The organism is Cupriavidus sp. D39 (assembly GCF_026627925.1).
Classification (GTDB): domain Bacteria; phylum Pseudomonadota; class Gammaproteobacteria; order Burkholderiales; family Burkholderiaceae; genus Cupriavidus; species Cupriavidus ulmosensis.
Genome location: NZ_JAPNLE010000006.1, coordinates 459,791 through 517,461, shown reverse-complemented (window position 1 = coordinate 517,461; position 57,671 = coordinate 459,791). Strand labels below are relative to the sequence as shown.

45 protein-coding genes and 14 pseudogenes (2 of these 59 running past the window's edge) are annotated in these 57,671 nt (G+C 61.1%); 10 read left to right on the top strand and 49 right to left on the bottom strand.

Going from position 1 to position 57,671, the window contains the following annotated elements:
* The 3 genes and pseudogenes from OMK73_RS06670 to OMK73_RS06655 form a co-directional block, all read right to left on the bottom strand.
* Positions 1-114 carry the beginning of a calcium-binding protein gene (locus tag OMK73_RS06670; RefSeq protein WP_267601289.1) on the bottom strand. The gene continues 255 nt to the left of window position 1, outside the view, so only the first 114 of its 369 coding nucleotides appear in the window; it begins with the start codon at positions 112-114; its stop codon lies off the left edge, out of view.
* 48 nt (positions 115-162) lie between these two features.
* A pseudogene (locus tag OMK73_RS06660) lies at positions 163-3,125 on the bottom strand (SNF2-related protein).
* 37 nt (positions 3,126-3,162) lie between these two features.
* Positions 3,163-3,444: pseudogene (locus OMK73_RS06655) on the bottom strand (tyrosine-type recombinase/integrase); the annotation flags it as partial.
* On the opposite strand from OMK73_RS06655, the pseudogene OMK73_RS06650 reads away from it, so the two are divergent.
* Together OMK73_RS06650 and OMK73_RS06645 are read left to right on the top strand one after the other, a co-directional pair.
* A pseudogene (locus tag OMK73_RS06650) lies at positions 3,444-3,614 on the top strand (Tn3 family transposase); the annotation flags it as partial. The pseudogenes OMK73_RS06655 and OMK73_RS06650 overlap by 1 nt on opposite strands.
* 717 nt (positions 3,615-4,331) lie before the next feature.
* Entirely contained in the window at positions 4,332-4,706 is a 375-nt protein-coding gene (locus tag OMK73_RS06645) for a PHA-granule associated protein 4 (protein ID WP_267601288.1), read from the top strand.
* A 644-nt stretch (positions 4,707-5,350) separates the two neighbouring features.
* On the opposite strand, the gene OMK73_RS06635 is transcribed toward OMK73_RS06645, so the two are convergent.
* The 33 genes and pseudogenes from OMK73_RS06635 to OMK73_RS38155 all read right to left on the bottom strand — a co-directional run bounded on the left by OMK73_RS06635 (position 5,351) and on the right by OMK73_RS38155 (position 39,029).
* On the bottom strand, positions 5,351-6,337 hold the full coding sequence (locus OMK73_RS06635) for a Bug family tripartite tricarboxylate transporter substrate binding protein (protein ID WP_267601286.1): 987 nt from the start codon (positions 6,335-6,337) through the stop codon (positions 5,351-5,353).
* A 319-nt stretch (positions 6,338-6,656) separates the two neighbouring features.
* Positions 6,657-8,159 (bottom strand): aldehyde dehydrogenase family protein, encoded by a 1,503-nt coding sequence (locus tag OMK73_RS06630; protein ID WP_267601283.1) that lies wholly within the window; start codon positions 8,157-8,159, stop codon positions 6,657-6,659.
* A gap of 90 nt (positions 8,160-8,249) precedes the next feature.
* Entirely contained in the window at positions 8,250-8,534 is a 285-nt protein-coding gene (locus OMK73_RS06625) for a hypothetical protein (RefSeq protein WP_267601282.1), read from the bottom strand.
* A 30-nt stretch (positions 8,535-8,564) separates the two neighbouring features.
* Positions 8,565-9,803: an amidohydrolase family protein gene (locus tag OMK73_RS06620; RefSeq protein WP_267601280.1), complete on the bottom strand. Its 1,239-nt coding sequence runs from the start codon at positions 9,801-9,803 to the stop codon at positions 8,565-8,567.
* A gap of 184 nt (positions 9,804-9,987) precedes the next feature.
* Positions 9,988-10,200 (bottom strand): hypothetical protein, encoded by a 213-nt coding sequence (locus OMK73_RS06615; RefSeq protein ID WP_267601278.1) that lies wholly within the window; start codon positions 10,198-10,200, stop codon positions 9,988-9,990.
* A 130-nt stretch (positions 10,201-10,330) separates the two neighbouring features.
* The gene (locus OMK73_RS06610) at positions 10,331-11,326 is read right to left on the bottom strand and encodes a Bug family tripartite tricarboxylate transporter substrate binding protein (protein WP_267601277.1); all 996 of its coding nucleotides are present in this window, start codon (positions 11,324-11,326) and stop codon (positions 10,331-10,333) included.
* Between the two features lie 120 nt (positions 11,327-11,446).
* Positions 11,447-11,599 carry an SDR family oxidoreductase gene (locus tag OMK73_RS06605; RefSeq protein ID WP_267601276.1) on the bottom strand — a complete coding sequence of 51 codons (153 nt, stop codon included), beginning with the start codon at positions 11,597-11,599 and terminating at the stop codon, positions 11,447-11,449.
* Positions 11,600-11,619: 20 nt separating this feature from the next.
* Positions 11,620-12,204 carry an SDR family NAD(P)-dependent oxidoreductase gene (locus OMK73_RS06600; RefSeq protein WP_267601274.1) on the bottom strand — a complete coding sequence of 195 codons (585 nt, stop codon included), beginning with the start codon at positions 12,202-12,204 and terminating at the stop codon, positions 11,620-11,622.
* A 134-nt stretch (positions 12,205-12,338) separates the two neighbouring features.
* Positions 12,339-13,862 (bottom strand): aldehyde dehydrogenase family protein, encoded by a 1,524-nt coding sequence (locus OMK73_RS06595; RefSeq protein WP_267601273.1) that lies wholly within the window; start codon positions 13,860-13,862, stop codon positions 12,339-12,341.
* A 295-nt stretch (positions 13,863-14,157) separates the two neighbouring features.
* Positions 14,158-14,298: pseudogene (locus tag OMK73_RS06590) on the bottom strand (IS6 family transposase); the annotation flags it as partial.
* Complete coding sequence (locus OMK73_RS06585) at positions 14,237-15,694, bottom strand: MFS transporter (RefSeq protein WP_267601271.1); 1,458 nt, start codon at positions 15,692-15,694, stop codon at positions 14,237-14,239. The gene OMK73_RS06585 and the pseudogene OMK73_RS06590, both read right to left, overlap by 62 nt.
* 117 nt (positions 15,695-15,811) lie before the next feature.
* Positions 15,812-17,473 (bottom strand): GMC family oxidoreductase, encoded by a 1,662-nt coding sequence (locus OMK73_RS06580; protein WP_267601269.1) that lies wholly within the window; start codon positions 17,471-17,473, stop codon positions 15,812-15,814.
* Positions 17,474-17,999: 526 nt separating this feature from the next.
* Positions 18,000-18,871: pseudogene (locus tag OMK73_RS06575) on the bottom strand (Ldh family oxidoreductase).
* Positions 18,872-19,627: 756 nt separating this feature from the next.
* Positions 19,628-19,853: pseudogene (locus OMK73_RS06570) on the bottom strand (LysR family transcriptional regulator); the annotation flags it as partial.
* Positions 19,854-20,353: 500 nt separating this feature from the next.
* Entirely contained in the window at positions 20,354-22,072 is a 1,719-nt protein-coding gene (locus OMK73_RS06565; protein WP_267601268.1) for an ATP-binding protein, read from the bottom strand.
* A gap of 22 nt (positions 22,073-22,094) precedes the next feature.
* A pseudogene (locus tag OMK73_RS06560) lies at positions 22,095-24,137 on the bottom strand (adenylate/guanylate cyclase domain-containing protein); the annotation flags it as partial.
* 337 nt (positions 24,138-24,474) lie between these two features.
* A complete protein-coding gene (locus OMK73_RS06555) occupies positions 24,475-25,551 on the bottom strand; it encodes a porin (RefSeq protein ID WP_324291678.1) in 1,077 nt (358 codons plus the stop codon).
* 364 nt (positions 25,552-25,915) lie between these two features.
* Entirely contained in the window at positions 25,916-26,092 is a 177-nt protein-coding gene (locus OMK73_RS38160; RefSeq protein ID WP_324291674.1) for an SDR family oxidoreductase, read from the bottom strand.
* A gap of 41 nt (positions 26,093-26,133) precedes the next feature.
* Positions 26,134-26,751: pseudogene (locus OMK73_RS06550) on the bottom strand (SDR family NAD(P)-dependent oxidoreductase); the annotation flags it as partial.
* A 39-nt stretch (positions 26,752-26,790) separates the two neighbouring features.
* Complete coding sequence (locus tag OMK73_RS06545) at positions 26,791-27,423, bottom strand: Bug family tripartite tricarboxylate transporter substrate binding protein (RefSeq protein ID WP_267601264.1); 633 nt, start codon at positions 27,421-27,423, stop codon at positions 26,791-26,793.
* Between the two features lie 11 nt (positions 27,424-27,434).
* Entirely contained in the window at positions 27,435-27,773 is a 339-nt protein-coding gene (locus OMK73_RS06540; protein WP_267601262.1) for a Bug family tripartite tricarboxylate transporter substrate binding protein, read from the bottom strand.
* A gap of 81 nt (positions 27,774-27,854) precedes the next feature.
* The gene (locus OMK73_RS06535; RefSeq protein WP_324291673.1) at positions 27,855-29,267 is read right to left on the bottom strand and encodes an aldehyde dehydrogenase family protein; all 1,413 of its coding nucleotides are present in this window, start codon (positions 29,265-29,267) and stop codon (positions 27,855-27,857) included.
* Between the two features lie 155 nt (positions 29,268-29,422).
* Positions 29,423-30,397 (bottom strand): Bug family tripartite tricarboxylate transporter substrate binding protein, encoded by a 975-nt coding sequence (locus OMK73_RS06530; protein ID WP_267601260.1) that lies wholly within the window; start codon positions 30,395-30,397, stop codon positions 29,423-29,425.
* Positions 30,398-30,459: 62 nt separating this feature from the next.
* The gene (locus tag OMK73_RS06525) at positions 30,460-31,788 is read right to left on the bottom strand and encodes an NAD-binding protein (RefSeq protein WP_267601258.1); all 1,329 of its coding nucleotides are present in this window, start codon (positions 31,786-31,788) and stop codon (positions 30,460-30,462) included.
* Between the two features lie 53 nt (positions 31,789-31,841).
* On the bottom strand, positions 31,842-31,997 hold the full coding sequence (locus tag OMK73_RS06520; protein WP_267601256.1) for a hypothetical protein: 156 nt from the start codon (positions 31,995-31,997) through the stop codon (positions 31,842-31,844).
* Complete coding sequence (locus OMK73_RS06515; RefSeq protein ID WP_267601255.1) at positions 31,997-33,049, bottom strand: 3-hydroxyacyl-CoA dehydrogenase; 1,053 nt, start codon at positions 33,047-33,049, stop codon at positions 31,997-31,999. The genes OMK73_RS06520 and OMK73_RS06515 overlap by 1 nt, the downstream gene beginning before the upstream one ends.
* 143 nt (positions 33,050-33,192) lie before the next feature.
* Positions 33,193-33,951 (bottom strand): enoyl-CoA hydratase/isomerase family protein, encoded by a 759-nt coding sequence (locus OMK73_RS06510; protein WP_267601254.1) that lies wholly within the window; start codon positions 33,949-33,951, stop codon positions 33,193-33,195.
* Between the two features lie 276 nt (positions 33,952-34,227).
* Positions 34,228-35,517, bottom strand: a complete 1,290-nt coding sequence (locus OMK73_RS06505; RefSeq protein WP_267601253.1) for a GMC family oxidoreductase — start codon at positions 35,515-35,517, stop codon at positions 34,228-34,230.
* The gene (locus tag OMK73_RS06500; RefSeq protein ID WP_267601251.1) at positions 35,421-35,699 is read right to left on the bottom strand and encodes a lycopene cyclase family protein; all 279 of its coding nucleotides are present in this window, start codon (positions 35,697-35,699) and stop codon (positions 35,421-35,423) included. Before OMK73_RS06500 ends, OMK73_RS06505 begins: the two co-directional genes overlap by 97 nt.
* A 182-nt stretch (positions 35,700-35,881) precedes the next feature.
* On the bottom strand, positions 35,882-37,087 hold the full coding sequence (tcuB, locus tag OMK73_RS06495) for a tricarballylate utilization 4Fe-4S protein TcuB (protein ID WP_267601250.1): 1,206 nt from the start codon (positions 37,085-37,087) through the stop codon (positions 35,882-35,884).
* Positions 37,074-38,482 (bottom strand): annotated as a pseudogene (gene tcuA, locus OMK73_RS06490) (FAD-dependent tricarballylate dehydrogenase TcuA). Before tcuA ends, tcuB begins: the two are co-directional and overlap by 14 nt.
* Positions 38,483-38,528: 46 nt before the next feature.
* On the bottom strand, positions 38,529-38,723 hold the full coding sequence (locus OMK73_RS06485) for a hypothetical protein (protein WP_267601249.1): 195 nt from the start codon (positions 38,721-38,723) through the stop codon (positions 38,529-38,531).
* An 84-nt stretch (positions 38,724-38,807) separates the two neighbouring features.
* Complete coding sequence (locus OMK73_RS38155) at positions 38,808-39,029, bottom strand: rubredoxin (protein ID WP_324291672.1); 222 nt, start codon at positions 39,027-39,029, stop codon at positions 38,808-38,810.
* A 234-nt stretch (positions 39,030-39,263) separates the two neighbouring features.
* Here OMK73_RS38155 and OMK73_RS06475 point away from each other — a divergent pair.
* The 6 genes and pseudogenes from OMK73_RS06475 (at position 39,264) to OMK73_RS06450 (ending at position 42,875) form a co-directional block, all read left to right on the top strand.
* Positions 39,264-40,432, top strand: a pseudogene (locus OMK73_RS06475) (thiolase domain-containing protein).
* A 4-nt stretch (positions 40,433-40,436) separates the two neighbouring features.
* Positions 40,437-40,853 (top strand): Zn-ribbon domain-containing OB-fold protein, encoded by a 417-nt coding sequence (locus tag OMK73_RS06470; RefSeq protein WP_267601248.1) that lies wholly within the window; start codon positions 40,437-40,439, stop codon positions 40,851-40,853.
* Between the two features lie 24 nt (positions 40,854-40,877).
* Positions 40,878-41,300 (top strand): annotated as a pseudogene (locus OMK73_RS06465) (beta-propeller fold lactonase family protein); the annotation flags it as partial.
* Between the two features lie 185 nt (positions 41,301-41,485).
* Positions 41,486-42,046, top strand: coding sequence for a lactonase family protein (locus OMK73_RS06460; protein ID WP_267601372.1), 561 nt, complete (start codon positions 41,486-41,488; stop codon positions 42,044-42,046).
* A 53-nt stretch (positions 42,047-42,099) separates the two neighbouring features.
* A complete protein-coding gene (locus OMK73_RS06455) occupies positions 42,100-42,411 on the top strand; it encodes an SDR family NAD(P)-dependent oxidoreductase (protein WP_267601247.1) in 312 nt (103 codons plus the stop codon).
* A gap of 44 nt (positions 42,412-42,455) precedes the next feature.
* Positions 42,456-42,875: an SDR family oxidoreductase gene (locus OMK73_RS06450; RefSeq protein ID WP_267601246.1), complete on the top strand. Its 420-nt coding sequence runs from the start codon at positions 42,456-42,458 to the stop codon at positions 42,873-42,875.
* Positions 42,876-42,986: 111 nt separating this feature from the next.
* On the opposite strand, the pseudogene OMK73_RS38900 reads toward OMK73_RS06450, so the two are convergent.
* From OMK73_RS38900 to OMK73_RS06420, 5 genes and pseudogenes are all read right to left on the bottom strand, one after another.
* Positions 42,987-43,720 (bottom strand): annotated as a pseudogene (locus OMK73_RS38900) (IclR family transcriptional regulator).
* Between the two features lie 176 nt (positions 43,721-43,896).
* A complete protein-coding gene (locus OMK73_RS06435; RefSeq protein ID WP_267601243.1) occupies positions 43,897-44,682 on the bottom strand; it encodes an enoyl-CoA hydratase/isomerase family protein in 786 nt (261 codons plus the stop codon).
* Positions 44,683-44,698: 16 nt separating this feature from the next.
* A complete protein-coding gene (locus OMK73_RS06430; protein ID WP_267601242.1) occupies positions 44,699-45,442 on the bottom strand; it encodes an enoyl-CoA hydratase/isomerase family protein in 744 nt (247 codons plus the stop codon).
* Between the two features lie 23 nt (positions 45,443-45,465).
* Positions 45,466-46,517 (bottom strand): annotated as a pseudogene (locus OMK73_RS06425) (CDP-6-deoxy-delta-3,4-glucoseen reductase).
* Positions 46,514-48,669: pseudogene (locus tag OMK73_RS06420) on the bottom strand (acetate--CoA ligase family protein). The pseudogenes OMK73_RS06425 and OMK73_RS06420 overlap by 4 nt, the downstream one beginning before the upstream one ends.
* A gap of 335 nt (positions 48,670-49,004) precedes the next feature.
* Here OMK73_RS06420 and OMK73_RS06415 point away from each other — a divergent pair.
* A complete protein-coding gene (locus OMK73_RS06415; protein ID WP_267601241.1) occupies positions 49,005-49,766 on the top strand; it encodes a hypothetical protein in 762 nt (253 codons plus the stop codon).
* 273 nt (positions 49,767-50,039) lie between these two features.
* Here OMK73_RS06415 and OMK73_RS06410 read toward each other — a convergent pair whose 3' ends face one another.
* From OMK73_RS06410 to OMK73_RS06395, 4 genes are all read right to left on the bottom strand, one after another.
* Positions 50,040-51,140 (bottom strand): CapA family protein, encoded by a 1,101-nt coding sequence (locus tag OMK73_RS06410; RefSeq protein WP_267601371.1) that lies wholly within the window; start codon positions 51,138-51,140, stop codon positions 50,040-50,042.
* 148 nt (positions 51,141-51,288) lie between these two features.
* Positions 51,289-52,095: a Bug family tripartite tricarboxylate transporter substrate binding protein gene (locus OMK73_RS06405; protein ID WP_267601240.1), complete on the bottom strand. Its 807-nt coding sequence runs from the start codon at positions 52,093-52,095 to the stop codon at positions 51,289-51,291.
* Between the two features lie 35 nt (positions 52,096-52,130).
* A complete protein-coding gene (locus OMK73_RS06400; protein ID WP_267601239.1) occupies positions 52,131-52,301 on the bottom strand; it encodes a hypothetical protein in 171 nt (56 codons plus the stop codon).
* 115 nt (positions 52,302-52,416) lie between these two features.
* Positions 52,417-53,202, bottom strand: coding sequence for an SDR family NAD(P)-dependent oxidoreductase (locus OMK73_RS06395; RefSeq protein ID WP_267601238.1), 786 nt, complete (start codon positions 53,200-53,202; stop codon positions 52,417-52,419).
* Between the two features lie 127 nt (positions 53,203-53,329).
* On the opposite strand from OMK73_RS06395, the gene OMK73_RS06390 reads away from it, so the two are divergent.
* Entirely contained in the window at positions 53,330-53,704 is a 375-nt protein-coding gene (locus OMK73_RS06390; protein ID WP_267601237.1) for a YciI family protein, read from the top strand.
* A 111-nt stretch (positions 53,705-53,815) separates the two neighbouring features.
* Here OMK73_RS06390 and OMK73_RS06385 read toward each other — a convergent pair whose 3' ends face one another.
* The 4 genes in view from OMK73_RS06385 to OMK73_RS06370 are tightly spaced (at most 51 nt apart) and all read right to left on the bottom strand, a layout consistent with a single transcriptional unit that may run on beyond the window.
* A complete protein-coding gene (locus OMK73_RS06385; protein ID WP_267601236.1) occupies positions 53,816-55,207 on the bottom strand; it encodes an MmgE/PrpD family protein in 1,392 nt (463 codons plus the stop codon).
* A gap of 51 nt (positions 55,208-55,258) precedes the next feature.
* Positions 55,259-56,245, bottom strand: a complete 987-nt coding sequence (locus OMK73_RS06380) for a Bug family tripartite tricarboxylate transporter substrate binding protein (RefSeq protein WP_267601235.1) — start codon at positions 56,243-56,245, stop codon at positions 55,259-55,261.
* 19 nt (positions 56,246-56,264) lie between these two features.
* Complete coding sequence (locus OMK73_RS06375; RefSeq protein ID WP_267601234.1) at positions 56,265-57,389, bottom strand: Ldh family oxidoreductase; 1,125 nt, start codon at positions 57,387-57,389, stop codon at positions 56,265-56,267.
* Positions 57,347-57,671, bottom strand: partial view of a Bug family tripartite tricarboxylate transporter substrate binding protein gene (locus OMK73_RS06370; protein WP_267601233.1) — the 3' portion only. Its footprint extends 689 nt past the window's final position; the window shows 325 of its 1,014 coding nt (coding positions 690-1,014); the start codon falls outside the window, past its right edge — the gene reads right to left on this strand; the stop codon is at positions 57,347-57,349. The genes OMK73_RS06375 and OMK73_RS06370 overlap by 43 nt, the downstream gene beginning before the upstream one ends.

Here is a 57,671-nt window from a genome sequence, read left to right as displayed (position 1 = left end):
GTCCTCGAGATGGCAGTACCACGCCATCGCACATTCGTCTTCGGTGTACGCGTCGACAACGATCTCCATCGAGATGCGCCGTTCACGTTTGTTGTCGATTCCGGGCTTTGCCATGCGGGGGATGGTGGTCAGACGTCGAAAATGCGTTGCAGCAAGGCCATTTTATGTTCCCGTCCTGGTACGAGACCGCGACTTCGTCGCAGGCATGACGGGTAGTGCAGCCGGGATCGGCTCAAAGAGCGCCTCGATGTCTTCCGCGGAGAACTTGACGGCGCCGGCGGCATCTTCCGACAGGATCGCCTCGGCAAGCGCCGCCTTCCGCTCCTGCATTGCGACGACCTTCTCCTCGACACTGCCGGCGGTGATCAGCTTGTAGACGAACACGGGCTTGTCCTGGCCGAGACGGTGAGCGCGGTCGGTGGCCTGATTTTCAACGGCAGGGTTCCACCAGGGATCGTAATGAATGACGGTGTCGGCCGCCGTCAGGTTCAGACCAACACCGCCGGCCTTCAGGCTGATCAGGAAAAGCGGCACCTCGCCCTGTTTGAATCGCTTGACCGGCGTGACGCGATCGGTGGTATCCCCGGTCAGCACGACATACGGAATCCCGGCTTTTTCCACGGCCGCCGCAATGAGGTCGAGCATGCTGGTGAACTGCGAGAACAGCAGGATGCGCATGAACGGGCGGATACGCCGCGCGAGCAGGTCACGTCGTACCGTATCATCGCCTTTTTCGATGGGCGTGCGCCAGCGTCGGGTGAAGTCCTGGCGGGTGCCGAGGAACCCGGGCAACAGGAAATCGAACTGGGCCCACAGTTCGCCAAGATGGTTTTCGAGCGGGGTCCCTGTCAGGCAAAGGCGGTGTCGCGCACGCAGTTCGCGTGCGCCTCGTCTAGAATCAGCAGGTGATACTCGTGCTTGGCAACGATTGCCTGGTCGCGCCACAGCAATGCGTAGGTGGTCAGGATGAGATCGTGCTTGCCAATTTGGTCAAAGCGCTCGTGACGTAGGGGCCCATGCAGATCCAGGACGCGTAGCTTTGGCGTGAAGCGCTGCGCTTCCTCGCACCAGTTGTGCATGAGGGTCGTCGGCACGACGATCAGCGCAGGCCGGTCCAGCCTGCCACGTTCCTTTTCGGTGAGGATGTGTGCCAGTGTCTGGATGGTCTTGCCGAGGCCCATCTCGTCGGCAAGCACACCAGACAGCTCGTGTTCGCGCAGGAACTGCATCCAGGCAAGTCCCTGGCGCTGGTAAGCACGCAGGTCGGCCTTCAGCCCACGCGGCACCGGCACGTCGATCACCCCAGGGCCGGCCATCAGGCGCTGCGCGAGCTGCCGGATCGATGCATTACCGTGAAACTGCCAGCCCCCGGTCTGATCCAGGGCATGGAGCCGGGCCGCATCCCACTCGGAAATGCGCATGCCGGTGCCGAGCGAGTCGAACAGGTCGATCAGCACGCGCACGACCGGTTTGAGCCGATCAGCACGCAGGCGAAGCCGTTCGTTGCGGTCGGTCTTCAGGTCAATCGCTTCGTCGTCAGCGATGGTATCCAGCTTGCCCGACAGCCAGCGCGCATCGCGACGAAAGAGGTCTGCCAGCAGCGGCTCCAAGCGCACTGTACGGCCATTGACGGTGATGCCCATCTCGACGTCAAACCAACCATCGCCAGTCGGGCGCAGGTTGCCGTCAATCGCTTCGATCTCGATTACGTTGTGCCGGAACTCGTCGCTCATCACGACGCGCCAGCCGTTTGCCCTGAGCGCGGGCAGCACCAGCTTCATGAGTTCCGGCCAGTCCTCGTCATTCTCGGGGCCAAGCATGCCATCCGGAAACGGCTTTGGCCCGAATACATGATCGGCCCGAATTTTCCGAAACCCGGTCTTTTGCAACTCAGTCAGACGTTGGCGCTCGAGATCGGCGTCTCTTCTGATCTGGACGACCTCGCCGCCCGAGGCCCGAACAAGCGTAGTGTGGCTGTGCGCCGGGAGATTGTGCTCTGCGTAATCAAAGCTGACCGTTGCAAAATCCTGCGATGATGCCCAGGTCGGCAACGTGTCGAGTGCCAGCATGGGCACCGGCACGGTGTTGACAACCTGCACCGGCGCTACGTCATGCGCGGGTGGTACAGGCAGGTCGGGAGCAACTTCGCGCAGCACATTGCCAACGAGTGCAGCTTCGTCCGGCGTGATGGCCGGCATCGACAGGAAATCCGCGACCTGCTCCGCGGGCCACGGCAAAGCGAGGATTCCAGCTTCGCCCGAATTCGCATCCACATACCAGCATGGCTGAGTGGTCGTCAGCAACAGGGTGGCTGGTGGCTCGGCCTGCAAGACTGGCCGCACGCGCGAGTCGGGCTGCGCTTGCCACGTAATCTGTGCGCCGCGTGCAGGCCCGCTGTGCACCAGGCAGCGCGTTCCGGGATGCATAGTGCTCACGGCGGAAGATGCGAACATGCGGCCGGTAGCGATCAGCTTCTCGAGGGTGGCGGCACCAGTTGGGCCCTGCAGTCTGAAGCTGCCGGTATAGGCACCAGGCGAGCGGCCCAGCCACAATCCGCGCAGGATCGGCAGATCCTCCTCGCTGACAAATTTCGACGGCTCGATCAGCGCTTTCTCCACGTTCTGCCACGGATCGTCAAGCGAGCGAATCGTACCGTCCGCGCCCGCGCGGGCCTTGTACAGAAAGACCTCGGCGCCGCGATAGGATTGCCCAAGCACGTAAGCCAGTGCATGCGTGGCTTTGGCCGACTTCTTCTTGGCCGCGGGATTGGCCGCCGTGCGTCTGGCACGAAAACCTTCCAGCCAGGTAACCAGTTCCGCGCGCACGCCGGCTGCCGTTGGCTTGGGTTGGTGCGCGAGGCCGGCGATCAGCAGCGCTGCCACGTGCTTGCAGTCAACGCCGACCGGACACGTGCATTCCCCTTCCACCCACATGTCTTCTTCGATGTCGTGGAAGTACGCACGCACGTCGTACGGGCGCGTGCGGGTGCCTTGCACCAGGCCCGCCAAGGTGTCCTCGTCGATCCAGCGCAACTCCGAGACGGCGCTAGCATAGGAGCGTGCCTTGGACACCGTGTAGGGATCCAGCCATTCCGCGATTTGCCTGGGATTGTAGGAGATAGACATCGACCGAGGGATTCAGGTTGACAACGCGAGGAGCATTCTACGCGGGGAGGCTTCCGGCCGGTACGGCAACGGATTCAGGTTCCGACCCCGCCTGAGTGGTCTGGGCATGCCGGCGATCATCCTCCGCGTGCAGGTAGATGCCGGTCGTCTCGATCGAGGCGTGGCGGAGGTTCTTCTGGATAAAGCGGATATCGGTGCCGGCGTCGGCCTGATGTGAAGCCGCCGAGTGCCGCAGCCAGTGCGTCGAGGCCCGGCGTAGTGTGGCCGCGCCGATCGGATCGGTTGGCTCGAGTGTGTCGGCGGCCCGGCGGAACACTTCTGCTGTACCACGAGTCCGATTTGCGCATCCAGAAACACTACACGGACACCAAGGGCTTCACCGACCACGTCTTCGCCCTGATGCTCGGGTTCCGGTTCTCGCCCCGCATTTGCGATCTCGCGGACACAAAGCTGTATATACTCGGCAGCCCTGACGACTATCCGGCGTTAGCACGACAGTGGACGCCGGCTTGCCGCCATACCTGTCGCCACCCGGCTGGGAGCACATCAACCGGCGATTACGTGTGGCAAAAAATTCACAAAATGCAGGGGGGAATTCCGCCCGTTGCGGCCGCTGCCGGAGATGGGTTAGCGGCGGCTCGTTAAACGTTCGTCGGAGCCGGGTGTCGCGATGAGGCCGAGCGTCACGCCGATTTAGGCGTCCTTCGTCGCTCGTCCTCGTGGGGAGCTCCAACCTTGTCTTCCTTCGGCATGGATTGTGACTCATTGCCAGCGTCGGGCCGGATCAAGCTGAGTAGCTGCGGTAGCCGCTTGGCAACGGCGCGCTCTGCATCGCGCTCGATCGCGCGATACACCTCCAGCACACGCACGCCGGTCGGCGTGAGCTGCGCTCCGCCTCCCGCGACCCCCACGCTGCTTGTGCATCAGCGGCTCAACGGCTATGACCTTGGCACCCGGGCGGATATGCCCCAATGCCACTGCCACGGCTGGCATCCCACGCACTGAATGAAGTGTCTTCAAGAGCGGCGACATCGCAGTTCTATCCCCTCCCCTTGCCCCACCTTGCCCGTCTCGACAATCAACAACCGCCGCGGATGTCAATCGCCGGAAAGCGGTATCGGGCTCGAGGCTCCGCCGGCGATTACAATGCTGTGGGGGGCGCAGGGTGTTCCCCAAAATGCGCCAAGAATGTGAGTGGAGAAGTCAATGGCGACAGCACGAGCTGGCACCAAAGGGGAGGCACTAAGACTCCTGGGCACTGAAGGCGTGACGGTGGTGGAACTGGACTATGAGACTGGCTGGCAGGACGCGATTGAACTGGGTCGGCTCGGCCAGAAAGCCGGGATACGCGTGGAATATCGCGGGCAAGAGAACATCGCAGTCAAATCGCCAACGGCATTGGTCGCCGGCCTAATGTGGCCAAAAGCGACCTTCCGGCAACGAAACCTCTATTGCCAGTTTGAGTTGAGCGAACTGCCGACAGCTGAGTTGGAGAGCCTGGAGGCAAAGGCGTCCAGACTGGGGGACTATATCCTCGCCGGGCGTTTGATGCGGGAAGTGGAGGCGGTATGGGAAGATTGAATACGTTCCCCCTGGTAGCCTGCAACCGGACTTGACGCGTTACTGCAGAAAACGCCGGCGACTTCAAACCGCGACCAACGGAGTGCAATGTTCCAATCGGAGCGGAGTCGCGCCATTCGCTACAAATCCGACTTTCCCGGCCATCTAACGTAAAGCCTGGACCGCCCCGGTTCGCTGCGCGCGCCAAGCCTCGATTTCCGCTGCCGGTAGCCAGCCAGCCTGCACGCGTGCCTGCCAGGCCCTCGGCGGCAGGCACCCCTGGCGGCTTTGGTGGGGCTGTCTTCCCTCGGCTGAAGCGCGGCGCCTGTGCCGGCGGGACGTTGCCGTCCACTTCGATAAATGTCACGCGCGCTTCTTTCAAGTGGGCGCGTTCCGGCGCCTCGGCAAACGAAAGCACTGGGGCAAAGCAGACATCCGTGCCCTCGAGCAACTCTCTTGTCCGCTAGATTCCTTGACTGAATTGATTGCGTAGCGATTGAGTCAAGTTTTTCTACGCGGCGATTTTGACTTGGTCGCACCATGTCTTGACGGCCTGTTCGGCTGTGCGGAAGCTGCGCTGCAAGGACTCCGGTGAGGCCGCAGCCCTTTCCAACTCCCCCGCGTGCCGGCACTCTGTCCGGGACCCGGCCGCAATGCAACCGGAATCAGGCGCTCGACTCAATCTTTACGGTCTTGCCAAGCTCGCGCCACTTGCCGACCTCTGTCTCAAGATAGTGCCTGAAATCAGCGGGTGAACCCTGGACCGGATTGCAGTACAGCTTCCTTACTTGACTGGAGACAGCGGAGTTGACGCCGATCCGGTTGATTGCCTGGTTCAGCTTCGTGATGAGGTTCGGATCCATGCCGGCAGGCCCGATCAGGCCGTAGAAGGTAAAATCAATGCCCTTCAGTTTCTCAATTCCCGACTCTGCGAGGGAGGGGACATTGGGTAATGCCGATAGTCGTTGAGATCCCGTTACTGCGATCGCCTTCAGCCTTCCCGACGCAGCGAAAGGAATCGCAAACTGCGCAAGGGTAAGCCCAACGTGCACACTGCCGGCAACCACCTCCCGCGCAACGTCCTGGTCAGACTTATATGGAATATGAGTAAGCTCGATGCCGGTGACCTTCTTTATATACTCCATTTGCAAGTGATTTGCTGAACCGACGCCGGCAGACCCGTAGTTCAGCTTCCCCGGATTCCCCTTTGCATACACAATCAGATCTCGCATCGACGAAGCCGGGATTGACGGATGAACAAAGAATACGCCGGGGGCTGTTGCTATCATCCCGATCAAACTGAAGTCCTTCAGAGGATCGTAGGGCAGGTCTTTGCGAACCCCCGGCCCCTGACTCAGTGCACTGCCCCCCGCCAATGTCAGGGTCAGTCCATCCGGCTGTGCAGCGAGCATAGGGCGAATGGCCAGCAGTTGCGAGGCACCGGGCTTGTTATCGACGATTACCGGCACGCCAAGCAGCTCCGTAAGATGCGCTGCGTAAAGCCTGGCGACGTTGTCCGCACCGCTGCCAGCGCTGAATCCTACGAGCAGGCGGATAGGACGCGAACCGGTCGGCTGGGCAAAGAGCGATTGGGGCAGAAGGATGCCCGCACCCATGGCAAGCAGCGCGCGTCGGGAAATCTGGAATTGCATTTTGTCTCCTGCTTCAATTATCTTGTGGCGGGCAATGCGCCTTACATTTCCATGGTCGTACTTTCCAGAATGCGGACGCTGCCCTGCCCTGTCTCACCCTGTGCCCGGATACCCGCCAGGACCATATCCGCGCACTATTCACCGATCATCATGCGCGGCACGCTCGTGTGCCCCGAGATGAAGGTCGGCTGGCCAACACGCCACCGGACAAAACCGGAACCGACAACGATGAAGTCGTAAGTGTTTGCCTGCATAGTGCTGCTGTTCCGGAATCATGGATCGACGACTGTGGATTTCCCTGCCGGATTGGGCAGCAGCCCTAGTCGCCGTTGACGCAGACACTCTTCTCGTACAGGAACCCTTCAACGTGCTGAGCTCCGCCCTTGATGCCATAGCCGCTCTGCTTGTAGCCACTGAAGCCGACAGCCGGATCGGCCAGTCCATAGCAATTGACCCACAACTTCCCCGCCTTGATCCCATGGATCATCCTGGACATCGTACCGACATTGGTGGTCCATACAGCGCCTCCGAGACCGTACTCGGTATCGTTGGCCAGTCGTAGCGCCTCCTCTGTCGTGTCGAAGGGAATCACCGATGCCACCGGTCCGAAGATCTCTTCGCGAGCGATCCTCATGTCATGGCGTACGTTATCGAAAACGGTTGGCGCGACAAAGTAGCCGTCGGCCAGCTCGCCCGCGAGCTGGTTGCCACCGATAGCCAGCCGCGCGCCCTCCTCCACGCCGATTGACATGTACGCCATCACCCGGTCGAGCTGGCGACGGGAAACAAGTGGGCCAAGCTGGACAGCGGGATCAAACGGATCGCCGGTCCTGATAGCTTTCGTGAAGTTGACGAGGCGTGAAACAAACTCTTCGTGGATGTTTCGCTGGACAAAGATCCTTGTTCCCGCGGAGCAGATCTGTCCGGAATTATTGAAAACGCCCATCGCCGCTCCCGGAACCGCCTTGTCGAGGTTTGCGTCGCCGAACACGATATCCGGCGACTTGCCACCCAGCTCCAACTGGATCCGCTTCATGTTCCCGGCCGAGGCTTTGATGATTTCCCGACCCGTGACGGTGGAGCCGGTGAACGCGATGCGGTCGACCCCCATGTGCGCGGCAAGCGCGGCACCCGCCTCGTAGCCATTGCCCGTCACGACATTGATCACTCCTTCCGGAACACCTGCTTCGACCAGCAGTTCAGCCGTACGCAAGGTGGACAGCGAAGCGTCTTCGGCGGGCTTGATCACCGCGGTGCAGCCGGTTGCCAGCGCGCCGCCCATGATCCACCACATGCTGATCAAGGGGGCGTTCCACGGCGTAATGCCGCCAATCACGCCAACAGGTGCCTTGATCGTCAGGGTTGTGTAGTTGCCAGGCAGAGAGTTCGGGATTGTCGAGCCGGACCAGTTCATCGCCTGGCTCGCGAAGTACAGGATGGTCTTGAGCAGGCCATCCTTCATTGCCTTCGTGCGCGACAGCGGCGCGCCCATGTCCAGCGTGTCGAGCAGGGCGAGTTCCTCGAAATTCCTTTCGATCACATCGCAAACGCGAAGCATCAGCGCGTAACGCTCATGCGGTGTGAAGCGGCTCCATGGGCCCTCGAATGCACGACGTGCCGCGGCCACTGCGGCATCGATATCCGCCTGGCTGCCGCGTGCAACCCTCGCCAGCACCTTGCCGGTTGCGGGATTGAATGTCTGGATGCTCTCGCCTGCCGTCGATGATTGCCACTTGCCGTCAATGAAGTGCAATTTGTCCGGGTTGGACAGGAAAGCGGGCCGAATTGCGGATGGAGTTTCGATCAAGAGTGTCTCCTTCAATCAGGACCGCGTGGGAACAACCTGAAATTTCTACGTGCGGTCCAAGATAGACCAAGCCCTCAAAGTGGCGCGTGGCCGCTGGGGGTGCTATCAGATGCGGTTCAGAATCCGGCCACCATCGACCAGCACCGATACGCCCGTGATGAAATTTGCCTCATCGGAGGCGAGGAACAGGGCCGCGACCACTTGCTGCTTCAACTGCAGATTCAATTCCCGTGCAATCAGGCGTGTTGTGAAATCCACCAGCCCGCCTGGACCGGTGTTCACCACAAGACGTATGGGATGGCTTGGATACGCGTCCGAGGCGAAGGTGGCGGCGGCGCATGCCATCGCGAAGGGGAGAATCGCGAGCACATTACAGACAGACTGCTTCATCTTTTGTCTCCAACTACTTGTAATTGGTTATCAACTGCTCTCAGCGAATCTTGTGCGCTCAGTGGCCGGGTTCGTCGAGCAACTGCTTGAAAGCCCGGCGTCTGGCGCTTTCCGAACCGTCGGCTCTCCACTTATGGCCTTGTCTCGTCGTCGGTAAGTTGACAGCACACCGACTTCACTCCGTCTTTCCCAAGGACTCGGGTAATCGGTAAGCGTGGATGGCAGTGCCGGAAAAGAGCAGTGCCTTCTCGGAGTCGGAATAGTCCTTGACAACGCGTTTGAATGAATTCCACAGGACGACAGCCGACACGCCGGACTTATCCGGAGGAAGTTGCTCTCGAACATGCAGCGCTCGGGACCAAAGGCTTCAATGCACGTCTCGATGGTGGGCCTCCAGGCGTCCGCCAGTTCGTTCGAGGTCGGTGGAAGCTCCTGATCAATGAACGTCAGACCGGTCAAGCGGCCGATCAGCCCACCGATCTTCATAAACACATTGGGACGTTCGGCGAGCGTCTGGATCGATGTCTTCCATTCGGCGAACACCTCGTCCTTCCTGCCGGCATAAGGCCCCTGGCCGACGCGAGCGCCGCAGTGATTGATGATGATCCTGGTTTCCGGGAAGGCATCCACGAGGTCCACAAGCTGCGGCAGCTGCGGATGGTAGCAATATGAATCGAACGACAGCCGCAAAGGGGCCAGTTTTGCAAAGCCCTCGCGAAAGCGTCTGTCCAGCATGAGATCCTGAATGGGAGGCACGGCGATTTGGCTGACCTCTGGACTGGAATCCAGTGCAGCCATATTGCGAACACCGCGAAACCGATCGGGTGCCCGCGCGATGCAGGCCTGAAGGAGTTCTTCCGCAGCGGCCCCGTGATGGCGCAGGTCAACTTTTCCGACGATGCCAGCACAGGCGCGCAGCGCACCGTAATAGCCGCTCGCGAAGGCCGCAGCGACGCCATTGGCGTATTCCACTTCTCCAAGGCTGGCACGATGCGTGTCGCCATCGGCGCGGTACATAGCCCCGGCCTCCACATAAACCGTGCCACGGATGTTATGGCCACAGCGCAGATCCTCAAGCAGTTGACGCACCCAGTAGGGCACCGACCGCTCCCACAGGTGATGATGTGGATCGACGACTGGCAGATCAGGTTCGAGCGCCTCCTCGGTCCGGAGAGCCAGCCACTCGTCATCGAAGAAGAAGTTCGGGTGTGTACCACGGACGGGCCGTCCATCCTTACCGAGAGGTGTGTGACCAGTGTCTTGGCTCATCTTCGTCTTGCCGTACGTTGGTGTTGCTACGAAATTCAGGTGCGCCTTGGGGTTGCCCGCTCCGCCGGCGTAAGTTCGATGCGCGAGTTGCTCAAGTGCGCAATCTGGTCTCCATCGCCAGAGGAAAACACCCAACGGACAAGCACGGATTCCTTGCCGGGATAATGGATGTACCCATACGCCGTCACACGGGGGGTTCTTCAATGAAGTCCGACACGAACTGCAGTTCGAGGACCGGCACCTGGTTGATGAACACCTCAATGTTGGGGCGCCCGGCATGGTGGCGTCCGCGAAAGTCGTCGATCACGCCATCCTCCGTAAATAGGGAAGCCGCGAGTGCGCCGTTGTGCGTGCTCAGCGCCTCGAAATAGCGCTTGATAGTGGTTTGACTCAACATCTTGCTTTTCCTATTGCTGTCTCTGTTGAAACCCGCGCAACTATAGGCCGAGGTCGATAGTGGCGTGTCAATGCTTTGGATCCTGGTTCCGTTATTCGGAATCGTGCTTCACGCTGCTGACTTATCAAGATCAGTCCCCCGTGGCACCGATGATTACGGTCCTCCCAAGTTCACGCCACTTTCCAACCTCTTTGTTCATATAGTCTCGGAATGAGGCAGTGGATCCAACCACAGGCTCGCAATATAGCGTCTCGCGTAGCCGTTTTGCCACATCCGGCGAAGCAGAGGCCTTATTTACGGCGGCGTTGATTCGCTCAACAATCGCAGGAGACATCCCTTTGGGGCCAATCAACCCATAAAAGGTGTAGTTTTGCATGCTGCTGAGCGCTGCAATGTGCGCCTCGGCCAAGCTTGGCACATTCGGCAACGCATGAAGACGACTCGATCCCGTTACCGCGATTCCCTTTAGCTTCCCGGCGGCAATCAGCGGGATGACGAACTGCGGAACGCTCAGGCCCACCTGGACCTCCCCCGCACCGACTTCTAGCGTGACCTCCTGGTCCGATTTGTAAGGAATGTGCGTCATGGAGACGCCAGTGGCATTCTCCAGATACTTCATCTGCAGATGATTGGCCGCCCCCACCCCGGCAGTTCCGTAATTCAAGGCTCCCGGGTGTGCCTTGGCGTAGCTGATCAACTCATCCATGGATCGCACCGGCAATCTCGGATTTACGACAAACACGCCCGGTGCCGTGGCGACCATGGAAATAAGACTGAAGTCCTTAAGCGGATCATACGGGAGATCTCGACGCACCCCTGGTCCCTGCGCCAGGGCGCTTCCGCTTGCCAGCATTAATGTGTACCCATCTGGCTGAGACGCCAGTAGCGTACGAATGGCTACCAACTGGGATGCTCCGGGCTTGTTTTCAACGATGACAGGAGTGTTGAGTTCTTGATTCAGCGCCCGTGCGTAAAGTCTGGCAATCGTGTCTGTCCCACCACCTGCGCCAAATCCAACCAGTATCTTGATTGGTTGAGAGGGAAATTCCCTTGCCTGTGTCACACCCACCATGGTGGACGCTGCAATCAGCGCGACTATGGTGTGGGAAAACGCTTTTAAAATCATGATGTCTCCTTGACGGCAGGGACCCTCTTTTAGTTTTCGCTCCCTGTCTTTTTGCGGGATGCCACAACAGCACCCTTGCAACCTGGCGGGCCCGCCGTCGTGGCGAGCGCAAGTTTCTCCTCAGGGTGCCATGAAGCCGCCTCCGTTCATATCCAGGACCGCACCAGTAATAAATCCGGCACTTTCGGAAGCAAGGTAGCTGACCGCCTTGCCCACTTCCATCGGTTCACCCAACCGGCCAACCGGCAACTCCTTCAGCGAAAGATCTCTCACGTCGGCAGCCGAACGATCGGTCAGGGGGTTTTGAATCGTCCAGGAGCAATGGCATTGGAGGTGATCCCGTGGGGCGCGTACTCGCCGGCAATCGACCGTGTCAGCCCCACAAGCCCCGCTTTTGATGCGACATAGAAAGCGCTGCCTTGTACGGTGTAGGTTCGTGCCACTCGCGAAGCAATGTTGATCACGCGACCCCACCCACGTTCTTTCATACCGGGCAGGAAAGCCTGGCTCAGTAACAAGGGCGCTGTCATATGCAGCGCGATGGAAAGGTCCCATTCCTTCCTTGAGATCTCCTCAAAAGCGAATCGCTGCCCATTGGCCCGCTTGATATGTGTGCCTGCGTTGTTGACAAGCACGTCACAACGCCCATGCCTGTCTAGGATGCCGGCGGCTAACCCCGATATTGCATCCAGATCGGTCAGGTCGCCCAAAACCGCAGAAGCCGAAAGCCCCCGGCTCACCAACTCGAGCGCACGCGCACTTGCTTCTGCGTTGCGGTCGACAATAACAACATTGAGCCCGTCCTGAGCCAGACTCTGGCAGATAGCCCAACCCAGGCCTGACGCCCCGCCAGTAACGACAGCTACTCGTTTGGTCATAAAAAGCTACCCTAATATGCGATACCCCGGCAGACGGTTACGCATTGCGAATATTGAATGAAGTCAGGGATTAAAGTCAGTTCCAGTGACGAAACTGGATATGCCCTTTTAGTTCCTCGTGAAAATCGAAAACTTCAATTGTTGTAACGGATCATGATGCTCTTGACCTCAAGGAATTCATCGAGTCCTTCCGGCCCCATTTCACGTCCGATACCGCTTTGTTTGAAGCCGCCGACCGGCATGTATTTAAGGATGGAATCGTCCCGGAAGCCGTTGACCCACACCATTCCGGCACGAACGCGCCTGGCAAACAACATGGCCGTTTTCAGGTCCTGGGTCCAGCAGCCCGCAACCAGTCCGTAGATGGTTTGATTCGCAATTTCGATGGCTTCCTCAACTTCATCGAAAGTCATGATGCTAAGAACTGGGCCGAAGACTTCTTCTTGCGCAATACGTGCCGTAGGTGGAACATCATCAAATACGGTCGGCTCGAAAAAGAAGCCCTTCTCCAAATCCTCTCTGAGGGGGCGCTTGCCGCCGACCAGAAGTTTGGCCACATCCTTGCTTTCGTTCACAAGGGACTCCACCCGACGCAGTTGCGCCTCGTTCACCAGTGGCCCGCACGTGGTGCCCTCGACCATGGGGTCCCCCAGCTTTGTCGCGGCGATGTGCTTGAGCAGACGCTCGACAAATTCTTCCTTAACCGATCTCTGCACCAGTACACGGCTGCCCGCCTGACACGATTGACCAGCCAGGCGGACAATACCCTTAGCCACAGATGCCGCCGCAGCTTCCAACGAAGGTGCATCGGCAAAGATGACCTGGGGCGATTTTCCGCCAAGTTCAAGCTTGACTCGCTTGAGGTTGCCGGCTGCCGCCCGCATGACAGCCTTGCCGGTGGCGGAAGATCCGGTGAATGTCACCATATCTACCTTCTCACTCCCGGCAATCGCTTGACCGACCACGGCTCCGTTGTCAATCGCACTTGTAACAACGTTAAAGACGCCCTTCGGCAGTCCGGCCTCATGGAGGATATCGGCAAATAACATCAGGGCACCAGGCGACTGGTGTCCTGGCTTGACAACCAGCGTGCAGCCCGCAGCCAAGGCCGGACAGGCTTTGTGCGTAACGGACAGCGGCGTATTCCAGGCGGTCAATGAGCCCACGACGCCGACAGGCTCCTTGGCTACGATACCCATGGCGTCGGGATGCTGGCCATAGACCGCTTCGTCCCGGCGAGTAACAACCAGGTTCGCGTAGTATTCGAGTGTATCGGCGGCCCCCATCACGAACTTCAGTTGCTCGCGCTTTGGCTGCCCGACTTCCTTTGTCATGATTGTGGCCAGCACGTCGCTTCGCTGCCGAAGCAGGCCCGCCGCTCGTTTGAGAACGGCTGCACGCTCTGCGGCGGCTGCGCGCGGCCAAGGGCCAAAGTCGAACGCCTTGCGGGCGGCATCGATGGCATTCTCCGCGTCGGCAATGTCCGAGTCCTGGTAGATGCCGACGATGTTCTGGTCGTACGGACTGAGCCTCTTGTAGGTTTTGCCGCTGATCGCGCTCACCCATTCACCGTCCACAAAGTTGTGCGCGACAGGCACGGTGCCTGAATCAACATCAACGCTTTCGGGGCGGACTTTATCTGCAATTGCATCTGTCATTTTGTTCCCTGACCATCTGGCTCTGGAAGATGAGGTCAGTGCGGCATGTCTTTCTGGCATGCCGCACTGAAGGTTGAAAGTGACTATAGGCCTGAAGCTCGCTCTCGTCAATATTTTCGAAACGCGTTCCACCTAATGAAACTCACGGGAAGGCGCACCGACACAAGAACATCGAGGGCCGCAGCCGGTGTTCTCAACTTACCAACAGCGAGACAGGGCAATGAGGGAGGGTGCCGAAGGCGGACGGAAAGACCTGGGTGGGTCTGAAGGCATGAGATCCACGCATGCGCCGCTCACGTTGGCGCACGAACATTTCATCCAGATGCCAGATGCGGCCCGGTTTGCCTCGGGCTTCCTTGACGCGGCGGGGGAAGTCAGTGCCGCGCTTGTCGCACCAACGGCGAATCGTCTCCCTGGTCACGACTACGCTGCTCTCCCTCATTCAAATCGGTCATGCCGCGCGCGCTCGGCGCGCGTCCCAATCGCGCGAGCGTGAGTAGTCCCATGCCGGCGATCAGCGCAGGAATCGCGAGAATGGCGAACACGGCGCCGAACTTCCAGCCGATGCCGGTCAGCGCTCCGCCCACTAACACACCGAATACGGCGCCGAATCGACCCACGGTGTACATCCACGATACGCCCGTCGCGCGGCATTCCGGGCCGTAGAATTGCGCAGAAATGGCGGTCATCGACGTACCGGCGCTCGTGACCATGGCACCGGTCATAAAGACGAGCAGACATAGGAGAACAGGCATGCCAAGCGTCTGGCCTACCAGTACTGTGACCGCAGCGACACAGGTGTAGACCCAGCCCACCACCCGTGGAGCGTTGCAGCGGTCCATCACATAGCCGACGAGTACGGTACCGATGGCGCCGCCCACTGGAAACATTGACGAAATCAGCGATGCGCTTTTCAAACTGAATCCTGCATCCCTGAACAAGCTGGGCATCCATCCTGCCAGCAGGTAATAGATCAGCAGATGCATGAAATAGCAGACCCACAGCAGCGCGGTGCCAATGCGGTATTTCTTCGACAGGATCAGGCCGCCCTGCGATTTCGCAGCGCAGGCCGGCTCGTTCGCGAGCTTGAAAGATGTCGCGTGGATTGCGGCGGAACGTGCGAGTTTCTGAAGAATGAGCGGAATTCGCGCATCCTTCGGCCGACGCAACACTAGGAATTGCACGGATTCAGGCAGCCACACAATGAGCATGACCGCCAGCACAAGAGGCGCAATGCCTCCCGCGACAAAGACGCTGCGCCAGCCGAATGCAGGAATCAGCGACGATGACGCCGCGCCCGCGATTGCCATGCCAGCCGAGAATCCCATCAATTGGGTATTGACCGTCAGCGATCGCACGCGCGCGGGCGCGAATTCAGACATCAATGCCGCAGAGTTCGGCATGGCCGCCCCCAAACCGACACCTGCCATCAAGCGGAATACAGTCAAGCTTCCGAGCGTTGACGCGACTGCACACAACGCAGTGAAGGCGCCGAACAGGATAGTCGAGCCGATGATCACTTTCCTTCTCCCGTATCTGTCCGCGAGAGGTCCGCCCAGGAAAGCGCCGACGCCAAGCCCAACGAGCGCCGCGCTCATGACCGGCCCTAATGCCTCGTGCGCAAGGTTCCAGTCATCGGAAAGCGAACGCGCGACATAGCCGATTGCGACGGTATCGTATCCATCCATCACCACGACCAGAAAACAGAGCGTGAGAATCGTCCAATGGAAAAGCGAAAACTTCTGTGCGTCAATAAACTGCTTGACGTCAAGCGTTGATCGGTCCGACATTCGGTTGTCTCCAAAAACATTATCTTTGGTCTCGTCGATCACGCGGCGCTGCCACGTATTGCATCGCCGCATTTCAATAGTTCATTCACCAGGTTTTCAATGATCGGAATCGTTTTGCAATCAATTTGTGACATTGACCACAAGGCACAATAGCTGGCCTCAGCCTGTGACCAGATGGCGTGCGGTTTCCTTGCGTCGAGGAAGGGCGCCCTCGACGTCTTCCAGAATCATCTCGGCACACTTCTCACCAATCATCATGCAAGGAATGCTGGTATTGCCGGAAATAATGGTCGGCATGATGGAGGCATCCGCAACCCGCAGGCCCTTGATGCCGTGGACGCGCAGCCTCTCGTCCACCACGGCCATCGAATCGCGGCCCATCTTGCAAGTGCCCACCATGTGCTGCGTAATATTGCCTGCGGTGCGGATAAATTCGAGAATCTCTTCGTCGGTATTGACCTGAAGGCCTGGCGCCATCTCTTCGGCAATGTTGTCCCGTAGTGGTGCGGCCTGGGCAATCTCGCGTGCTCGTCGCACGGCGAGTATTGCTGTTTTCCTATCATTTTCGGTGGCAAGGAACCTGTAGTTGATGACAGGCGCCGCAAACGGATCCGACGAACGCAGGTGGATCGACCCCGTGCTCTCCGTACGCTGGACATGCGTGTACACGAAGAACCCTTCGGTGGCCGACATCCGCCGTCCTTGTCCCGCCTTCAGTTCGATGATGTAAGGGTTCACGATCATCATGATGTCCGGCTCCGTCCTCTCCGGACGCGAACGCGCGAAAACCCGCAAGGAGCCGTTGCCTTGGGAGATAAATCCCTGGCGAAAGAATACGTACTTGAGTATCTCAACGAAAAGGCCCAAGCCCCTGCCCCGCCTGGCGAGGGAAAGTCCCGGCCGGTTGAAGCGCCACTTCATGATCGCTGCGTAGTGATCGCGAAGGTTCTCTCCCACACCTCTCAGTTCGTGCACTACCTTGATGCCGTGTTGGCTGAGGATTTCCGGGTTGCCGATGCCGGAGAGCTCGAGGAGTTTCGGCGAGTTCGCCGCGCCGCACGAAACGACCACCTCCCACTTCGCCTTGACGTCGTGCATGCAGCCGTCTTTTCTGAAGCGCACGCCGACACATCGCTTGCCCTCCATGATCAGAACGACTGCTTCGGCACCTTGTAGAATCGTCAGATTGGATCGATTGCGTGCGGGATGGAGATACTTCGTGGCGGTGCTCTGGCGCATCCCTCGGTAGCCCGTCTGCTGGGCCAACGCAATACCTTCCTGGCTAGCCCCACTGTAATCAGGGTTGGCGGGAATGCCGACAGCCCCCGCAGCCTTGATATAGATGTCATAGAAAGGCGATAGCTTCTTCATGACAGTCACTTTGATGGGCCCCGTTCGACCGTGGTATTCGTCCGAACCGATGTCAGTGCTTTCTATCCTCTTGAAGTACGGGAGTACCTCGGCATAGCTCCATCCTGGACATCCCTGCTCCGCCCAGGTGTCGTAGTCGATCTTCTGGCCGCGGTTGTAAATGATCCCGTTAATCGCGCTGCTGCCACCAAGCAGCTTTCCTCGTGGCACGTAGATGGGACGATTGCCATGACTTTCGTGCGGTTCAGATTCGTAGCGCCAATTGGCGAGCGGGTTGTCTATCAGGTAGACAACACCGCCCGGGGGCTTGGTCCAGATGTAGTTCGCGCCTTTCTCTCCCGCCTCCAGGCACAAGACCTTGTACTCACTTCTTTCGCTCAGGCGGCTAGCGACGACCCCACCGGCCGAACCGGATCCGATAACAATGAAGTCGTAAGAATTTTCTTGCATGGTTCGCGTCTCAATCAGTGCGATTCGTTAATACTGCTGCTGTATTCGCCAGCGGGCATGTGTTCCTGACAATGCAGGTAACACCGCAATCGCCTCTCACTCTAGAGGCGGGCTTCTAGTTGAACGTCACGGCGCCATGAAGTCACCACCGTCCACGTCGATGACCGACCCGGCGATGGACGCGGCGCGCGCTTCATCTGGCGTAAAGCGCACATGCTCGCTGTCGGGTTCTTTGTCACTGAACATTCTCTGACTCCTGAGATATCGCTTCATGCACTGCCGGCCTGACAGCGGTACCAGGACCGGGTGCGACCAATGCCCTTGATGCAAGGTAGCACACGTTCCGTTAAATGGCACGCGCTCCAATTAATGAAACTTCGGCGGAGGATTTTGTGCAGTGCGGACTGCTACTTTGATGCCTCATGGAGGGAAGTCGTCAAAATGCGATGGAACTACTGCTGTTACCAGCGCGCCCATCTGACAAAGGTAAAGCCTACCTCATCCGAATCCGCACCCGCCTCGGTCGCTAGCGCCCCAAGGCTTGCAATGCGTCCCAAATACGGCGATCGATTTCAATTCCCGTTTTCAGTCGCCGGCGTCGCTCTCGGGCTGCCCGTTCGGATGGAATTCGAATCTCGTCGAATCCAGGCATCTTTGGCGTTGACTTGATCCGCCGGAGCGTGTCCGAAAGCTCGCGCTGGTAGTCATCAAGGGGGACGAGCAAGTCGGGGCGCATCGCAATCAGCAAGTACCCATAATCCTTATTGGGACTCATGCCTGCCCCGGCCATGATGCCCATGGCCTGCATTGCCAGTCCGATCGCGAAGCCTCGATAGCCCGCAAAGTGCATTAAAGCCCCCTTTCTTGCGGATGCAGGGTCGCGAGTGGGGCGGCCCTCCGCGTCAATGGCGACGCCCTCGGGAAGAAGATCCCCCGGCGCTCCACTAGCGCAAGCTCCGATACCATGAACGCCGAAGTACCAAGATCGATCACAAGGGGATCCTCTTGCGTCGGAAACCCGAACGCGATTGGATTGGTCCCGATGGCCGCACAGGCGGCACCGGGTGGTGCGACGATGGGAAACGATGCGACCGTATGGAACCCGATTAGACCTGCCTTGGCAATTCGCTCGACGAAGTACGAACTACGGCCCGTCATCCATGAGTTAAACACGCCCACCACGGAGAATCCGTGCTCAAGAGCTCTGGCAATCACATCATTTGTAGCCAGATCGACGGCCAGCATTCCGACCGTATTGCCACCATCGATCAACGCAGAGACAGGGGTCTCGTGAACGACATGTGGGGTTTTCCTGGGCATTTTCCCCTTAGGATGCCCTGCCAAGTCCAGGATTTTTGGGAGCCCCGAGTATTCGTAGCCACATAAGGCGGCATCCAGGAGGTGGTCCGCAATAACCGTTTGCTCTTGGGGGTGTAGCCGAGTCGGCCCACAATGTCGCGCATTGCCGCATGGGCTTCTTGCGCAGTGAAACGAACTCGATCTTCCGTCGCATTGCTGTCGCTAAACATCCTTTGTCTCCATACCGGTAGCCGCTGCCGGGCGCGCGCGCCTACTTATCTTCAGATTGCCTGTTCTGATTCATAGTAGCACGAGTTTCGTTCAAAGGCACAGGTTTCATTCATAGGAACTTACAATCAGGTACATCGAAAGAGGAAGGCGAGCAGTTGGGAACACCCCGCAGGAGAACGTCACTGGCGGCGGCAGTTTCGGCTTCCGGGCGGCCAGCATCGCCAACCTGTGCGGCATGGCGAACGGGTTGCACCGGGGTACGGGATCTCGGGGCGACGTGGTCGTCGAAGGGCGGTGCTGCGCGAGCGCGCCCATTTTTGTTATGAAAAGCGGATATACAGCCGCTATGCCTGCCGGCTCTTTACGGCCCGGTCGGCAAAGATCATTTCTACGGCTTTCTTACCGATCATGATGGTCGGCGCATCGGTATTGCCAGACGTCACGACCGGCATGATCAAAGCGGCGGACAGAGGTCCTGATCAATCGTCGCCGAGACGCAGTTCGCTCGCAGTACGGAAAATGCCGTGCGTAGACGACCTCTGGGGATCGCTGTCGAGCCAAGTCCGAGCGTAACGCGTCCTTTCACATTGGAAGATTCCTGACGAGCGATCAGCACCGCCTCGTCCAGTTGACGCAAAATTAGCTTCGCATGTCGATACAGGGCCGCGCCGTTCGGCGTCGGCACCACGCCCCGTGCAGACCGCACCAACAAAGGCTTGCCGACCTCGTCTTCGAGCCGGGCGATCTGCTGGCTGAGGGCGGGCTGAGCTACGAAGAACTGGCGCGATGCCTTGGTCAGGCTACCACTCTCGACCACCTGGACGAAATACCGCAGCCCACGCACGTCCATCAACGACTCCGTATGGCGACGTCAAGGGTCGCCGGCATCCTGGAATTTGACTCTCCGGGGCAATGCCTGCGCCACGATCCGACGCCCGCGCGAGCCCCGGAACACGGTGAGTGTTCGCTTGAAGCGCACATGAAGGCACTCCATGGAATTCCGGAAACTATATAGCAACTGCGATCGCCCTGGACCACCCTTGAAACCCCTGCAACAGCACAAGTTGCTCGAACGCCTAGGAGGAACCTTTCAGGTGCTTGCCGACTTCCCGCCAGATCACAAGGTCCCTCCCCGTTCGTGCGCGAACTTCAGCATCGCTCTTCAAAGCCGTCTCTTAGATTGATGCGATCTGGTGGTCAGCACACTTGCGCTGCAGAGCCTTCCGTTCCTTGGTTCGATGGTCATTGGGTACGGTGACAGGCAACGGTCGGCCACGCCGCTGCCTGGCTCGGGCAAGACAAAGACGGCCTATCCGCATGTCAGCGTTCCCTTCTTGACGCCCTTCGCATTCAGGACCATTCGCGCAATTGGGCCTCGGCGTCCAGCCAGTCACGGGTATCGAATCCCTCGGTAAAAGCACCGTGAACTTCGGCCAGCAAATGGCAGGCTTCGTCACGCTTGCCCTGGAGATGCCAAAGGCGCGCAAGGCTCAGCGCGCACTTCAACTCTGTCGAGCGCGCTCCTTGCCCGCGGGCGAGCGCCACCGCGTTGCGCAGATCGGATTCCGCTTCAGTGATCCTGATGGAGGTGCAAGGGTCTTCCTCGCCTGCCATTTTCCATAACAGATCCCCTCTCAGGCGAAGCAACGCGGGGCTTTCGAACCGTTCTCCAGTTCTTTCCGCCAACGCCAACGCATGGCGCAGCACGCGAAGCGCTAATTCGAACTTCCCCACCTTGCCATAGGCATCAGCAAGCAGGCCTAACAGCGATGGCCGTCCCAGCGCGGATCTCGTCGCACGGTGAGCGCTGAGGCCCCGCCTCATTCGCACAATGCCTTCTTCCTGCTTCCCGAGTTTCGCAAGGGCCCAGCCTCGGAGAGTCGTTCCCCATGCCTCATAGAGCGGGAAGCCGCGCTCGGCTGATACAGCGATCGCGGCGTCAGCATACCCGAGCGACCGCTCGACTTCATCCCGGCGCCGATAGAGTTCAGCCGCGAAAATCAGGCTCAGCGCCAGGCCAAAAGGATCGGCCGCCGCCCGGGCTAGTTCCAGGGCCTCTTCGCAGCGAATCCGTGACTGATCCGGTAAGCCTAGATACCAAAGGATCCAGCTCAAGGTGCTGCGTATATGGACAGCGGGGTTCCTCACCAGGCGCAGCAAGTAGTCATAGGACTGCTGCCCAGGTTGGTGCAGTGTCAACGCCTGCTCCATGTGGTGACGTGCGCCTTCGATTTCGCCCAGACGAAGCAGCGTAACGCCCAGAGCTCGATGGGCCTCAGCAAGTCGTTCCCGGTCGCTGGTGTCCTGCGCCAGGCCCAGCAGCCGTTCGGCCAGCGCGTGGGCCTGCTTTAGCTGCGCTCGCAGTAAATAGTGAGACCACAGACCTGCCTGCGCGGAAAACAGCTCCGGCATTTTCTCCTCGCGTTCGCACAGGGTTAATGCTTGGGTATAGGTTTCTTCGACCTCTGGCGACCCATGGCCGCGGGCGGCTATCCAGGCGGGACCGAGGGTCAGTAGCAAATGGATCATCTCGCTTGTTCGCTCGGGGGCTTCCGGCAACGCCTTGAGAAGCTCAAGGGCTGCACTGAGATGACGGATCCCTTCACGTTGCGCAGACCGCCGCAAGGCCTGCTCGCCCGCAAGCTGCAGATAGTGTATGGCTTTCGCGGCATTCCCGCTATTGCTGTAGTGGTGGGCCAACTCGTTAAGGTAGTCCTCCAGTCGGCCTGGAAACAGTGACTCGATTGCCTCGGCGGCGCGTTCATGCAGCTTGCTTCGCTGACTGTGCAGCAAAGAATTGGCGGCGACTTCCTGCATGAGCGCGTGCCTGAACGCATACTCGACTTCCGGAAATGCAGGTCGCTCGAAGATGAATTCGCTACGCTGTAGATCGCCAAGAAGCGACAGCAACTCCTGCTCTGACAACGCGGCAACATACCGGACCATGCTGAATGAAAAGTCCTTGCCGATAATTGCCAGAGTCTGCAACAGTGCCTTCTGCGCCTGCGACAGGCGGTCAATGCGCGCTGCAATGACGCCTTGGACGGTGGTCGGAATATGAAGTGACACGGCGGGCGTCGCAATCCGATAGCTTGATTGCCTCGGCGGCGCGTTCATGCAGCTTGCTTCGCTGACTGTGCAGCAAAGAATTGGCGGCGACTTCCTGCATGAGCGCGTGCCTGAACGCATACTCGACTTCCGGAAATGCAGGTCGCTCGAAGATGAATTCGCTACGCTGTAGATCGCCAAGAAGCGACAGCAACTCCTGCTCTGACAACGCGGCAACATACCGGACCATGCTGAATGAAAAGTCCTTGCCGATAATTGCCAGAGTCTGCAACAGTGCCTTCTGCGCCTGCGACAGGCGGTCAATGCGCGCTGCAATGACGCCTTGGACGGTGGTCGGAATATGAAGTGACACGGCGGGCGTCGCAATCCGATAGCTGCCCGGCGCGCCGAGGATGGTACCTTCTTCTGCCAGTGTCCTGACCACTTCCTCCATAAAGAACGGATTGCCCTCAGTTTTGGCAAGGATGAGCTGCATCAATGACCCCAGCTCGGAGTGAGCACCCAATAGGGTTGCAAGTAGTTCTTGTGCCTCCATTTGACCGAGCGGTTCCAGACGCAACTGGATGTAGCTCCGCTGGAGCTTCCAGTCATGCGCGTATTCGTGCCGGTAGTTGACCAGCAGCAGAATCCTTGAAGCCGCTACATGCGACGCCAGCTCATCAAGGAATGCTTCGGTTTCCCTGTCAAGCCATTGCAGGTCTTCGAACAGCAACACGACCGGCTGGCTCTGGCTCTCGCTTACCAATAGACGAACTATCGCTTCAAAGGTGCGCTGGCGCCGGAGCCGGGCGTCCATCGCGGGCAACGTTGACTGTGGCTCACTGATACCGAGAAGATAGAGCAGATAGGGGAGTTGATCCTCCAGCTCGCGATCCAGTGTCAGCAACCTGCCCGTGACCTTTTCGCGATACAAGCGCTCGTCGTCGGCGGCCACGATCTGGAAGTAGTTTCTCAACAGATCGATCAACGGGAGATAGGGAAATGCCTTTCCATGCGAAACCGAGAAAGTCTCCAGCACCAGGCAGCCCTGCCGCGCCCTGGCCTTGAATTCGTGGAACAAACGCGATTTGCCAACACCGGCTTCTCCTACCACCCCAACAATCCGCCCGCGCTTTGCGATGGCCGAGGCCAGCGCCGACTGCAAACACTCCAGTTCTCGCTCACGTCCGACGAACCTCGTCAGACCGCGGTACGCCGACACCTGAAGTCGCGTGCGCAAAGTGCCGGGCCCCAGCAGCTCATAGACTGGAAGCGGAGTCCGGATGCCCTTTACGTTGGTGGCGCCCAGAGCTTTGAAATGGAAGTACCCATCGGCAAGCTTATAAGTGGATTCACTGACGAGTACCGACGACGGCATCGCCATCCCTTCCATGCGAGAAGCGATATGAATAGTATGGCCGACCGGGTCATAATCGGTGTGCAGATCGTCTTTGCGAATGGAGCGCACCATTACCTCTCCGGTGTGGACGCCAACCCGGATCTGCAGCGGAATACCCTTCTCCAGACGAATCCTACCGCCATGGCTGCGCATCGCCTCCTGCATCCGCAATGCCGCATACAACGCCCGCAGCGGGTGGTCTTCGTGCGCGATTGGAGCACCGAACAGTGCCAGGATGCCATCACCCAGCGACTTGGCGACGTACCCTTCATAGTGGTGTACGGCTTCCATCATGATCGCCACGACCGGATCGATCAGTTCCCGGGCATCCTCGGGATCCAGGTCCTGAATCAGCGCCGTCGACCCAGCCATATCCGCAAACAGGGCGGTAATAGTCTTGCGCTCGCCCGCATCGTGCCCGCGGGCCTCCATCGCCGCGCGCTCGGCCAGAATGCGCTCAGCCAGGTGCGCTGGCGTGTACAGAACCGGAGCGCTGACGCAAGGCGCCGCACTGGATGTCGGAGAACCGGCCGTAGTGGTTAAGGAAGCGCCACATGCACCACAAAACTTTGCGGTAGCGGCAGACTCGTAGCCACAATTCGGACAGGTTTGGCCAAGAGTATGGCCACATTCCTCACAGAACCTTCCTCGCGCTGGGTTTTCAAACCCGCACTTTGTGCAGCGCATGGCACCCTCGGACAGCCGTCGACTGCTAGCATTACAGGCGCAAAGCGCGCGCCTCGCAAGCCGATTATGACCCGCATCCGCCCCCGTAAGTCATGGAATCGGTTCGCGGCTTGTCCATGTGAGTCTGGTCATTCCAGGGCATACACAGTCCCGGGATCATCCGAAAAAGATGGCTGCGTCGAGATGATCGAACTCATCTGCGACGCAGCTGAAGCGCCGCGATGCGGCGGCACCATGGAGATTCAAAGCAGCCGGTCCCGGATGCCGTGAGCCGTCGGGAGAAGGCGTTGACATCGATCGCGCCGCCCCCGCGGATCAGCCGATGCCGGTACCAGCGTTAAAAGATGTGTCGCAAGGCGACCGAGGCGCCAAACTGGTTGGCGCCAGCCGAGACGGTCCCGAAGCCCGAGCCGCCAGTGCCCAGGCCAAGGTTCGACCCGTTCCGATTCTTGGTATAGCCCACTGCAAGATACGCACTGGTGCGCTTGGAGAACGCATACGCCCCCGAGGCGACAAACATCCACGGGTCCGCACTGGTGCCGGCGAAGTCCTGATAGTATGCCGCGCCCGCGAGCGTCACGTTGCTGGTCGCTTGCCAGCGCGCACCTGCCCACCACAGATTGGACCGCTGATTGGCGGTCGCCGGAGCTCCGGCCAGCAATGCCCCGTCGAACGCTTTGGCCCATCTGTAGCCGGCATAGAGCGTCGCATTGCCAATGGCGAAATTGCCACCCACGGTAGCGCGCCGCGTGGTCGCGTCGGGCCGTGCCGAAACCGTACCGGTGTTGATCTCGTCGTACGCCGCCGCAACGCTCCAGTTGGCGCCGTTGTAGGCGGCGCTGCCGGAATACTCCCTTCCGATCTTGGCGCTTCCCGGTATCTCACTGCCCCCTGTGACCGTGCTGTCTGCGCCGAAGCTATAGAAGAGCTGCGTTTCCATTGGGCCGAATTTGCCGACGTACTTGATCGCATTGTCAGCACGGCCAGCGAACGCGGCGTCCTGAGCCAGGATCGAGTACTTCGTCACGATGAGCATGGGGTCGATCGTCCCGGAGATCCAATAGAAGGGTGTAGGCTGCCGCCCCAGCGTCACCACGCCCCAGCGGCCATCAAGGCCGACATAGGCGGAACGGCCAAACAAGCGCCCGCCTTGCGTGGACTTGCCAGTATCGGACTCAAAGCCGCTTTCCAGCACGAAGACTCCCTTGAGTCCATTGCCAAGGTCTTCGGTACCGCGCAGTCCCCAGCGGGACGCCGCCAGATTGGCTGGTGTCATGCGCACGAGATCATGCCCGCCGCCCGGCTGGTTGTTGACATACTCGATGCCTGCATCGATCACTCCATACAGAATGACATTCGACTGTGCCTGGGCAGTGCCTGCACAAGCCGCCGCAATACTGCACAACGCGATCATCTTCAATTTCATGTTGCCTCCTCCTCTTCTTCTGGTTTAACCAAAGCTAGATCTACCCGTTTCTCTACCTGTCTGTGCAATCCCCGAATCGACTCCTCCTTTCCCGCCCCCAAAATCCACCAAACGAAACTGGTTCCGTTTTTAAAAAAACAAATGGATACCCACAGTGCGAAAGTGAGATCTTGGAGCAAAGACGCCTCCCGGGAGGCGAATTCCCGGGGCATTGTGTTTCCATGCGGCGGACTACGCCAGCGCGAAATCGACGTTGCCGCCGATCATGGCGCGTCCTAGACCCCCGTGGCGCGATTCGTGGCCCCAGACGAGCCATGTCTCTACCGCGGCACAAGGACCGTCGTGAGTGCTATCAAATGCGATTCAGGATGCGACCGCCATCGACCAGTACCGATATGCCCGTGATGAAGTTCGCTTCATCGGAGGCGAGGAACAGAGCGGCATTAGCGACGTCCCAGCCCGTACCCTGCCGGCCGAGGGAACCTTGGCATTGCGCTCGGCCGATACCTGTTCCCGGGACTGATTCCATTCGCGCACACGTGTGTCCACGGCCATGGGAGTAGCGATCAGGCCCGGCAACACGCAGTTGGCGCGGATGCCATACTGGGCATTCTGCAGCGCGAGCTGCTCGGTGAATGCCACGACGCCTGCCTTGGCCGCCTTATAGGCTACGTACGGATATTTGCCGACTGCCGCAGCGGAGGAAACGTTGACGATCGCCCCGCCACCTTGCTTGCGCATGATCGCCACGGCGTGCTTGCATGCGAATACGGTGCCGCGCAAGTTGATGCGGCAGACATTATCGAAATTTTCCTCGGTAATGTCGAGCAGATCGGCATCCCCGCCGGCAATGCTTACACCCACATTGTTATGCAGGACATCAAGCGAGCCCCATCTCTGCGTGGCCTCAGCCAGCGCGCGCGCCAGGTCTGCTTCACGGGTGACATCCGCGGCAAAACTGATGCATTCAAAGCCTTCGCCGCGGATAATTTCGGCGGTCTCCTCGGCGGATTCGAGACGGCGATCCACCGCCAGTACGCGAGCCCCCTCGCGCGCAAAGCGGATCGCCGCGGCGCGTCCGTTGCCGACACCTTCTCCGGGGCTCTGACCCGCCCCAATGACCACCGCAACCTTCCCCTGCAGCCGTTTCGCGGGCGTCCAGCCCAGACCTTGTTCAGATGTATTCATAACTACTTCGCTCCTATATTTGTATTGGCTGGTTCGGTTTCAACCCGCGACATTGACGTATTTGCTGAAGCGGGTCCATTTTTCGGTGTCTTCCTGAATGACCTTGCGCAGGTCGTCCGGACTGCCGGAGCGTGGATCCGCGTAATACTTATCCTGTATCTGGGCTGCCGAGGTGGGTTCCCGCGATACGCGGTTTATTGCCGCATTGAGCTTCATAGCGACGCTGGCAGGCAATCCCCTCGGCCCCACCAGACCATAGTAGGTATAGGGATCAAGGCCTTCCAAGCCGCTGATACCGGCTTCCGCGAGGCTCGGGGCCTCCGGCAGTTGCCTCAGCCGATGCGAGCCAGTCACAGCCAGCGCCCGCAGCTTGCCATTGCTGATCGCCGTCACCGCTCCCTGGGCCGGCGCAATGCCGACATGAACGGATCCGGTGTACATCGCCTGGACGATATCCGCATCCGCCTTGTAGGGAATGTGGGTCATGGTGATACCGGCGACCTTGCTCAGGTATTCGCCCGCCAGGTGACTGGCCGAGCCGATGCCCGACGAACCGAAATTCACCTTCGTCGGGTTCGCCTTGGAGTAGGCGGCAAGGTCGCGCAACGAGCGCACCGGCAGGTCGCGGTTGACCACGATCACACCGGGCGCGGTGGCCACCAACCCAACCATGCTGAAGTCCTTCAGCGGCTCGTAGGACAGGCCCCGCTGGACCCCGGCGTCTGCGAAAGCGCGCTGCCCGTTCCCATATAGAGGGTGTACCCATCCGCCGGCGCGGCTTTCAGCACCTTGATCGCAACGATCTGGCCAGCGCCGGGCTTGTTCTCCACGATAACCGGAGTCTTGAGTTCCACAGCAAGCTTCTGCGCATAGAAGCGGGCAATTGCGTCCGTACTTCCACCCGCCGCAAAGCCGACCAAGATGCGGATCGGCCGAGCCGGATACTCTTCGGCGTGTGACGCCGTGCCAAGCACCCCCATGACCCCGAGGGAAAGCAAGCGTGCAACAAAACTGAAAGCCATGACTCGTCTCCTATGGAATGTAACGCGCCGGATCCGCCGCCTCATCTGCCGGCTGGCCGGTCCTCGCATATGACCTCTTGCTCATAGCCGCATCAGCACCGATTTGGTCTGGCTATAGGCGTCGATCGACTCCGCCCCCATCTCCCGACCATAGCCGGACTGCTTGTATCCGCCAATGGCCATCACGGGGTCGGTCTCGGCATAGGTATTGATCCACACGCGGCCGGACTTCAGCGCCCGCGCAACCCGGTGAGCCCGGCTGACGTCCCTGGTCCAAACCGCCGCTGCCAGCCCGTATTCCGTGTCATTGCCCATCCTGACAACGTCCGCCTCGTCCTTGAACGGGATGATGGAAAGCACGGGCCCGAAGATCTCTTCCCGCGCAATCCGCATCGAGTTGGATACGCCACAGAACACCGTCGGTGCCACGAAATATCCGGTGTCGCCCACGCGCGAGCCACCCAGCACCAGACTGGCGCCGTCTTCGCGTCCGGCGTCGACGTAGGACAGGACGCGACGCATCTGACGCTCCGAAATCAAGGGACCCATCTGGGTGTCCGGTAGCAGCGGCGAGCCGACCCGGTACGTAGCCGCGATCTCCGAAACGCGCTGCGCGATTTCTTCATGCAGGCTCTCATGAACGAACAGGCGCGTGCCCGCGGAGCAGATCTGTCCGGAATTTCGGCAGAACGCCACCACCGCGGTCTCGACCGCACGGTCCAGATCGGCGTCCGGAAAGATAATGTTCGGCGACTTGCCTCCAAGCTCCAGCGTGACCTTTTTCAGGTTGCCCGCCGACGCCTGGAGAATCTGACGGCCAACGCCGGTCGAACCGGTGAAGGCGATCTTGTCGACATCGGGATGCGCCGCCATGGCCGCACCTGCTGTAGCACCATATCCCGGTACCACATTGACGACACCGGGCGGCAAATCAAGCTCCTGAATGAGCTCAGCCAGCCGGAGCGTCGTCAGCGGCGACTGCTCCGCCGGCTTCAGGACAGCGGTGTTGCCGCAGACCAGCGCCGGGGCAAGCTTGGTCGCCGCCATGACAAGTGGCACGTTCCAGGCATTGATCAGCGCGCACACCCCCATGGGCTCGCGCAGGGAATAGATGAAACGGGAGGCATCCGTCGGGTTGGTCGTGCCATGGGTCTTTGTTGCCCACCCCGCGTAGTACCGGAAGAGCTCAGCCGCCGAGGCAACGCGGCCGACCGTGAACGCCAATGGCGCGCCCATATCGAGGGTCTCCAGCGCGGCAAGCTCGTCGGCGTGCTTTTCAATCGCATCGGCGATCCGCAACAGGTAGCGCGCGCGGACATGCGGGGAAATCCCGGCCCACGAAGGCGCTTCGAACGCCTGCCTGGCGGCGCGAACTGCCGCATCGATATCCTCGCGGTCTGCCTCGGCCACCTCCACAAGGGCCTCTTCGGTGGACGGATCGATGGTGGCAAAAGTCTTGCCCGAGGCGGCATTGACCCATTTGCCGCCGATCAAGAGGCGCCGGGGCCGCTGGCGAGCCAGTCCAATGCCTTCCGATGGCCCTCGTTGACGGGGCCAGCGCCTGATGAGAAAGATGACATCCTTTGATCTCCCTACGGCGTACGTGCCGGTAATTCGACGCCCGGGTCACTCCGGGGGCGAGGCAACCCTTACTGTCTCTCAAGCCGGATTTCCTTGGACAAGCTGGTTACGTCGGCAACCTCCTTGGCCATGAAGGCATTAAAGTCATGGGGCGACATGAAAACGTCCTCAATGCCTTCGGCCTTGAATCGCTCTTTCAGGGCCTGGTTTGAGTACACGGCATGCAGGGCATCGGACAGTTTTTGCACCACCTCCTTCGGAGTGCCGGCCGGTGCAACCAGTCCCATCCACGTATAGAAGCTGTAGCCCGGCACGCCCTGTTCAGCGAGCGTGGGAATATCAGGCGACGTGCTGACGCGGGTCGCCGACGAAACCCCCAGTGCCGTCAGCTTTCCGCCCGCCAGATAGCCCTTGCCGCTGCCATAGGCTTCGAAAATCATGCTCACGCGTCCGCTCATCACGTCCGGCATTGCCGGGCCGTTGCCCTTGTAAGGAACGTGCAGAAGCTGCAGACCGGCTCGCTGCAGGAACAACGCCGCGCCGATATGCGTACCGGTGCCAACGCCTGCGGACGCGTACGTCAGCTTGTTCGGATTTGCCTTGGCATTCTTGATGAAATCCGCGGCATTCTTGTAGGAGCTGTCTGGCGACACGACGAGGAGAAGTGGTGACTTGCCGAGGAAACCGACGCCGGTAAAGTCCTTGGTGATGTCATAGTTGGCGTCCTTCTTCAGCACTTGCTGGTACGCCATGGTTCCCGCCGAGGCAAGCAGCGTGTAGCCGTCCGCCGGCGCCGCCTTGACGACGTTGATGCCGATCATGCCGTCCCCGCCTGCGCGGTTCTCGACGATGACCTGCTGCTTCAGTCGCAAACTCATTTCCTGTGCGACCAGCCGCGTTGTGAAATCCACCAGGCCGCCCGGGCCGGTGTTCACCACAATGCGAACAGGACGGCTCGGGTATGCGTCTGCTGCAAGCGCTGGGGCTGTGGCCGCCATGGCAACGGGTACGATGGCGAAAAGATTCCGGAAAAATTGCTTCATTTCTTGTCTCCCATACTATTTGTAATCGGGTTGCCGATCGCGATCAGCGCTTCTCTGTGCGCTCAGCTTCCATAGCGGACACCCACCGTCGATTCATACACGCTGCGCATCTGCGAAATATCGGCGGAATCAGGCAACTGATTGGCCCCCTGCTCGAACAGGCTGCGTACAAGCTGCACCAGCATCACGGGTACGCCTACCGCGATCGCGAGGGCGCACGTGGCGCCCAGTCCATCGATGACCGATCGTAGGCTGGCGTTTTCCGTCCTTCCACCAGATACCAGAGCGGGCAACAGAGTGCGCGAGGCTTCACTCCAACCGGAGCTCCGGTTGATGACAGTCGCCATATCGGCCAGGCCAAGGCCATGACGAAGTCCGACAGCGGTGCACTCGTAAGCTACAAGGCTGCAGAGCGCCGAAATGCCATCTTCAAGCAGAGTCAGGATCTGACCGGCCTCTGGCGTTGCGATACCGGCGGGCTGAACTGTGGGCGCAGGCGCCAATTGCGTCCCCGCAAGCGACGCGATCACCCCGACCATGTCCTCCAGCGTCGCGCTCGAACCCAAGGTATTGGCGCCGGCCTGCAGCAGTCCCAGGGTCGCGCTGGTGATCGGCATCGGAACCCGCGTCTGGGCTCCCAACGCGACCGCCTGCGCCACGTCCTTCACCATCAGCGCCAACGCGAAGTTCGTCGAAGACTTGCCTTGCACCAGGGCCGGAAGCATCTTGTCGGTCGTCTGGTTTCTTGCCTTTCCCCGATTCAGATGCTCGCTCATCGCCGCCAGGGACAAGCCGGCCTTTGCCCCAAGGGCCGCCATTTCCAACGTACCCACGCGGGCGCATGCATTCATGGCGTTGTTGACGATCTTCATCCCCTGGCCGTCGCCGACACGCCGGCCACAATGGGTGATGGCTTCGCTGATCACGCGCAAAACCGGCAAGGCTCGTTCATATACGGCATCCGGGCCTGACGCCATCAGTGTCGCGCCGCCTTCGGCGACGACATGCGGACTGGCAGACACCGCCGCATCCATCATCTCCACGCCATGGCTGGCCAGCATTTCCGCGATCTGCCGCGTCTCGCCGGGCGCGCCGCTGGTCTGGTCGATCACCAGCTTGCCCTCCGACAAGCCTGAGGCGAGGCCGTCAGGTCCGAATGCAAGCCGGTGCACATCAGCGCTGCGGGGCAGGCACACCAGAACCACATCGCATTGGCGCCCAAGGTCCGCCGCCGACGATGCCACCCTGGCGCCAAGCGACGACAAGTATTCGCATGCGGCAGGATTCAGGTCCCACACGCAAAGGTCATGCGCCGGCAAGAAGCGCCGGGCGAGCTCCCGGCCCAGTGCGCCCAGGCCGATATATCCAATCTTCAAGATCCGTCTCCTCACCGTGGTCCCTGCTGCACGCAGCCGCACCGCGAGACCCTCAGGTCACTGCCTTATCAGAGTGATGCGCCCTTCGCCTCCCGCAACGCCCCGCCGACCGCGGCGATTTCGCCGAGAAGCCTGCCGGGCTGCCAGCGTTTGCCATATCGCGTATGCCATTCGGATACCTGCTGCCAGACTGCTTGGGCGCCGACGGTATCGGCCCAGTACATCAGCCCGCCCCGATGACGGGGAAGCCAAAGCCGTACAGCCACATGACGTCGATGTCGCTGGCGCGGTAGGCTTTTCCTTCCTCCAGGATCTTGCATGCCTCGTTGACCGACGCGAACAGCAAGCGGTGCAGGATTTCCTCGTCGGTGAACGAGCGCTGCGGAATGCCGAACTCCGCCGCGACCTGCGCGATGACCTGTTTCACCACGTCGTCCGGATGCGGGGTGCGATCGCCATCGCGGTAGGCGTACCAGCCGGCGCCGGTCTTCTGGCCCTTGCGGCCCATTTCCACCAGCCGGTCCGGCACGTGCAACTTGCGATACTCCGGATTGGCCGCGGCGCGGCGCTTGCGCCCTTCATAGCTCACGTCGAGGCCGGAAATGTCGTTAACGGCAAAGGGCCCCATCGGGTAGCCGAAGTCGACCATGACCTTGTCGATCTGCTCCGGCGTCGCACCTTCTTCGAGCATCAGCATCATCTCGGTCATCATCGGGGCACGGCTGCGGTTCGCGGCAAAGCCATCGCACGAACCGGCCACCGCACATACCTTGCCCATGTCGCGCGCCATCTTCATGGCATTCGCCACTGTCACGGGCGCCGTCTTGCTGCCACGCACGACCTCGCAGAGCTTCATCACGTTTGCCGGCGCAAAGAAGTGCGCGCCGGCCACGTCTTGCGGGCGGCTGGTGGCGTTTGCCATGATGTCGATATCAATGGCCGACGAGTTGGTCAGCAGCAATGCCCCCGGCTTCATCACGGCGTCGAGGCGGCCAAAGATCTCCTGCTTGATATCGATCCGCTCGAATACAGCCTCGACGACGGCATCGCAGTCTGCGATGGCTTCATAGCTCTGCACACCTTCAATCAAGGCCAGTCGTGCGTCCATTTCACCTTGCGACAAGCTGCCTCGCTTGACACGGACTGCGTACGTGTCACGGATGCGCAGCATGCCTCGGTCGAGCGCCTCGCGCGTGACTTCGAGCACCGTGACGGGGATACCCGCATCCGCATAGGACATAGCAATGCCGCTGCCCATCGTGCCTGCACCGATCACGGCAGCAGACTGAATACGAGGCGCCTTGCCGGTGGACTCTGCCCCCGGGATCTTGGCGGCTTCGCGCTCGGCGAAGAACGCGTAGCGAAGCGCCTTCGACTCCTCGGAACTCTCAAGCTCCGCAAATCGGGCCGCTTCCAGCGCTACCCCTCGTCAAACGGCCTGGTGAGCGCCGCCTCCACGCATTCGAGTGCATACGCCGGCGCCTTAAGATGGCGCGACTTCTTTGTGATGGACTTGCGCGCAGCGTCCAGTGCGGTCGCTCCCGCCCCTGTCAATTCGATGCCCTGCGCCGAGTCGCGCGCGCGCGGCAACGGGCGGCGTGAGGCGACGCCCCTGGCGAAACGGATCGCCGCCGTTCGCAGGTCAGTGCCGTCCATGATGGCATCGACGATGCCGAGTCGCTGTGCCTCCTCGGCGCCGACATGGCGACCACTGAGAATCACGTCCAGGGCCGCGGCCGGCCCGGCGATGCGTGTCAGCCGCTGCGTTCCGCCGCCCGCCGGGATGATGCCGAGGTTCACTTCGGGCAGGCCAAGTCTCGCGTCCGGGCTCGCAATGCGGTAGTGGCACGCCAGGGCATGCTCGAGTCCTCCGCCTAGCGCGTAGCCATGCATGGCGGCTACCACCGGTTTGTCGCTCGCCTCAAGCGTCGCGGCACTCTTGCGAGTGGACACCGGCCGGACGCTACCAAACCGCCGGATATCGGCACCGGCGATGAAGTTTTTGCCTTCGCCCAGCAGAACGATGGCATCCACCTCCGCATCGGCGTTGGCGCGCATGACGCATTCCATGATCCCTTCCCGCACGCCAGCGGCCAGCGCGTTGACGGGCGGATTGTTCACGGCGATCAACGCGACGCCGTCCTCAACGGCGTAAGTGACAGTCTGTGCTTGATTCATCAGTTTTCCTTCCAGCCGCTGCTTGTGCAGGGGTATGTCTGACGTGGTTGCATGTTCGGATCCATAGTAGCACGAGTTTCATTGCAAGGCATAGGTTTCTATCAGTGGAACTTAAGGCTCATGGTATCGAAAACGCCTTGGGAGCACCAAAAGAGACTTTCGATCGAATCCACAAACAGCGCGGCAGATCGCTTAATTCGCTTAATTTCACTTCCCGAAATCGGTTTCGGTTTTACAAACGACGAAATTGGGCCGGCGCAAGCATGACCGCGGGGGCTATGCCGCCCGACTTGCTGCGCGCTGGTCTGCAAGAATCATGTCCGCGCCCTTCTCCCCAATCATGATGGTCGGGGCATTCGTATTGCCGGATGTCACGACAGGCATGATCGAAGCATCGACGATACGCAGACGTTCGACGCCCCGCACGCGCAGGCGTGCATCAACGACCGCCATGCGGTCATTGCCCATCTTGCATGTCCCCGCGTGATGGAACGCGCACTGGCCTTCGCGCTCCATATAGTCGATCCATTGCGCGTCGGTATGCACTTCCTTCCCTGGCACCAGTTCTTCAAGGACGAACGAAGCCAGCGGCTCCATTGCAAGGATTTGGCGCAATCGCCGCAGGCCTGCGAGCATTGCGCCGATATCCTCGGGAGCGTGAAGGTAGTTAGGTACGAAGGCTGGAGACTGCATCGGATCGGCGCTGCGAAGGATCACTTCACCGCGCGAGTCCGGACGCACGCGATAGACCGATGCGCTGATCGCGGGGAAATCGTCGACCACCGCTTCACTGGTTCCCGCATACGAGAAGGTCATCGGACGAAAGCTGACTTCCATGTCCGCGTAGGCCACCTGCGGCCCGCTACGAAAGAAAGCGGCAGCGATCGAAGAGCCCAGCGCAAGGTAGCCGCCTTTTGTCAGCAGATAGCGCGCACCCGCAGCGTACTTGCGCCAGCCGGCAAGATGCTGATTGTAAGAGCCCTCTCGCGTGGTCCTCGCCTGCACCCGCACGGCGAAATGGTCCTGCAGGTTCTTGCCCGCGCCCGGCAGGTGCGCCACCATTGCGATGCCGTGCCGCCGCAGTTGCTCTGCATCGCCGATGCCGGACAGCATCAGAAGGTGCGGGGAGCTGAGCGCGCCCGCGCACAGCACCACTTCACGCACCGCCTCAAAACGCTGAATCTGCCCATTGATCTCAGCCTCGATACCGGTCGCGGTAACTCCGCTGAACAGGAGTCTGCGCACGTGCACGCCAGTCCGTATGTCGAGATTCGGCCGACGCGCGGCAATCGGGGCCACGAATGCGTCATAAGTGGATTGCCGCACCCCGTTGCGGATCGTGGCGCGCAACAGTCCAACGCCTTCCTGCTCACCGTCGTTGAAGTCATCCAGGCGCGTCAGGCCAGTGCGCTGCGCCGCCTCGACGAAGGCAAGCGCCGCGGGATGGAGAACCGACGGATCACTTACCGTCAAAAGCCCGTGCGACTCGCTGCCTTTTGCCGTGTCGCCCGGGGCCAGTAGATCCGGCGATTGCGCAAGGTCGGCACTGGCTCTGTCTCGAAGCACCAGTTGTAGTGCGCTGACCTGAACAACTTGCCCATGCCAGCGGGCGTGCGGATCCAGAAATCATCGGCGGGTGGTCCCGCCTCTACCAGCAGCACACGCGTGTTGCGATCGTCGCTCAGACGGCGGGCCAGGACACAGCCTGCCGAGCCAGCCCCAACGATAATGTAGTCGTAACAATTCACGCAGTCGTTCTCCCCATCCGAGCGCACGGCCTCCGGAATCGTTGCGCCGTGCAATCGCTGTCGGACTATGAGAAAGGAGGCTGGCTCAGCTGCGCTTGGCGCTTAGGAGCCAGCAGAGAGAATCTCGCACATGTAGCTGGCATCTCCGGACCCACACTCAGGGCGGACAATGGAGACCAGGGTCAGTCGTCGCCGAGACGCAGTTCGCTGGGCCTGCGCTTTTCAATGTTGGACTTCAACAGCGCCGCGGTGCGGAAGATGCCATGCGCAAACTTGCCATACGGCAGCGTCGCGAACAAGGCCATCACCACGCCCAGGTGTAGCGCCAGCAGCAACGGCATCGCAGCCGTCTCACGTCCCGCCAGCAAGGCCAATCCTGTCCCACTGATCAACAGCAGCAACGCAATGAAGCCCCGATCCATCGGCCGTTGTTGCACATCCCCGTGCATGGGATGACGCCGCAGGTTCAGCCACAGCAATCCGGCCGGGCCGATCAACAGGCCGATGCCTCCAGCTGTGCCCAACAGCACCGGCAGGCTGAATACCAGATACGGCGCATGCCATCCCAACAGAAAATGATAAGCCGTCGCCACCGCCGTCGAAGCAAAGCACAGCATGAAACCATAGAACGTGAAATGGTGGAAGCGCCGCCGCGCCAGCGTAAAGCGATCATTCGCCTCATTGCAGCCATCCCCATGGCCACCATCCAGGTAGGTCAACGTCAGCACGTTCTTCGTCGCCTCCGCCACGGCAGGCGCCGAGGCCGTCCCGGTCGACACGTCGCGCCAGAAGCGCCGCACCCCGATGCCGAGCGCGATGACTGCAAAGCCGAACACCGCGCCAAACATGCTTGCCAGCGTGTTGTGCGGGAACACCGCATAGAAATTTCCGCCCTCGTGCGTACGCCACAGCGCGCCACCTATCGTCACGGCCAGCACCAGGAACAATGCGAGTCCGATCGCCAGCGCTACCGACACCGTCAGGCCGTTGCGCTTATACAGCTTGCCCAGCGGCGCCGGCCACGCATATTCGCTGTACGTCTCCAACCGTACCTTGGCCATCGCCTGAGGGACGTTAACGCCGAAGTCATGCGGAGGCGCGTACTGGCACGCGTGATAGCACGCACCGCAGTTGTGACACAGATTCGCCAGGTAGTTCACATCGGCCTTGCCAAATTCGAGCCGGCGCGTCATGGCCGGAAACACCGCGCAGAAACCCTCGCAATAGCGGCAGGCATTACAGATCTGCATCTGCCGCGCGACTTCGGCTTCGTTCTCCGTGAGCGGCAGGACGCGGATCACGCGCCCGGTATTGGGCATGGCAGTCGCGCCCGGCTCCTGGCCAGCCAGCTCCGTGGCCTCGCGCGCAAGCGCTTCAAGCTTCTGCATGGACCGCTCCCGTCTTGATGCCCGCCGCCTTAGCGGCCTGCGTGCCGGCGATACGCCCAAACGCGGTACCGATCGACATGCCGACGCCCGCCGTATATCCCTTGCCAAGCACGTTGCCCGCCATCATTTCTCCTGCCACGAACAGATTCCCGCTCGGCTTGCTGCCGAAGTGCACCTGCGCCAGGTCGTTGACCTTCAGGCCCAGGTAAGTGAACGTGATGCCCGGCCGCAACGCGTAGCCATAGAACGGCGCCTGGTCCAGCGGACGGGCCCAGTGTGTCTTGGGGGGTGTCAGGCCTTCGGTATGGCAGTCGTCCAGCGCAGTATGGTCGAACGTGCCGACGCGGCACGCGGCGTTGTAGTCCTGCACGGTGCGCACGAACTGCGCTTCCGGCAGCCCGAGCTTGCGCGCAAGTTCAGGCAGCGTGTCGGCCTTCTCGCCGGGAAACACCGGCGGCATGAAGCGGCCGATGGCCTGGCTGTCGATGATCGAGTAGCCAATCTGCCCTGGCTGTTGTGCTACCAGCCGGCCCCAGATCGCATAGCGCTTGGGCCAGAAGTCCTCACCCTCGTCATAGAACCGCTCAGCGTCGCGGTTGACGACAATGCCCAGCGACACGCAGTCGATGCGCGTGCAGATCCCCCGTCGTACAGCGGCGCGCGTGCGTCGATGGCCACGCAATGCGATTGCGATGGGTCACCGATGGCGTCCGCCCTCGATTCAATCATGTGCCGCAACAGTACACCTTGGTTGAAGCGTGTGCCGCGGATCAGGAAGTTGTCGGCCGGCCATTCGCCGCGCTCGTTCTGGCCCCACGCTTCGCGCAGCCATTCGCGGTTCGATTCGAAGCCACCCGCGGCCAGCACGCAGGCGCGCGCGGTGAAGCGCTGGTTACCGCTGCGCGCGGCGACGAAGCGGTTGCCGTCCATCTCGATCGCGTCGACGGGCGTTTCATAGCGAATCTGCACGCCCATCGCTTCGGCGCTGCGGTAATAGGCATTGACCAGCGCCTTGCCGCCGCCCATGAAGAAGGCGTTGGTGCGCGCCACATGCAACGCGCCCGAGAGCGGCGGCTGGAAGCGCACGCCATGCTTTCGCATCCAGGGCCGGCATGTCGACGAGGCACGAATCACGAGCCGTGCCAGGTGTTCATCGGTGATGCCCCCTGTCACCTTGAGCAGATCCTGCCAGTATTCCTCTTCCGGATAGGCGTCCACCAGCACGTCCTGTGGTGCATCATGCATGCAGCGCAGGTTGCGGGTGTGTTGCGAGTTGCCGCCGCGCCACGCACGAGGCGCCGACTCCAGCAGCAACACCGAAGCCCCGGCTTCGCGCGCCATCAGGGCGGCGCAGAGCGCGGCATTGCCGCCTCCTATCACTAGTACATCGATCATCCAATTCTCCGTCATAGCGCCGCGCCCGGCCGCCAGGATCTGACTGTCACGTCTGTCGCCCGCCGCGGTCGCGCGGCGGAAACACGCACCAGGAGCCGTCGGCGTGGCGGAAGAACAGGAGGGACAGCGCCCCCGAAGCTCGTTCAACCTCGACCTGCACATAGCCGCGTTGGTTTGCGTCGTCGCGCATGCGGGTAATGCGTGCAATCGTCGGCGCCTCTGGCCCGAGCCACTTTTCCATTAACCCGCGCAGGGACATTCCACCCATTCCCATTTCGCCTGCTCCATTGCGTTCCTGCCTCGAACCGCGCCGACTTCAACTGCCCTACACCTCGACCATCTCGAAGTCGCTCTTGCCTACCGAGCACTCCGGGCACATCCAGTCGTCGGGAATGTCAGTCCAGCGCGTGCCCGGGGCGATGCCTTCGTCGGGCATCCCCATCGCCTCGTCGTAGACAAAGCCGCACAGCGCGCATTGCCAGACCTTGAAGTCGGCAAAGACAGCACCCGCGCCAGAATGGTCAGCGCTCGCGGATTGGTTCTCCATGGTCCTGCTCCTTTCGTCATACCTGCCCACTGTGGGCTCAACTCAGAGTGGCACTGTGTCAGGACAGCGCCCCTTCCCATCACACAACGAGCCATACAGGCCCTGCCCTGGCATCTTTCAGGTTCCCCCACAACCTTGGAAGCGATGATATCATGGGTTCTACTGAATAGCATCGATTCCAGTGTATGAAACCGCTAAGCAGTTGTCCAGTGACGGACTGCAAGGAGACTCGGCATGACAATCAAAGGCAAGGCCTACATCATCGGGGCGTACGAACACCCCTTGCGCAAAGCGCCGGTGCACTCCGTGGCGCAGCTCCATGCGGAGGTCGCCAAAGGCGCGATCGAAGACGCGGGGCTGTCGCGGGATGACATCGACGGCTTTTTCTGTGCCGGTGACGCACCGGGTGCCAACGTGTGGTCGATGGCGAACTACCTGAACCTGAACCGGCTCAGGCATGTCGATTCGACGGATATGGGGGATGCTCATACTTGGCACACGTGGCCCACGCGGCCGAGGCGATCGCGGCGGGCAAGTGCAACGTGGCGCTCATCACCCTTGCCGGCCGGCCGAATTCCGAGGGAATTTCCGGCACACAGGTTCGGGTCCGCGGCGTCAACATGCCGGAGACGCCCTATGAAATGCCCTACAGCCCGGTTACGCTGAACCTTTACGCCATGTGTGCCATGCGACATATGTATGAATTCGGCACCACCAGCGAGCAACTCGCCTGGGTCAAGGTCGCTGCGTCGCACCATGCGCAGCACAACCCGAACGCCATGCTGCGCAACGTTGTCACGGTCGACGACGTACTGGCCTCGCCGATGATCGCTGACCCGCTGCATCGTCTCGATTCATGCGTCGTCAGCGACGGCGGTGGCGCAGTGATCGTGGCGCGCCCGGAAATTGCCAGGGCATTGGCACGCCCCCGCATCAAACTGCTGGGCGCAGGCGAATCGACCAAGCACCAGATGGCAGGCAAGGTGGACCTGACCTATACCGGCGCGGCGTGGACGGGTCCGCGTGCCTTCGAAGAAGCCGGCGTCACCCCTGCCGATATTCAGTATGCGTCGATCTACGACAGCTTCACCATCACCGTGATCCTGCAGCTGGAAGATCTCGGCTTCTGCAAGAAGGGCGAAGGCGGCCGCTTCGTCGCTGACGGCAACCTGATCTCCGGCGTTGGCAAGCTTCCGTTTAACACCGACGGTGGCGGCCTGTGCAATAACCATCCGGCAAATCGGGGCGGCATCACCAAGATTATCGAAGCGGTGCGCCAGCTGCGCGGCGAAGCCCACCGCAGCGTGCAAGTGCCAGATTGCGCACTTGCCTTGGCCACCGGCATCGGCGGTGCCATTGGTCACCGCCACGGCGCCGCCACGCTCATCATGGAAAGGGAGTAATGACATGCCGACGTTTTCCGAAGCCCGCAAGATCAGCGACCCGGCCCTGAACCCGGGTGACGAACCCTATTTCGCCGCCGCTGCCCAGGGAAAGCTGCTGCTCAAGGTTTGCAGCAGCTGCGGCGAATCGCATCACTATCCGCGTGCCTTGTGTCCTTTTTGCTGGAGCAGCGAGGTGCAATGGGCCGACAGCCAAGGTACCGGCGTGATCTACACCTACAGTGTTACGCGCCGCGGCGCCGGCACGCCATACTGCATCGCATACGTGACGTTGGATGAGGGCCCCACCATCCTGACCAATATCGTTGACACAGATTTGGACACGGTCCGGATCGGCCAGCGCGTCAGGGTGGTCTTCAAGACGTCCGAAGGCGGCACATCGATCCCGATGTTCACGCCGGTTGCCGAACCTGCGCCCTGACCCGAATACTCGCCGGAGAATCCGATGGCAAGATCCGTCGCTTTATATAGCGCCGTTGACGACATGCTCACCCATTACACGGTGGACGTCGATTCCGCTACGCTTGTCAGGAAGGAAACCATCCGGGTTCCCGCCAAGGTGCAATATGCCTGGCGGCACCCTGCCAAACCGTACCTGTATGTTTCCACCAGCAACGGTGGCCCACGGGTCGAATCACACTGCAACCACGTCAGCGCATTTGCCATCGGCGCGAATGGCGCATTGCTTCCCCATGGGGAAAGCAAGGCATTGCCGCGTCGCGCCGTGCATATGTGCGTGGATCCCTCGGGGCGCTATATCCTGAATGGGCACAACTATCCGTCGAGCGGCATCACAGTGCATCGCGTGGAAGCCAATGGCGAGATCGGCGATCGCGTTGTGCAAGCCACCGCCCTGGACTACGGCATCTATCCGCATCAGGTCATGGTCACGCCGTCGGGCCGCACGGCGGTGATCGTCGACCGCGGCAACAAGGCGCAGGGCGACAAGCCAGAAGAGCCCGGCGCGCTGCGGACCTTCGGCTTCACGGATGGCCAGCTTTCGACGGGCGGGGTGGTTGCCCCGCAGGGGGATATGGCTTCGGCCCGCGTCACATCGCGTTTCACCCGTCAAAACCCTGGCTATATGCTTCGGACGAACGCACCAACCGGCTCTATATGTTTCGCTACAGCGAAGGCGGCATCGAAGCGGCGCCGGCCTTCACCTGTCCAACACTGCGCCAGCCTGAGTTGGTTCGCCCCAGGCAACTGGGCGGTCCCATTCATGTCCATCCAGCGGGTCATTGTGTCTACGTTGCCAATCGGGCGGACCACGCCGTCGCCGACGGGGACCACAAGGTGTTCGCAGGCGGGGAAAATAACATCGCGGTGTATGGGATCGACGAGGAAACGGGTGAACCCACGCTTCTCCAGCATGCCGACACGCAATCCTTTCACATCCGCACATTTGCGTGCGACCCAGGCGGGCGCCTGCTTGTGACAGCGAGCATTAAGGCGCTGAATGAACGCGATGGCGAAAAAACCAGGCACGTCCTGGCGGCACTCTCGGTCTTTCGCATCGAGGCCGATGGGCGACTAGAGTTCTGCCGGAAGTATGACGTCGAAACTTCAGGCAGCCAGCTCCAGTATTGGATGGGAATGGCAGGTCTTGACTAGTGGCCGGCAATCGTCGCGAAGGGACATCGGCCCCACCTTAGTGAGTAAGAAACATGGATCTAGGAATCAAAGGAAAGACTGCGCTGATCACGGCCTCCAGCGGCGGCATGGGCAGGAACATTGCGCACGCCCTGGCAGCGGAGGGCGTCAATGTGGTGCTGTTCGCCCGCTCCGCTGACAAGCTGCAAGCCGTTGCGGATGAGATCGAACAGCAGCACGGCGTGAAGGCCCTTGCGGTCCCCGGCAACATGCTGGTTCGCGCCGACGTGGAACGTCTGGCTTCCACGCTCCGGCAGCACGGCGGTGGACCGGACATCGTGGTCCTGAATACATCACGCCCCCCAACCCGATCCGCGCCACGCTAGAAGAAAACGACGAGGAGCGCTGGAAGGAGGCGTACCAGAGTCAGTTGTGGGGCACCATCCAGGTGGTTACCCACGTCATTCCACTGATGCTCGACCGCAACTGGGGCCGGATCATCGCCATCACGTCGGCTTCAGTCAAGCAGCCGATGCCGCATCACAGTCTGTCCACCGTGTTCCGGGCCGGCGTTACGGCATATATGAAACACCTGGCGAATGAGGTCGGCACCAGTGGCATTACGGTGAACTGTGTTGCGCCCGCGCTGATCGACACGTCACATCGCAGCGGCGGTGCCGCCTATTCGGCGGAAAAGACGGCAGCCCGCAAGAAACTGACTCCGCTGGGCCGGCTCGGTACCCAGCAGGAGACAACCGGCGTGGTGACGTTCCTGGCATCGATGCAGGCGGGATTCGTCAATGGCGCGACGATTCCAGTGGAGGGCGGGATGGTGGGATCGCTGCTTTGACGCGCAAGCGCCCGGCGAGCCGAGGTGAAGAGTGGTGAGCAGGCCGCGTGCAGCGCGGCCTGCCCGTTTAAGCAAGAGACAGTCGCTGGGCCGCTGCACCAGCGGCCCCACTCAAGGCACCTTGCCGCCGAGCTGAAGCGAGATATTGGCGGCGGCGCTGACCACTTGCTTGACGAGTTCCTTTTCCCGCGTTTGCAAGCGCACCGTCGGCGCGCCAAGCGACACGCAATAGTGCACTTCCTCGTTCACGTCCTTGATGGGAGCCGAGATCGCCGAAATGCCCAGCAGGCGTTCCCCATGCGAAACCGAATAGCCCTGCTCGCGCACTTTCTCGAACTCGGCAAGCACATCGGCTTTGGTTCGTTTTGTCGCCTTGGCGACAGCGCTGACGAAAGGAGCCGCTTCATCCTTGGCCATATACGCCATCAGCACCTTGGAACCGGAACCTGCAAGGAGGGGATCTGCTCGCCCGACTGGACCACGGCGCGTAGCGGCGATGCGTCAGTCGACACCGCGTCGATGCAGATGCGATGCTGGCCGCTGACCGTATGCAGCGAGATCGTCTCCTTGGTCTTCTCCGCCAGCTCGGTCAGGATCGGGCGGGCGATCTCGCGGATGCCGAGCGTACTCTTGACCAGGCCGGCGAGCCGCGTGAAGCGGAACGACAGGCAGTACTGCTGGTCCTCCAGGCGAACCAGATAGCCCGCCTGGTCCAGGCTCTGGACAATGCGGAACGTCGTGGACTTCGGCAGCTCGATGCGGTCAGCAATCTCCTGTAGCGTCAGGCTGCTCCGTTCGGCGGTGAAGCTTTCGAATACAGCAAGAATACGTTGCACCGAGCGCATCATTTGGAGGTGTTCCATCCATAATTTCAAACCCTGTATGGTACATCACGGCAGCGGGGTTGGCGCTATGCCCCCGAGGCCCGATACCTACCCCCGCCGTGTACTACCCACAGGGCAACGCTACATCAACCCTATAAGTAACGCATAAGGCGCTTATAACGTATGGAGAGCGTCGTTCAGCGGCCTTCGAATACCGGCTTGCGCTTCTCCTTGTAAGCCAGGATTGCCTCCTTGTAGTCACGGGTCGACTGCACCACCGCCATATGCGACGCAACCGTTTCAAGACTCGTGCGCAGGTCCGTGCGCAGCGATTGATACATCAGCTTCTTGATATCGCGCGTCTGGATCGGCGGGCCGTCGGCCAGGCGAGCCGCGAAAGCGATCGTCTCTTGCATCAGGTCATCCGCGCTGCAAACCCGATTGACCAGCCCGATCCGCAGAGCCTCTTCGGCCGGGACGAAATCACCAGTCCAAAGCAGCTCCAAGGCCTTGGCTGGGCCCACCAGACGCGGCAGGAAATAGCAACCGCCGTTGCCTGGCAGAAGGCCGACACGAATGTACGCCTCCGCAAACCTCGCGGTGCTCGCCGCAAAGCGCAGGTCGCACATCAGCGAAAGGTCCATGCCTGCCCCGACGGCCGCACCGTTTACTGCGGCGATAAGCGGCTTCTCGAACGCTTCCACCGCCAGCGCGACCTGATGTGTGACGTTCTGGAGCCGCTGCTTGCGCTCCAGCGGTGTCGGGTCAGCCTCCGAGCCACGTCGCCCAAGATCCCCGCCCGAGCAGAATGCGTCGCCGCTGCCGGTGATGACAAAGCTGCCGATGCCCGGGTCGTCGTTCGCCGTGTTCAGTGCAGTGCGCAGAAGCTCAAGCATTTCCTCGCTCAGCGCGTTTTTCTTTTCCGGTCGATTCAGGCGCGCAACCATCACACGGCCAATCGTTTCAATTTCCAGATCTGCCACTTTCCCCTCCTGATTGTTAACGAGACACGGATTCGGCCGTCGCGACGGCTTTGCGGTGCCGGGCATGCTGGGCACGCGCTTCCAGCAACGCCGCCTTCAGTTGCCGGTTGATCCATTGCTTGTTGTCCGCAAACACGCGCCGCTCCTTGCCGCCCAACGTTCCTGCAAGCACCGTCGCCGCATGTTTCAGTTCGTCGGCAGGTACCACGGCCGCGACCAGTCCCCGCGTCAACGCCTCGCGTGCCGGCATGCGCCTGCCCGTCTGGATCAGGTCCAGCGCGAGCGCGCGTCCGCCGATGACCTCAAGAATGTTGGCCCCGGAAAATGTGGGAATGCCCAGGTCGATTTCCGGCAGAGACAGCGCGGCCGTGTCCGCCGCGACACAGGCGTCCGACAGCAATGCCAGCATGGCGCCGCCGCCGCTGGCGATGCCGTTCAGTACGGCAAGGACCGGGACCGGGTTGTCCATCACGGCATCCTGCAACGCTGCCAGGGCATGGGAACGGCGCTCGCGCTGACGCGCCATGTCGCCGTCTTCGGGCTGCTCGCGCACGTCCGCGCCGCCACTGAACACGCGGGCCCCCGCGGCCGTCAGCAGCACGGCCTTGACGGTGGGATCGCTCGCGCCTGCCCGGATCGCAGCGGTGATGCCCTCCATGATGGCGACTGTCATCGCATTCGCCTTCTCCGCACGATTGATCGTGATCCACAGAAGATCATCCGCGCGTTCGACGACCAGATTGTCTTGCCTGCTATCCATGAAAGCTGTCTCCTGTCTTTTTACTATGCCGCCGCCCGCACCTTGCCGCCGCCAGACACAAAGATGTCGGCAAAGAACTCGCTCTCCGGCAGGCGGCAAACGTTGGTAAAGTCATCGCGGGCGGATTGCACGACGATTGGCGCGCCACACGCGTAGACCTGATGGCCGGACAGGTCAGGGTAATCTTCCATCACGGCCTGGTGGACGAAGCCGGTGCGCCCTTCCCAGGCATCCTCATCGCGGGCCTCGGACACCACTGGCACGTACCGGACGCCATGCTTCTCCTGCCACGTCGTTGCCAGCGCATCCAGGTAGAGATCGGCAGGACGGCGGCCACCCCAGTACAGGGTCATCGGACGGCCGCTTCCCTTGCTTGCCTCATGCTCGATCATGGCCTTGATCGGCGCGAAGCCCGTGCCGCTGGCCACAAAAATGATCGGCTTGGCGCTCTGCTCTCGCACAAAGAACGCGCCTACCGGACCTTCGATCCGCAGCAGGTCTTTTTCCTCATCACATTGAAGACGTGGGTGCTGAACGGGCCGCCGTAGTTGCGCAGATGCAGCTCGACCAGGTCCTCATCCTCCGGCGAATTTGCCATCGACAGGCTGCGGCGAATACCGCCCGGCATCACGATATTGATGTACTGGCCTGGCAGGAACTTCAGGCGTTGCGTGGCAGGCAAGCGCAGCCGGATGCGCATGACGTCGTGCGCCAGCCGTTCCAGTTGATGTACGCGGCAAGGCAGGCGCACGATGGGGATGTCCATGTTTTCACGGACCACGCTGCTTGCGATCGCCAGCGCGGAGCGCGCCTTGGCCTGGCAAAGCAGCGCATAGCCTTGCTCACGCTCCGCCTCCGACAACACGCAGTCGTCGGAGTCGCCGTGATCCACATCGCCTGCCAGTACCTTGGCCTTGCAGGTGCCGCACGTGCCGGTGCGGCAGCCATGCGGGAGCGGGAAATTCTGGCTCAGCGCGGCGGCAAGGATCGTATCGCCCTCGCGCACCGCAAGCGTGTGGCCGACCGGCTCGAACGTGACCGGGTGCGTCGGCAGTTCCATCACGGGCTCGCTCATGGCCGTTCCCCGGAGACCGGCTGTGATGCCGTGTGGCCACGGGGAATGATGACAGCATCGGCTGCCACCACGCCATTGGGCAGGACGAACAGCGGGTTGATGTCGACCTCACCCACCTGATCGCGCGCTTCCCAGGCAAACTGCGACAGCGCAGCCAGCGCGCGCGCCGCCGCATCGACATCCAGCGCCGGCTTGCCCCGGACACCGTCAAGGATGCGCCGGCATTTCAGTTCATCGAGCATCTCGCGCGCGGTCACGTCGTCAAACGGTGCCAGCCTGCAGATGGTGTCGCCCAGGAGTTCGGCATAGATGCCGCCCGCGCCGACCGCCACGACCGGACCAAAGACCTCGTCGTTGACCACGCCCGCAATCAGTTCGAAGCCACCCTGGATCATCTGCGTCACCAGTACGCCGGAGATGCGGGCGGACGGCGCCTTCTGGCGCGCATTGTCAAGAACCTCGGCGATCGCTGCCTCCAGTTCGGCGCGCGTGCGGATCCCTACCTTGACACCCCCACTTCTGTCTTGTGCGCGATGTCCGGCGAGACGATCTTGACCACCAGCGGCGCGGTCATCTTGTCGAATACGACAGCGTCCTCGACACCACTGACGATCACATCGTTGGACACGGGAATGCCGGCTGCCGCGAGAATGGCTTTTGCATCGGCCTCCGATAGCGACGCACCCTCCGCGTTACGCGGGAACAACTCGCGCGGTGCCGCCGCACTTCGCGAAGCGGATGAGGCTGTGGCGCGTTCGACACGCGCGCGGGCCTGCCGGTAGTTGGCCAGCATTGCCAGCGCACCGGCCGCGCGCGAAGGCGAAGGCAGCACAGGAATGCTCGACCGCGCGAACACCGACAGCGCTTCCCCGATCTGGCTGGCTGGCGCCGAGGAGAAGACCACGATCGGCTTTTCGGTCGACCCGGCGATTTCGCCCAGCACCTCCGCAGCCACCACGCTCCCCGCCTTCCCGGTCGTCGCGATATTCACGCATACCGCGTGCACATTGGGATCCTCCAGCGTGGCACGTACCGCAGTTTCCAGCTTGGCGCGATTGCCGGCGGAGAAGTAGCCTGCGGTCAGATCGATGGGATTGTGCACTGCCCCGATGTTCGGAATGACCGCCTGCAGGCTTGCCTGGGTCTTTTCGGTCAGTTCGCACAGAGACAGGCCAGCCGGTTCACCGGCGTCGGCAAAGACGATCGCGGAGCCGCCGGAAACGCCCATCACCGCCACCCCGCCGCCGGCCGGATACTTGCCGCCTTCCAGTGCCTTCAGGTAGTCAACCGCCTGGTCGATTTCCCGGATCTCCACGATACCGCTTTGCTTGAAGGCCGCCGAGTAATAGTCATAGCTGCTGGTCATGCTTGCGGTATGCGACGCCGCGGCGCGCGCGCCCTGCTCGGTCACCCCTGCCTTCCACAGCAGCAGCGGCTTGCCACGGGCCATGGCACGTTGGCCAACGTCGAGCAGCGCCCGACCATCCCGGGTGCCTTCGATATAGGCAAGGATGATCTTGGTTTCGTCGTCATCGATCAGGGCATCGATCAGCTGGACGGCATCGATATCGCTTTCATTGCCGGTAGCGATCACATGCCGGAAGCCGATGCCGGCCGCCTCGCATGCCAGCGCGATGCTGTAGCCAAAGCCGCCGCTTTGCGTCACCAGCGAGACGGAACCCGGCTTGAGCTTCGGCTCGCGGGTAATGCTGCCAAAGGCGGCATAGACATTGGCGTGAATGTTGGCAAAGCCCAGGCAATTCGGCCCCACGATGCGCATGCCGGATCCATGCGCGATCTCCAGCATCTGCCGCTCTCGCTCCACCCCTTCGGGTCCGCTTTCGCGGAAGCCACCGCTGAGGATCAGCGCGAACGGCACGCGCTTCTGCGCTGCCATTTCCACCACCGGCAGCACGCCCTTGGCCGGGACACCGATGACGACCAGATCCACGTCCTCCTCAATATCGGCAACGGAACCGTAGCACTTCATGCCGTCGAACTGCTCGTACTTCGGATTCACCGGAAAGATCTTGCCGCTGTAGCCGTTCTTCAGGAGTGCCCGCACGACCTGCGAACCCGGGCGCGCGACGTCGTCAGAAACACCCACCACGGCGATTGAGCGAGGCTCGAATAGATGACTGAATTTGTTCATACCTAGAGTGATCCCTTCCCGACAACATCGGGACAAAACTGCGCACTGATGCGCGACAACGTCTGCGACGAGCAGCCCCTGCGGGCCCGGCGCGGTGCCGGCTCCGATAGTCCTGACTTTAGCCCGACGCGCCTCGACAGTCAACATTTTTGGAATCGGTTCCATTGTTCAGAACCCAACGTCTCAAGTGTTTTTGGTTCCGATGATCGAAACTGATGCTGTTCATCAAAACTTCTGCTACGATTAGTCTATGGGTTGCCCGCCTGCTCTGAGCAACCCGCAAACCAGCGCGGAGATCTTCCGCGACCTGCGGCAGACGCAAAGGAGAAATGACTATGATTTACACGCGAAGTGGCGCCGACGCCCTGGCAAAACGGAATGTTGTGGTTTCCCCTGGGACTGGCAATACGCATTGGGGAACTGTGTACTTCGGCCCGCGCTCTTCAAACGAGCGGCAGCCGGGGCCGCAGGCCACAATGTCGGAGTTGGACGCCAACGAAACGATCGTCCCGCACTTTCACGGTGTGACGATGTTTCAACTCTTCGTCGCCGGCTCCGGCACCATTGGTAACCGCGGCCAGGTGCTCCAGCCGCTGACCGTTCAGTTCAAGGATCACCACACTGCGTATGGCCCGATCATTTCGGGCCCCCAAGGCCTGTCATTCGTGGCGATGCGCATGTACACCGCCAATTCCGAACCGATCTATCTCGACAAGCCCGGGTACCGCGAAAAGCTCGAGCAAAGCAAGCGCCGGCACCTGACCTCGGACCCGGTGGGTTTTTCCACCGAGCCGGTTCTCAAGTCCCGCAAGGAAGTGGCATGGGAGACGTTGTTCGCGGACGAATCCGATGGCATGGCTGCGCAAGTGGTGCGGCTCGGTGAGGGTATGACGGTACAGGGCCCTGATCCCCGTGCAGCTGGCGGCTACTACATCTTCGTCGGCAACGGCAGCCTCGTTCATGGCGACGAAGAACTGCCGCAATGGTCCATGGTGGTCGTGGAGCCGAATGAAGAGCAGTTTGAGATTCGTGCCGGCGCGAAAGGCCTGGAGGCGATGGTGCTGCAGTATCCGCGGGAGGATCGGGCGGGTTGGTGATTGGCGGGGGGCACGCCCCCTCTACCGCAATGTCTCACCTTCGGGGATGCACACAACTGATCCGAGGCCTTTTCCCGCGTTTGCGGGAATATTTTTGTCCGTTGAAGAAGGCGAAAAAGCCACAGTCGGCCCCGCACCCGCGGCAATGACTGTGGCTTGACGGAACGGCATTACCTGCATCAGGGCCGTTCGCCAGTCGCACTGCACAATGCGGGGCGCCGGAGCGCGACTGGCCAGGACTTTGTAGCGCGGGCCCGCCTCAGGCGGTGACGATCACCTCGTCCCCTTCCACACGGAAGGTATGCGGCATATCCACCGATGCCCATTCCATATAGTTGAGAACCTCGTCGAATTTCGGGTGCCCGCGGCGCAGGACTTCCGGCCGGTACCGCTGGTCCATGGCCATGGGCAGGAATCCGACGCGCACAACCCCTCCTTCGACACCACCGCTTTCGCCAGCAGGCTCAGGGTACAGGCCTTGCCGTATGGCATGAGCGGGAAATCGGGGTCGAGATCCGTGTGATTCCGGACCGCGCCGTGCGCCCATGCCGGCTCCGCCCAGGACGGCGCGGGGAAGCCCTTCGTCATGGCGAACACGCCCAGGCTGTAGAAGATTGTCTTGCCCTTGTAGACTTCCACCGCTTTCGGAATGTGCGGCGCATGCGCAACGACGAGGTCGGCGCCTGCATCGATGGCGGCGTGCGAAACGGCTACCTGGTAGTCAGCGATAACCCGTGGCAGCCGAATCACGCCGGAGTGAAAAGCGAGAATGACAATGTCCGCTTCCTCACGCAGCGCACGAATGTCCTCCACCAGCATGGCCAAATCCTCAGGATCGGGCTCCGTCCGGATACCGACCGGTTGGTGCGGGCCGCGGGTTTCGTAGGACGTCCGGATCCGGATCGAGGTGACGCCCGGCTTGTCTGGACCAGCTTCGCTGCCGGCTGCGGCGACCGACGTATAGCCGAGGTAGGCCACGTTCACGCCGTTCTTTTCCACGATCGCGGCACGGCGGGCTTCCTTGAGGTCCCGACCCGCACCCGTCACCTGAATACCGCGCGAATTCAGCAATTCGCGAGTATCCAGCATGGCGTCCGGCCCGGCGTCATAGGTGTGGTTGTTCGCCATGGTGACGGCGTCGAACATGCCGTTGGTGTAGATTTCCGCCATCTCGACTGGCTGCCCGACCTGTGGGGCATGCTCCGCCCGGATGCCCCGGCTCGAATAGGTCCGCATGCAGTTCACAAACCGCATGTCCGCCTGCTCGAGCACGGGACGCACCAACTCCGTGTAGCCCTCTATCGGGAAACCATCCCGCGGCCCATGCGCAGGACCACAATCTCCACCGATCAACACCGTCACACTGCCAGACATAACTATCTCCTCAACAACGCTATTAGTTCCACTACCCGGAATCAATGCCGACACCAAGAACTGATGTTAGCATCGCCCGAGTTGCGTGCCAAGCCGCACGCCATCGCCCCGGCTTGTCCATGAACCTGACCCTCTTGCCCTTTCCGGGTTATTGGGCCTCGGCCTTGATGTTGGCGGCCCTGATCAGTTCGCCCCATCGCCGGTAGTCTTGCGCGACGAAGGCGGCCATTTCATCACTATTGGATCCGACGGGATCGGCCCCATTGGCTTGGAAGCGTTCGCGTACGTCGCTGCTGTTCATGATTTTGACGACGGCCTGGCTGAGTCGTTCGACAACCTCGCGAGGCATCTTTGCCGGGCCGACCAGGCCGTACCACCCTGAGCTGCCACTAAGGTCCTTCACGCCCGCTTCTGCCAAAGTCGGGACATCCGGCAGCAGGCTGGACCGGCCAGCTCCGGTGACTGCAATGGCTCGCACCTTGCCGGACCGGATCGACGGCAATGCGGCGACGACGGTGGGCAGCGACATGTCGACGTAGCCGGCCATGACATCGTTCAATGCCGGGGCCGAACCCTTGTAAGGCACGAACGAAAATTTGACGTTGGCCGCCCGCTGCAGCAGCTCCGTCGCCAGATGACCGGGCGCCGCCTGGCCGGTCGTACCCGACGTCAGCGGCGTCTTGCTCGAACGGGCCAGACGCAGCAACTCATCCAGATTGCGCGCCGGTAGCTTCGGGTTGACGACAATCACGTTAGGAACATTGGCCAGCAGCGAAATCGGAGTGAAATCCTTGACCGGGTCACGTGCCGACTTCGTGTACAGGTAGGGATTGGTCGTCATTCCCATGGAAGTCAGCAACAGTGTGTAGCCATCGGGAGCCGCGGCCGCAACCGCATTGGCCGCGACCATGCCATTGGCGCCGCCGTGGTTCTCGATGACGACTGGCTGGCCCAATGCCTTGTACAGCCTTTCCGCGACCAGCCGCCCGATCAGGTCGGTCGATCCGCCCGGGGAAAGCCGATCAGCAGCTTGATCGGCTTGTCGGGATAGCCCGCATGGGCCGCGCCCGGCTGCATCAATACCGCGCTGGCAGCGAGCAAAGGCAGTGAAATGAGCAAACGACGGATACGCCTGGACTGCGATGGCACCATTGTCTCCATGATTCTGTCCTCGAGGGTGGGATGGGATTGCGCGCGCCGCTTGCTGCGGCGTCTGTCCTGACAGGCCACATGCCGAATCACTTCGGCACGGTGCTCAAATCTTGCTCGGGTCCGCTTACATCCGGTCGGTTCGCCCACCGTCCACATAGAGCGTGTGGCCGGTAACAAAACTGGAATCGTCGCTGGCGAAGAACAGTACCGCTGCGGCAAGCTCTTCCAGCCGCCCTGGCCGATTGAGGACAGCCATGCTGGTGCGAACACGGATATGCTCCGCCACCTCGTCCGGGCTGCGCGTGGCGCCCGTGAGCGGTGTCAGGAAGAAGCCCGGCGCCACACAGTTGACATTGACACCGCTCGGGCCAAGTTCTCTCGCCAGCGTCTTGGTCAACTGGATCACTGCAGCCTTGGCAGAGGCATAAGGCGCGCTGGCACCGGCGGTCAGTGCGCCGATATGCGGCGTGGTCCCGGTACCCAGGCTCGACGAGATATTGACGATCTTGCCGTACTGCTGTCGTTCCATGTACGGCGCCGCTGCCTGGGCGCAATAAAACACGCCTTTGAGGTCGAGGTCGAGCACCGCGTTCCAGTCCGCATCACCCATACTGCCAAACGGCCGGTAGCGGGTGACGCCCGCGTTGTTGACGAGGATGTCCACTCGCCCTTCGGCGGCAACCACGTCTTCCATGACATTGCGCAGTTCCTGCTGCTGCGTCACGTCGACCTTGTACGCACGTGCCTTGCCGCCCAGCCCCTGAATCTCTTCCGCGGTCGCCGCCATCGCCGCATCATTCACGTCGACGATGATGACCATGGCCCCTTCGCTGGCAAAGCGCAAGGCAATGGCCTTGCCGAGGCCGGAGGCCCCGCCCGTGACGATCGCCACCTTTTCCTTCAGTCGCATCTTCATTCTCCCTGATCGAACTGAGGAAATTGTAGGTGCCGAAGTTGCGGTAATGGGCCGTGCATCTTCAACGCTGCATTGCAAGTCATTCAATGTCACGCTGCAAAGACGGTAAATGCATCGCCCTATGATGCTGATCACGGGCCGGCTGGCAAGGCCGGAACTCGATGCTGGAATACCACCACTAGGAGATGAAGAAATGCTGTGGATGATCAACTGCACTGACAAGCCGAATTCCGCTGCCCTGCGCGAACAATACCTGGCCACACATCGTGCTTATCTGGATGGCTGGAACGACAAGATCTTTTTCTCCGGCCCGCAACAAAGTGACGATGGCTCGGTGTTCGTGGGCAGCTTTTTCATTATCGACGTGCCGAGCCGGACGGAGGCGCAGCGCTTCATCGAAGGCGAAACGTTTCACGCTGCGGGCGTGTTTGAATCGGTAAATATCCGCCGCCTGAAGAAAGGGCGTTTCCATCCGCAGGTGGCTGAGGCCGTGTGAGCGGCTAAACGTTAAATGCCGACCCGCTCCGAGGCGGGTCGCGCGTCAGCATGGCGGCGTGGCGGCAGAGGCCAGTCGACCGTCTGCCGTCGCCCCCCGCACAGTCCTTCGCTACGGACGAAGCAGTCGCGTCAACGTCGTCGCCGATTTCAGTGATTCCAGTCTCTGCACCGCGGCGACCACTTCCTGAGCAGGAATTGGAAGGCCAGACAAGCTTGCCAACCGATTGAACTTGGCGATCTGCTCTCCGATATCGCACGGATTTCCAGGCGTTCCGTGCGCGTCGCGCGTCTCGGCATGCCGCACTTCTCCATCCTTCAAGTGGACTTCCACGCGGCACGCAAACTGCTTTGGATAGACTTCATCGGCAACAGGATCCACCAACAACTCGACCCGCTTCGCCAGCTCGGATCGGACCGGGTCGCGAATCGCATCCATGCTGAATGCCTGCGGATCTCCCGGATCCCCGGTAAGCGCGACCGATGCACAGTAAGGGATGCTGTACTGCGCATCCATGGTGTCGGCCACCTCCGTATTGCCGTTGTACCGTACGGCAAAGGCGCTGGTCGCGACGACGATCCTGGCGACCTTGTGCGCTTCGACGCCGCCCTGCTCCCGCATCGCGAGAAGCAATTGCACCACCCCCTGGATCCAGCCACAGATGGGATATACCTTTACCCAGACGTCATCGATGGCCCACCTGCTACCCAGGTCCGCATCCAGCAGCGCCGGTCGTGCCGAGTCGCCGCTGAATGCCTCAAGCAATCCGAATTTGCCATCGATGGCCGTGGGCGGCGCGGTAAAGCCGCGTCGCGCCAGCATCGCCATGCGAACCGCCGCTTCGGCTGCGCGGCCAGCGTGCATGCGCTTTACCATGCCTGCCGAGCCGACCGCGAAGTTCTTGACACCGGATGCGCAGGAACACGCCAACCCCGCCGCGTTGAGCAGTTGGTCCAGCGGCAGGCGCATCGCCACGCCCGCTGCAATCGCCCCGGCCACGGGGCCGACCACGCTGGTCTTGTGAAAGCCGCGCTGCGAGGGGTCCATGCTCAACGCCATGCTGATGCGCGCGGTCGCCTCGTATCCCGCCACGATGGCCCGTAGCATCTGCACGCCGGAGGCCTCCGCCGCTTCGGCTGCGGCCAGCACGGCTGGCACGATGACCGCCCCCGGGTGGATCAGGGCCTCGGATAGCAAGTCGTCCAGCTCGAACCCGTGCATCGCCGTTCCGTTGCACAGCGCCGCGTGACTGGGCGCGACGTTCCCGACCCTGCCAACGATGGTGCAAGGACCGTGGGTGCCGTCCCCCAGCACCTCCGCGGCCATGATCTCGCTCCAGGGCTGACGTGCTCCGAGCAGTGCGCAGCCCAACGCATCGAGCAGGCACCAACGGGCTTTCTCCATGGGAGCGCCAGGGGCTTCGCTGCCAAGTCCGTGCAGGAACTCGATGAGCCCGCGTGCGTGGCCTTGCGTCTGATGTGGCGTCTCTGTGATAGGTGTCATGATGATCAGGTTCCAAATGATCGACAGGAATGGCGGCGCGCGCGCCTTGCCTTACCTGACTTCGATATGCGCCGCCTTCACGACGCCAGTCCAACGCTCAACGTCCTTGACGAGAAACGCGTTCATGCCCGCGCCATCCGACCCGATCGGTTCGGCCCCTTCGGCGACGAAGCGCTCCCTGACATCAGGCATCTTCATGATCTTTGCGACCTCGTTGCTGAGCAGCGCGGCAATGTCCTTCGGCATGCCGGTCGGCCCCACCAGCCCGTACCACCCGCCAGTGTCATAGCCCGGCACACCCGCCTCCGCGATGGTCGGTACATCGGGCATCAACGGCGAGCGCTTGCCGCCCGTGACCGCGAGCGCCCGGACCTTGCCAGCCTTGACCAGCGGCAAGGCGGTTGGAATCGTCGGAAACGAGAGATCGACGTGCCCGCCGATCAGGTCGTTGATTGCCGGCCCCGAGCCCTTGTAGGGAACGTGATCCAACCGGATCCCGGCCATCACCTGCAACAACGCGCCGGACAGATGTCCCGGGGATCCGTTGCCCGCGGAAGCCTGCGTCAACGGGGAAGGACGTGTGCGCGCCAGGGCCAGCAGTTCGCCGAGGTTCTTCGTCGGCACACCGGGATTGGTGACCAGAACATTGGGGACAATGGCAAGCAGGGAGATCGGGGTGAAGCCCTTGACCGGGTCGTAGTGCACCCGCTTCGTCAACAGGGGATTCGTCGTGAGCCCGATCGAAGACAGCATCAGCGTATAGCCGTCCGGTGGGGCACTCGCGGTCGCATCGCTCGCGATCAATCCGTTCGCGCCAGGCCGGTTTTCCACCACCACGGGCTGGCCTAGTGCCGTGGACAATTTATGCGCGATCAGGCGTGCCGCGATGTCGGTAAAGCCTCCCGGCGCGAATCCGACGAGGATCTTGACAGGGCGGTTGGGATAAGGGCGCTGCGCCCAGACGCCGCCGGCTGTCGAAGCGACCGCCAATGCCAGTGTTGTGGTCAATAGCCTTCTGCGTGAAATAAGTTTGCTCATGCCTGTCTCCTGCCGGACGTCAGTTGGTCAACTGCTGCAAGCGTTCTACGACGCGTTTGTTCACGAGGATACCTTGCGTGCGCCGGAGTTCCCGCTCGCGAAAGCCGCGCTCAGACGGAATACGAATTTCCGCGACCCCGGCTTGCCGCGGAAGTCCCCTGATTGTGGCCAGGAGTTCCTCCATTTCCGATGTGAACTGTTCAGTCGGCATCAGGAGTTCCGGATTGAACGCCACGAAGAGGTAGCCAAAGTCGCTAACGTCGCCATTTCGCATCCGGGCGCCCGCCATCAGTCCAAGCGCCTGGATGGCGAGGGACAGGCCATACCCCTTGTGCCCGCCGAAGGGCAGCACACCGCCCTCCAGCAGTTCGCTCGCTACGCGCGTCGGTTCGCCGTGCTTGTCGATGCCGACGACCTTATGAAACGTCTCGCCGAGAAATGCTTTCATAAGGAGCTCGCCCGACATGACCGAGGCCGTACCCATGTCAAAGATGAACGGATCAACCTTGCCTGGTAGCGCAATGGCAAGCGGATTGGTGCCGAGCGCCTTGCGCACGGCACCGGGTGGCACCACGGTGGGACTGCTGCTGCCAAAGTAAAGCGTGGCGAACCCTTCCCTGGCGATCTTCTCCAGGTAATAGGCATTGCGCCCGGCAAACCAGCTGTTGCGCAGGCCGACGATGGCAATGCCGGATTGGCGTACCTTCTCGATGACGACCTCGACAGCACGATTGAGCGAGATGTAGCCCACATTGTTTCCACCATCGAGCAACGCTGACACCGGCGTCTCCCGCACGACCGCTACCGGCGCACGCGGCTGCTTCAGCTCCGGCCTTCCAGCGATCACGAGAATCCGGGGCAAACCCGCGAATTCATAGCCCCACGTGGCAGCGTCAACCAGGTGCGTTGCGATCACAGCAGCCTCTTCCGGCGTGTACCGGAGCTTGACCAAGGCGCCCTCGCCGAGCGCTCTTGCCTCGCTCACGCTCATGCGAATGGTGTTGTCGTTGTCGGTATCCAGCAGCTTTTCAGTCATGGTATCGAATCCAGTATCGAGGTTGAGGTGGTGCAAGGGGATGTGAGCGTTGACCGCGCACTGCTTCAGTCCACGTGGAGATTTACCTTTTTCACTACCGGCCTCCATTTCGCCAGTTCGCTCGTGATAAAGCGGGACAGCTTCTCGGGCTCGCCGCCGACGATTTCGTAGCCGGCTTCGGCGAGTTGCGCACGCACCTTCGGATCCGCCATCGTCTTGTTGAATGCCGCGTTGAGCTTCGCGATCACCTCTGGCGGCGTCCCGGCGGGGACCAGCACGCCATTCCATGAGCTCACGTCGAAGTTCGGCACGCCAGACTCCGCTATCGTCGGCACACCTGGCAGAACACTGGTTCGCTTCGACGTCGTAATGCCGATCGCACGCAACTTT

Bases quoted from the DNA above. Each gene is read 5' to 3' on its own strand.
- OMK73_RS06510 (WP_267601254.1), bottom strand. From the start codon at position 33,951: ATGAATCAAGCACAGACTGTCACTTACGCCGTTGAGGACGGCGTCGCG.
- OMK73_RS38155 (WP_324291672.1), bottom strand. From the start codon at position 39,029: ATGGAGAACCAATCCGCGAGCGCTGACCATTCTGGCGCGGGTGCTGTC.
- OMK73_RS06545 (WP_267601264.1), bottom strand. From the start codon at position 27,423: ATGGTTGGGTTGGTGGCCACCGCGCCCGGTGTGATCGTGGTCAACCGC.
- OMK73_RS06400 (WP_267601239.1), bottom strand. From the start codon at position 52,301: ATGGAGACAATGGTGCCATCGCAGTCCAGGCGTATCCGTCGTTTGCTC.
- OMK73_RS06580 (WP_267601269.1), bottom strand. From the start codon at position 17,473: ATGCAAGAAAATTCTTACGACTTCATTGTTATCGGATCCGGTTCGGCC.
- OMK73_RS06430 (WP_267601242.1), bottom strand. From the start codon at position 45,442: ATGGATAGCAGGCAAGACAATCTGGTCGTCGAACGCGCGGATGATCTT.
- OMK73_RS06615 (WP_267601278.1), bottom strand. From the start codon at position 10,200: ATGTTGAGTCAAACCACTATCAAGCGCTATTTCGAGGCGCTGAGCACG.
- OMK73_RS06375 (WP_267601234.1), bottom strand. From the start codon at position 57,389: ATGGAGGCCGGTAGTGAAAAAGGTAAATCTCCACGTGGACTGAAGCAG.
- OMK73_RS06385 (WP_267601236.1), bottom strand. From the start codon at position 55,207: ATGACACCTATCACAGAGACGCCACATCAGACGCAAGGCCACGCACGC.
- OMK73_RS06415 (WP_267601241.1), top strand. From the start codon at position 49,005: ATGATTTACACGCGAAGTGGCGCCGACGCCCTGGCAAAACGGAATGTT.
- OMK73_RS06645 (WP_267601288.1), top strand. From the start codon at position 4,332: ATGGCGACAGCACGAGCTGGCACCAAAGGGGAGGCACTAAGACTCCTG.
- tcuB (WP_267601250.1), bottom strand. From the start codon at position 37,087: ATGCAGAAGCTTGAAGCGCTTGCGCGCGAGGCCACGGAGCTGGCTGGC.
- OMK73_RS06595 (WP_267601273.1), bottom strand. From the start codon at position 13,862: ATGACAGATGCAATTGCAGATAAAGTCCGCCCCGAAAGCGTTGATGTT.
- OMK73_RS38160 (WP_324291674.1), bottom strand. From the start codon at position 26,092: ATGGAATCAGTCCCGGGAACAGGTATCGGCCGAGCGCAATGCCAAGGT.
- OMK73_RS06620 (WP_267601280.1), bottom strand. From the start codon at position 9,803: ATGAGCCAAGACACTGGTCACACACCTCTCGGTAAGGATGGACGGCCC.
- OMK73_RS06530 (WP_267601260.1), bottom strand. From the start codon at position 30,397: ATGAAGCAATTTTTCCGGAATCTTTTCGCCATCGTACCCGTTGCCATG.
- OMK73_RS06470 (WP_267601248.1), top strand. From the start codon at position 40,437: ATGCCGACGTTTTCCGAAGCCCGCAAGATCAGCGACCCGGCCCTGAAC.
- OMK73_RS06410 (WP_267601371.1), bottom strand. From the start codon at position 51,140: ATGTCTGGCAGTGTGACGGTGTTGATCGGTGGAGATTGTGGTCCTGCG.
- OMK73_RS06540 (WP_267601262.1), bottom strand. From the start codon at position 27,773: ATGGCTTTCAGTTTTGTTGCACGCTTGCTTTCCCTCGGGGTCATGGGG.
- OMK73_RS06600 (WP_267601274.1), bottom strand. From the start codon at position 12,204: ATGACCAAACGAGTAGCTGTCGTTACTGGCGGGGCGTCAGGCCTGGGT.
- OMK73_RS06380 (WP_267601235.1), bottom strand. From the start codon at position 56,245: ATGAGCAAACTTATTTCACGCAGAAGGCTATTGACCACAACACTGGCA.
- OMK73_RS06520 (WP_267601256.1), bottom strand. From the start codon at position 31,997: ATGTACTGGGCCGATACCGTCGGCGCCCAAGCAGTCTGGCAGCAGGTA.
- OMK73_RS06625 (WP_267601282.1), bottom strand. From the start codon at position 8,534: ATGAAGCAGTCTGTCTGTAATGTGCTCGCGATTCTCCCCTTCGCGATG.
- OMK73_RS06390 (WP_267601237.1), top strand. From the start codon at position 53,330: ATGATGCTGATCACGGGCCGGCTGGCAAGGCCGGAACTCGATGCTGGA.
- OMK73_RS06485 (WP_267601249.1), bottom strand. From the start codon at position 38,723: ATGGAAAAGTGGCTCGGGCCAGAGGCGCCGACGATTGCACGCATTACC.
- OMK73_RS06555 (WP_324291678.1), bottom strand. From the start codon at position 25,551: ATGATCGCGTTGTGCAGTATTGCGGCGGCTTGTGCAGGCACTGCCCAG.
- OMK73_RS06610 (WP_267601277.1), bottom strand. From the start codon at position 11,326: ATGATTTTAAAAGCGTTTTCCCACACCATAGTCGCGCTGATTGCAGCG.
- OMK73_RS06635 (WP_267601286.1), bottom strand. From the start codon at position 6,337: ATGCAATTCCAGATTTCCCGACGCGCGCTGCTTGCCATGGGTGCGGGC.
- OMK73_RS06395 (WP_267601238.1), bottom strand. From the start codon at position 53,202: ATGCGACTGAAGGAAAAGGTGGCGATCGTCACGGGCGGGGCCTCCGGC.
- OMK73_RS06455 (WP_267601247.1), top strand. From the start codon at position 42,100: ATGGATCTAGGAATCAAAGGAAAGACTGCGCTGATCACGGCCTCCAGC.